General features: G+C 66.7%; 49 protein-coding genes and 3 tRNA genes (2 of these 52 running past the window's edge). 24 read left to right on the top strand and 28 right to left on the bottom strand.

Features of this window, described 5'->3' with window-relative positions; translation table 11 throughout:
* The 4 genes from HLA98_RS12860 to HLA98_RS12845 form a co-directional block, all read right to left on the bottom strand.
* Window positions 1–50 (bottom strand) — tRNA-Gly (locus tag HLA98_RS12860); it reaches 24 nt to the left of the window's first position.
* A 24-nt stretch (window positions 51–74) separates the two neighbouring features.
* Window positions 75–160: transfer RNA gene (locus HLA98_RS12855), tRNA-Tyr, on the bottom strand.
* 137 nt (window positions 161–297) lie between these two features.
* Complete coding sequence (locus HLA98_RS12850) at window positions 298–1,314, bottom strand: isoaspartyl peptidase/L-asparaginase family protein (RefSeq protein ID WP_057501648.1); 1,017 nt, start codon at window positions 1,312–1,314, stop codon at window positions 298–300.
* Window positions 1,315–1,419: 105 nt separating this feature from the next.
* On the bottom strand, window positions 1,420–2,439 hold the full coding sequence (locus tag HLA98_RS12845; RefSeq protein WP_057501647.1) for a cyanophycinase: 1,020 nt from the start codon (window positions 2,437–2,439) through the stop codon (window positions 1,420–1,422).
* A 170-nt stretch (window positions 2,440–2,609) separates the two neighbouring features.
* Here HLA98_RS12845 and HLA98_RS12840 point away from each other — a divergent pair, with 170 nt between their 5' ends.
* Complete coding sequence (locus tag HLA98_RS12840; protein ID WP_057501646.1) at window positions 2,610–5,348, top strand: TonB-dependent receptor plug domain-containing protein; 2,739 nt, start codon at window positions 2,610–2,612, stop codon at window positions 5,346–5,348.
* A 585-nt stretch (window positions 5,349–5,933) separates the two neighbouring features.
* On the opposite strand, the gene ychF is transcribed toward HLA98_RS12840, so the two are convergent.
* The 9 genes from ychF to HLA98_RS12795 all read right to left on the bottom strand — a co-directional run bounded on the left by ychF (window position 5,934) and on the right by HLA98_RS12795 (window position 13,492).
* The gene (ychF, locus tag HLA98_RS12835; protein ID WP_057501645.1) at window positions 5,934–7,025 is read right to left on the bottom strand and encodes a redox-regulated ATPase YchF; all 1,092 of its coding nucleotides are present in this window, start codon (window positions 7,023–7,025) and stop codon (window positions 5,934–5,936) included.
* 98 nt (window positions 7,026–7,123) lie between these two features.
* Window positions 7,124–7,705 (bottom strand): DMP19 family protein, encoded by a 582-nt coding sequence (locus HLA98_RS12830; protein WP_160320759.1) that lies wholly within the window; start codon window positions 7,703–7,705, stop codon window positions 7,124–7,126.
* Between the two features lie 41 nt (window positions 7,706–7,746).
* Window positions 7,747–8,325 carry an aminoacyl-tRNA hydrolase gene (gene pth / locus HLA98_RS12825; protein WP_057501643.1) on the bottom strand — a complete coding sequence of 193 codons (579 nt, stop codon included), beginning with the start codon at window positions 8,323–8,325 and terminating at the stop codon, window positions 7,747–7,749.
* 47 nt (window positions 8,326–8,372) lie between these two features.
* Window positions 8,373–8,987 (bottom strand): 50S ribosomal protein L25/general stress protein Ctc, encoded by a 615-nt coding sequence (locus HLA98_RS12820; protein ID WP_057501642.1) that lies wholly within the window; start codon window positions 8,985–8,987, stop codon window positions 8,373–8,375.
* Window positions 8,988–9,097: 110 nt separating this feature from the next.
* Window positions 9,098–10,057, bottom strand: a complete 960-nt coding sequence (locus tag HLA98_RS12815) for a ribose-phosphate diphosphokinase (RefSeq protein ID WP_057501649.1) — start codon at window positions 10,055–10,057, stop codon at window positions 9,098–9,100.
* Window positions 10,058–10,196: 139 nt separating this feature from the next.
* Window positions 10,197–10,273: transfer RNA gene (locus tag HLA98_RS12810), tRNA-Gln, on the bottom strand.
* A gap of 11 nt (window positions 10,274–10,284) precedes the next feature.
* On the bottom strand, window positions 10,285–11,154 hold the full coding sequence (gene ispE, locus HLA98_RS12805) for a 4-(cytidine 5'-diphospho)-2-C-methyl-D-erythritol kinase (protein WP_057501641.1): 870 nt from the start codon (window positions 11,152–11,154) through the stop codon (window positions 10,285–10,287).
* Window positions 11,151–11,810 (bottom strand): lipoprotein insertase outer membrane protein LolB, encoded by a 660-nt coding sequence (gene lolB / locus HLA98_RS12800; RefSeq protein ID WP_057501640.1) that lies wholly within the window; start codon window positions 11,808–11,810, stop codon window positions 11,151–11,153. The genes ispE and lolB overlap by 4 nt, the downstream gene beginning before the upstream one ends.
* Window positions 11,807–13,492 carry a tetratricopeptide repeat protein gene (locus HLA98_RS12795; RefSeq protein WP_170272474.1) on the bottom strand — a complete coding sequence of 562 codons (1,686 nt, stop codon included), beginning with the start codon at window positions 13,490–13,492 and terminating at the stop codon, window positions 11,807–11,809. The genes lolB and HLA98_RS12795 overlap by 4 nt, the downstream gene beginning before the upstream one ends.
* A 63-nt stretch (window positions 13,493–13,555) precedes the next feature.
* Here HLA98_RS12795 and hemA point away from each other — a divergent pair, with 63 nt between their 5' ends.
* Genes hemA through ppk2 form a run of 4 tightly spaced genes read left to right on the top strand, consistent with a single transcriptional unit; the run spans window position 13,556 to window position 18,440 of the window.
* Window positions 13,556–14,839, top strand: a complete 1,284-nt coding sequence (gene hemA, locus HLA98_RS12790) for a glutamyl-tRNA reductase (RefSeq protein ID WP_049444762.1) — start codon at window positions 13,556–13,558, stop codon at window positions 14,837–14,839.
* Entirely contained in the window at window positions 14,817–15,899 is a 1,083-nt protein-coding gene (gene prfA, locus HLA98_RS12785) for a peptide chain release factor 1 (protein ID WP_057501638.1), read from the top strand. The genes hemA and prfA overlap by 23 nt, the downstream gene beginning before the upstream one ends.
* A 5-nt stretch (window positions 15,900–15,904) precedes the next feature.
* Window positions 15,905–17,611: an O-linked N-acetylglucosamine transferase, SPINDLY family protein gene (locus tag HLA98_RS12780; RefSeq protein ID WP_057501637.1), complete on the top strand. Its 1,707-nt coding sequence runs from the start codon at window positions 15,905–15,907 to the stop codon at window positions 17,609–17,611.
* A gap of 46 nt (window positions 17,612–17,657) precedes the next feature.
* Window positions 17,658–18,440, top strand: a complete 783-nt coding sequence (ppk2, locus tag HLA98_RS12775; protein WP_049406807.1) for a polyphosphate kinase 2 — start codon at window positions 17,658–17,660, stop codon at window positions 18,438–18,440.
* Between the two features lie 539 nt (window positions 18,441–18,979).
* Here the strand turns inward: ppk2 and HLA98_RS12770 are convergent.
* Both HLA98_RS12770 and HLA98_RS12765 read right to left on the bottom strand, forming a co-directional pair.
* Window positions 18,980–19,555, bottom strand: coding sequence for a TlpA family protein disulfide reductase (locus HLA98_RS12770; RefSeq protein ID WP_049447345.1), 576 nt, complete (start codon window positions 19,553–19,555; stop codon window positions 18,980–18,982).
* Window positions 19,552–20,826: a YihY family inner membrane protein gene (locus tag HLA98_RS12765; RefSeq protein ID WP_049447343.1), complete on the bottom strand. Its 1,275-nt coding sequence runs from the start codon at window positions 20,824–20,826 to the stop codon at window positions 19,552–19,554. Before HLA98_RS12765 ends, HLA98_RS12770 begins: the two co-directional genes overlap by 4 nt.
* A 77-nt stretch (window positions 20,827–20,903) precedes the next feature.
* On the opposite strand from HLA98_RS12765, the gene wrbA reads away from it, so the two are divergent.
* From wrbA to HLA98_RS12750, 3 genes are all read left to right on the top strand, one after another.
* Entirely contained in the window at window positions 20,904–21,497 is a 594-nt protein-coding gene (wrbA, locus tag HLA98_RS12760) for an NAD(P)H:quinone oxidoreductase (protein WP_049447341.1), read from the top strand.
* Window positions 21,494–21,829, top strand: coding sequence for a DUF2069 domain-containing protein (locus HLA98_RS12755; RefSeq protein ID WP_049447338.1), 336 nt, complete (start codon window positions 21,494–21,496; stop codon window positions 21,827–21,829). The genes wrbA and HLA98_RS12755 overlap by 4 nt, the downstream gene beginning before the upstream one ends.
* 79 nt (window positions 21,830–21,908) lie before the next feature.
* Complete coding sequence (locus HLA98_RS12750; RefSeq protein ID WP_041864473.1) at window positions 21,909–22,394, top strand: asparaginase domain-containing protein; 486 nt, start codon at window positions 21,909–21,911, stop codon at window positions 22,392–22,394.
* Between the two features lie 89 nt (window positions 22,395–22,483).
* On the opposite strand, the gene HLA98_RS12745 is transcribed toward HLA98_RS12750, so the two are convergent.
* The 3 genes from HLA98_RS12745 to sufT form a co-directional block, all read right to left on the bottom strand.
* Window positions 22,484–24,226, bottom strand: coding sequence for a serine protease ExpR (locus tag HLA98_RS12745; protein WP_057499617.1), 1,743 nt, complete (start codon window positions 24,224–24,226; stop codon window positions 22,484–22,486).
* 454 nt (window positions 24,227–24,680) lie between these two features.
* Window positions 24,681–25,775 (bottom strand): branched-chain amino acid aminotransferase, encoded by a 1,095-nt coding sequence (locus HLA98_RS12740; RefSeq protein ID WP_010481775.1) that lies wholly within the window; start codon window positions 25,773–25,775, stop codon window positions 24,681–24,683.
* A gap of 59 nt (window positions 25,776–25,834) precedes the next feature.
* Complete coding sequence (gene sufT, locus HLA98_RS12735) at window positions 25,835–26,386, bottom strand: putative Fe-S cluster assembly protein SufT (RefSeq protein WP_024957743.1); 552 nt, start codon at window positions 26,384–26,386, stop codon at window positions 25,835–25,837.
* A gap of 122 nt (window positions 26,387–26,508) precedes the next feature.
* On the opposite strand from sufT, the gene HLA98_RS12730 reads away from it, so the two are divergent.
* Window positions 26,509–26,928 (top strand): hypothetical protein, encoded by a 420-nt coding sequence (locus HLA98_RS12730; RefSeq protein WP_057499616.1) that lies wholly within the window; start codon window positions 26,509–26,511, stop codon window positions 26,926–26,928.
* 115 nt (window positions 26,929–27,043) lie between these two features.
* On the opposite strand, the gene HLA98_RS12725 is transcribed toward HLA98_RS12730, so the two are convergent.
* Both HLA98_RS12725 and HLA98_RS12720 read right to left on the bottom strand, forming a co-directional pair.
* Complete coding sequence (locus HLA98_RS12725) at window positions 27,044–28,504, bottom strand: NAD(P)(+) transhydrogenase (Re/Si-specific) subunit beta (RefSeq protein ID WP_057499615.1); 1,461 nt, start codon at window positions 28,502–28,504, stop codon at window positions 27,044–27,046.
* A complete protein-coding gene (locus HLA98_RS12720; protein ID WP_005408173.1) occupies window positions 28,501–28,821 on the bottom strand; it encodes an NAD(P) transhydrogenase subunit alpha part 2 in 321 nt (106 codons plus the stop codon). Before HLA98_RS12720 ends, HLA98_RS12725 begins: the two co-directional genes overlap by 4 nt.
* Window positions 28,822–28,919: 98 nt before the next feature.
* Here HLA98_RS12720 and HLA98_RS12715 point away from each other — a divergent pair, with 98 nt between their 5' ends.
* Genes HLA98_RS12715 through HLA98_RS12705 form a run of 3 tightly spaced genes read left to right on the top strand, consistent with a single transcriptional unit; the run spans window position 28,920 to window position 30,292 of the window.
* Complete coding sequence (locus HLA98_RS12715) at window positions 28,920–29,504, top strand: RNA polymerase sigma factor (protein ID WP_005408172.1); 585 nt, start codon at window positions 28,920–28,922, stop codon at window positions 29,502–29,504.
* On the top strand, window positions 29,501–29,827 hold the full coding sequence (locus HLA98_RS12710) for a hypothetical protein (RefSeq protein ID WP_057499614.1): 327 nt from the start codon (window positions 29,501–29,503) through the stop codon (window positions 29,825–29,827). Before HLA98_RS12715 ends, HLA98_RS12710 begins: the two co-directional genes overlap by 4 nt.
* A 3-nt stretch (window positions 29,828–29,830) precedes the next feature.
* Window positions 29,831–30,292 (top strand): DUF3106 domain-containing protein, encoded by a 462-nt coding sequence (locus tag HLA98_RS12705; protein ID WP_049447349.1) that lies wholly within the window; start codon window positions 29,831–29,833, stop codon window positions 30,290–30,292.
* Between the two features lie 100 nt (window positions 30,293–30,392).
* Here the strand turns inward: HLA98_RS12705 and HLA98_RS12700 are convergent, their stop codons facing one another.
* Window positions 30,393–31,472 (bottom strand): NAD(P) transhydrogenase subunit alpha, encoded by a 1,080-nt coding sequence (locus HLA98_RS12700; RefSeq protein ID WP_057499613.1) that lies wholly within the window; start codon window positions 31,470–31,472, stop codon window positions 30,393–30,395.
* 52 nt (window positions 31,473–31,524) lie between these two features.
* Window positions 31,525–33,846, bottom strand: a complete 2,322-nt coding sequence (pacR, locus tag HLA98_RS12695) for a PacR family protein (RefSeq protein WP_057499612.1) — start codon at window positions 33,844–33,846, stop codon at window positions 31,525–31,527.
* Between the two features lie 331 nt (window positions 33,847–34,177).
* Between pacR and HLA98_RS12690 the strand changes: the two genes are divergently transcribed.
* The 4 genes from HLA98_RS12690 to HLA98_RS12675 are packed head-to-tail and all read left to right on the top strand — an operon-like array spanning window position 34,178 to window position 37,038.
* Entirely contained in the window at window positions 34,178–34,756 is a 579-nt protein-coding gene (locus tag HLA98_RS12690) for a nitroreductase family protein (RefSeq protein WP_057499619.1), read from the top strand.
* A gap of 14 nt (window positions 34,757–34,770) precedes the next feature.
* Window positions 34,771–35,697 (top strand): 5'-3' exonuclease, encoded by a 927-nt coding sequence (locus HLA98_RS12685; protein WP_049447347.1) that lies wholly within the window; start codon window positions 34,771–34,773, stop codon window positions 35,695–35,697.
* Window positions 35,694–36,248 carry an NUDIX hydrolase gene (locus HLA98_RS12680; RefSeq protein WP_005408165.1) on the top strand — a complete coding sequence of 185 codons (555 nt, stop codon included), beginning with the start codon at window positions 35,694–35,696 and terminating at the stop codon, window positions 36,246–36,248. Before HLA98_RS12685 ends, HLA98_RS12680 begins: the two co-directional genes overlap by 4 nt.
* Window positions 36,241–37,038 (top strand): N-formylglutamate amidohydrolase, encoded by a 798-nt coding sequence (locus tag HLA98_RS12675; protein WP_057499611.1) that lies wholly within the window; start codon window positions 36,241–36,243, stop codon window positions 37,036–37,038. Before HLA98_RS12680 ends, HLA98_RS12675 begins: the two co-directional genes overlap by 8 nt.
* Window positions 37,039–37,174: 136 nt before the next feature.
* Here the strand turns inward: HLA98_RS12675 and HLA98_RS12670 are convergent, their stop codons facing one another.
* Window positions 37,175–38,593, bottom strand: coding sequence for an MFS transporter (locus HLA98_RS12670; protein ID WP_057499610.1), 1,419 nt, complete (start codon window positions 38,591–38,593; stop codon window positions 37,175–37,177).
* Window positions 38,594–38,698: 105 nt separating this feature from the next.
* On the opposite strand from HLA98_RS12670, the gene HLA98_RS12665 reads away from it, so the two are divergent.
* Entirely contained in the window at window positions 38,699–39,583 is an 885-nt protein-coding gene (locus HLA98_RS12665; protein ID WP_057499618.1) for a LysR family transcriptional regulator, read from the top strand.
* A 72-nt stretch (window positions 39,584–39,655) separates the two neighbouring features.
* On the opposite strand, the gene pip is transcribed toward HLA98_RS12665, so the two are convergent.
* Together pip and prmC are read right to left on the bottom strand one after the other, a co-directional pair.
* A complete protein-coding gene (pip, locus tag HLA98_RS12660) occupies window positions 39,656–40,597 on the bottom strand; it encodes a prolyl aminopeptidase (protein WP_057499609.1) in 942 nt (313 codons plus the stop codon).
* A 48-nt stretch (window positions 40,598–40,645) separates the two neighbouring features.
* Window positions 40,646–41,503 carry a peptide chain release factor N(5)-glutamine methyltransferase gene (gene prmC, locus HLA98_RS12655; protein WP_057499608.1) on the bottom strand — a complete coding sequence of 286 codons (858 nt, stop codon included), beginning with the start codon at window positions 41,501–41,503 and terminating at the stop codon, window positions 40,646–40,648.
* Window positions 41,504–41,825: 322 nt separating this feature from the next.
* Between prmC and ahpC the strand changes: the two genes are divergently transcribed.
* The 7 genes from ahpC to HLA98_RS12620 all read left to right on the top strand — a co-directional run bounded on the left by ahpC (window position 41,826) and on the right by HLA98_RS12620 (window position 51,191).
* The gene (gene ahpC, locus HLA98_RS12650) at window positions 41,826–42,389 is read left to right on the top strand and encodes an alkyl hydroperoxide reductase subunit C (RefSeq protein WP_019337037.1); all 564 of its coding nucleotides are present in this window, start codon (window positions 41,826–41,828) and stop codon (window positions 42,387–42,389) included.
* 225 nt (window positions 42,390–42,614) lie between these two features.
* Window positions 42,615–44,207, top strand: a complete 1,593-nt coding sequence (gene ahpF / locus HLA98_RS12645; protein ID WP_057499607.1) for an alkyl hydroperoxide reductase subunit F — start codon at window positions 42,615–42,617, stop codon at window positions 44,205–44,207.
* A gap of 85 nt (window positions 44,208–44,292) precedes the next feature.
* Window positions 44,293–45,255: a LysR substrate-binding domain-containing protein gene (locus tag HLA98_RS12640; RefSeq protein WP_057499606.1), complete on the top strand. Its 963-nt coding sequence runs from the start codon at window positions 44,293–44,295 to the stop codon at window positions 45,253–45,255.
* Between the two features lie 123 nt (window positions 45,256–45,378).
* Window positions 45,379–45,783 (top strand): nucleoside diphosphate kinase regulator, encoded by a 405-nt coding sequence (gene rnk, locus HLA98_RS12635; protein ID WP_057499605.1) that lies wholly within the window; start codon window positions 45,379–45,381, stop codon window positions 45,781–45,783.
* A 50-nt stretch (window positions 45,784–45,833) separates the two neighbouring features.
* Window positions 45,834–46,790 (top strand): transaldolase, encoded by a 957-nt coding sequence (locus HLA98_RS12630; protein WP_057499604.1) that lies wholly within the window; start codon window positions 45,834–45,836, stop codon window positions 46,788–46,790.
* Window positions 46,791–47,716: 926 nt separating this feature from the next.
* The gene (locus HLA98_RS12625) at window positions 47,717–50,794 is read left to right on the top strand and encodes a TonB-dependent receptor (RefSeq protein ID WP_057500680.1); all 3,078 of its coding nucleotides are present in this window, start codon (window positions 47,717–47,719) and stop codon (window positions 50,792–50,794) included.
* 202 nt (window positions 50,795–50,996) lie between these two features.
* A complete protein-coding gene (locus HLA98_RS12620; RefSeq protein ID WP_049445502.1) occupies window positions 50,997–51,191 on the top strand; it encodes a heavy-metal-associated domain-containing protein in 195 nt (64 codons plus the stop codon).
* A gap of 79 nt (window positions 51,192–51,270) precedes the next feature.
* Here HLA98_RS12620 and cueR read toward each other — a convergent pair whose 3' ends face one another.
* From cueR to HLA98_RS12605, 3 genes are all read right to left on the bottom strand, one after another.
* Window positions 51,271–51,726: a Cu(I)-responsive transcriptional regulator gene (cueR, locus tag HLA98_RS12615; protein WP_057500681.1), complete on the bottom strand. Its 456-nt coding sequence runs from the start codon at window positions 51,724–51,726 to the stop codon at window positions 51,271–51,273.
* Window positions 51,727–51,737: 11 nt separating this feature from the next.
* Entirely contained in the window at window positions 51,738–54,239 is a 2,502-nt protein-coding gene (locus HLA98_RS12610; protein WP_057500682.1) for a heavy metal translocating P-type ATPase, read from the bottom strand.
* A 148-nt stretch (window positions 54,240–54,387) separates the two neighbouring features.
* On the bottom strand, window positions 54,388–57,105 hold the 3' portion of the coding sequence (locus HLA98_RS12605) for a TonB-dependent receptor plug domain-containing protein (RefSeq protein ID WP_057500683.1). 240 nt of this gene lie beyond the right edge of the window; the window shows 2,718 of its 2,958 coding nt (coding positions 241–2,958); the start codon falls outside the window, past its right edge; its stop codon occupies window positions 54,388–54,390.

Here is a 57,105-nt window from a genome sequence, read left to right as displayed (position 1 = left end):
CCGCACCATCAGCTTGGAAGGCTGAGGTTCTACCATTGAACTACTCCCGCGCCGGGAATGTCACAACGTGAAACTGGTGGAGGGAGGTGGATTCGAACCACCGAAGGCGTAAGCCAGCAGATTTACAGTCTGCCCCCGTTGGCCGCTTGGGTATCCCTCCTTACCACCCCATTCCGTTGCCGCCGAAGCGTTGCGGTGTGTGGTGGTGAGCCGCTTATTCTGCTGATGGGACGGGGGGCTGTCAACGCTTTTTTCCACTTTTTTCACACGCTGTCGCAAACCCATTGATACGCAAGGTTATTGCCCCGGGACCGGCAGGGTCTCGTTGGCGAAAATTGCGACATGAGGGACACCGTCGGCGCCAATCCAGCCCCGATACATGCCCTGGGTGTTGAACGGCGTGGCCATTTTGCCGTCTGCGCCGAGCACGATCGCACCGCCGTCGCCACCCATCTGCGGAATCGCCTCGTTGATCACGCCCTTGCCTGCCTGTTCCGGGCTCTGTCCCTGGTAGCGCATGCGCGCGCAGATCTCGTGTGCGGCAGCAGTGCGGATGTAGTACTCGCCCCAGCCGGTGCCCGATACCGCACAGCGCGCATCGGCCCAGGTGCCTGCACCGATGATCGGCGAGTCACCCACCCGGCCATAGCGCTTGTTGGTCATGCCGCCGGTGGAGGTACCGGCCGCCAGGTGCCCCTGTGCATCCAAGGCGACCGCACCGACGGTCCCGAAGTGCTTTGCGGTCTCCAGATCGGCGTGTGCCTGGCCACTGGTCTCTTCCTTCAGTGCACGCTGCAGCTGCTGCCAGCGCTTCTCCGTGCGGAAGTAGGAGGGATCGACCAGAGACATGCCCTGCTCGACCGCGAAGGCTTCGGCGCCCTGCCCGACCATCATCACGTGTCTGGATTTCTGCATCACGGTCTGCGCCAGCAGGATCGGGTTGCGCACGCGCTGGACGCCTGCCACCGCGCCCGCCGCCTGGCTTGCGCCGTCCATGACAGCCGCATCCAGCTCGTTGTGGCCGTCGTGGGTGAACACTGCGCCCTTGCCGGCGTTGAAGGTGGGGTCGTCCTCCAGCACGGTGATCGCCGCAGTGACCGCTGCAAGCGCCGGGCGACCGGCCGCCAGTTCGGCATGGCCCTTCAGCAGCGCAGCGCGCAACGCATCGCGCGCAGCCTTCTCTTCGGACGGCGACAGGTCCTTGCGCTCGACACCGGCGCCACCGTGGATGACCAGCAGCGGTGAGGTGGCCGGCGCGGCCTGGGCAAGCATGGGCAGGGACAACAGTGCGGACAGCGCCAGGCGCAGTTTCATCGGGTACGTCTCCAGCAGGACGAGGGAATGGATTGCAGGGTAGTGCCGGCCGCTGGCCGGCAAGGGGCGCGTCAGGGAAGGCGAGTTGCCGGCCAGCGGCCGGCACTACCGAAGGGTGAACTCCATCTCGCCGTCGCTGATGTCTGCCACCGCCTGATAGTCGGCGTCGGCCTGGACGTCGTCCAGGCGCATGCGGCTGCCACTGGCGACCACGGTTACCGGGACGGCACGGAAGCGCAGCGGCTCGCCTTCCACCAGACGGTCGGCATCACGGCCGGGGCTGACCACCCAGACCTTGCCTTCGCCATCGGCGCTGTAGACCTGGGCCTGGCCATCGGGCTCCACGCACAGGGCGGTGTCCTCATCAACGCCGATGCCGACGATGTCGGGATCACCGCTGTCCTGGGCGGCGCGCGCCACGAACACGATCAGGCGGCCGAGCCGATCGCGCTTGTCGAAGTGGGTGTCGGTGACCACGCGCTGCAGGTAAGGCATCTGCAGGAAGCCACTGTCCATGGTCACCGCGCTGCCCATCGGGTCGGCCAGCGCACCCGCGGAGGTGATGCTGCCGCCGTCCATCGCGCCGTAGGCATAGCCACCGAGGATGGCGAGCCCGGCGCTGGTACCGGCAATTGGCTTGCCGGCGCGCACATGGGCGTTCAGCGCGCGGTTGAGCGCAGTGCCCTTCCAGAAGCGGATGTAGCGCGACTGGTCACCACCGGCAATGAAGATGGCATCAGCTGCGGCAACCACGCGCAGCACGGCCGGATCGTCGGCGCCGCGGCGGCTGTCGAAGACCAGCGTCTGCACTGCGGTGGTCCCGCCGATCTCGCGATACAGGCGGTCCTGCAGCTCGTCACTGCCAGAAGCGCGCAGGATCAGCACGCGGCCATTCCCGGCCTGCTTCAGCCACCACTGAAAGGCTTCCGGCACCCATTCGCCACCGCCCATCAGCATCATGGCTGGCGCGCGCGGACCGGGCCGGGGTGCGTCGAGATCCCCGGTTTCGTAGTAGGCGAAGCCCGGACCCTGCAGGTCCTGCGCAAGGGCGGCCAACGGCATGGCCAACACCAGCAGCGCCAGCCAGGCAAAGGGGGTACGCAGGGTCCGATGGAGGCGTCGCATCTTGATCTCCCTGAACAGAATCCACTTGCAAGCGTTTTCACTCTTTGCCAGATAGGGGTCCAGTAGTCAAGGACATAAAAAAGGCGTTAAATGCGCGCGCCCATTCCGGAAATCTGAATGGGGGACAGGGCCCCTCCTCTGCGGGCCGGCTTCATTTCCGAGAATTCCTCATGCGTAGAAAGGCGATGGCGTGGTCGATCCAGCTGGCGTTGATGGGCGTGGCTGCTTCTGCGGCGGCCCAGGCACCGGCTTCCTCCTCGGTTCGACAACTGGATGCGGTGCAGGTCACCGGTTCGCGCATTCCGCGCGCCCAGGTGGAAGGCCCCGCCCCGATCACGGTGATCAACGCCGAACAGATCCGCTCCAGCGGCTTCACCAGCGTGCCGGACGTGCTGCGTGCGATGACCCAGAACGGCGGTGAGACGCAGAGCCAGCAGTCTTCCAGTGGCGCCGATTTCTCGCCGGGCGCCCAGCAGGTGGACCTGCGCGGCCTGGGCCCGAACCACACGCTGGTACTGGTCAATGGCCGCCGCATCGCCGACTTCCCGATGCCGTTCAAGGGCCGCAGCAACTTCACCGATGTCTCCAACATCCCGCTGGGGATGATCGAGCGCATCGAAGTGCTGACCGGCAGCGCCTCGGCCATCTACGGCTCGGACGCGATCGCCGGCGTGGTCAACTTCATCCTGAAGAAGAAGGCCGACGGCACCACCATCGACATGCGCATGGGCACCACCAGCGAAGGCGGTGGCGAGTCGTTCGACATGAGCCTGGCCAGCGGTTTCAGCCGCGGCAATTTCAACGCGGTGTACAGCGTTGAGCTGCAATCGCAGACCCCGCTGTGGGCGTACGAGCGCGATATCCAGGATTCGACCCAGGACGGCCCGACAGAGGGCTCGCGCATCGCCCGCCGCGCTTACCTGCGCACCGACTACAACGATGACTACCTGGACCCGGGCGCGGCCACCTGCGAAGCGCTGGCTGGGCAGAACCAAGGCAGCACCTACCGCGCCTACCGCCCGCGCTATGGCTATTACTGCGGAAGTGACAGCTCGATCGGCTACGGCACCATCCTCAGCAAGCGCCGTGGTGCCAATGGCTACGCCTCGCTGAGCTACGACTTCGACAATGGCCAGCAGTGGTTCGCCGATGTGCAGCTGGGCTACCACACGATGTCGCTGATGCGCGACGTCACCAAGTGGGGCCGGATGGACGCCAACGGCGATGAGTCGGGTTACTTCAACAACGAAGCCACCGGCGAGATCGAGTTCTGGCAGCGCCAGTTCTCACCCGAGGAAATGGGTGGCCTGCGCAATGCGATGGTGCGCAGCACGCAGAAGACCTTCAGCGTGACCACCGGCTTCAAGGGCAACCTGACCGGCAACTGGGATTACGAAGCGGCATTGAGCCATTCGCAGTACCAGTCGCGGATCAGCTGGGCACAGATCATTGCCGCCAAGGCCAACGACCTGTTCCTCGGCCCGCAGCTGGGCGTGGACGACGACGGTTTCCCGATCTACAACGCCGATCCGTCACGCCTGTACCGGCCGCTGACCCGCGCCGAGTACGACTCGATCGCGGCGCGCACCACCTACACCCCGAAGTCGCGCACCGAGACGGCTGCGTTCACGCTGACCAACTCCGCGCTGTTCGGCCTGCCGGGGGGCGATGCCGGTTTCGCCGCGACCGTGGAAGTGGGCCAGCAGGCGTACTCGCTCAATCCCGACCCGCTGGCCACCCAGTACTACTATTACAGCTGGAAGGATTCGGACGGCCAGGGCTCGCGCAACCGCTGGGCCACGGCGGCCGAGCTGCGCATGCCGCTGCACGAGACGGTCAACCTGAGCGTGGCCGGCCGCTACGACCAGTACCGCTATTCCGGCCACACCATCGGCAAGGCGACCTGGAGCGGCGGCCTGGAATGGCGCCCGATCGACACCCTGCTGGTGCGTGGCTCGTACGGCACCGCGTTCCGCGCACCGGACCTGCACTATGTGTTCGCCGGACCGGGCAACGACGAGACCACCGCCGAAGACCTGTACAGCTGTCGCGCCGACGGTGCCACGGACTGCGCCGACTACGAACGCAACCTGATCCGCAGCCGCACCGGCAACCGCCAGCTCGACCCGGAAACCAGCACCTCGTGGAGTGCCGGCTTCGTCTGGTCGCCGGCGATCGGCCTGGATCTGTCGGTGGACTGGTTTGACATCGACATGCGCAAGCAGGTGCAGGACATGGACGTGCGCACGATCCTGGCCAGTGAAGCGAACTGCCGCCTGGGTACTGCCGACGTCAACTCGCCGACCTGCGTAGATGCGCTCGCACGCATCACCCGCAGCAACGACGGGCGCCTGTATGGCGTGCGCGTGGCGCCGATCAACGTTGCGCGCGAGTCCACCTCCGGCATCGACGTTGGCCTGCGCTACCGCCTGCAGACCGGCATCGGTGATTTCATCCTCAACGGCACCCACACCTGGGTGAAAAAGCATGACTTCCAGCGTTATCCGGGTGATCCGATCCAGGACCAGTTCGCGGTCAACAGCAACTTCGACATCCCGCGCACCAAGACCAGCCTGAGCGTGACCTGGGAGAGGGATGCGTGGTCGGCAACGGTGTACGGCTCGCGCCTCGGCAAGCTGCCGACCTCGGACAGCTACGACCAGGTATTCACGTGGGACAGCGGTGACAGCCCGTACATCAAGGCGACGTACCGCTACAACGCTTCGCTGCAGTACCGCTTCGACGACCACTCGCGCCTGTCGCTGTCGCTGGTCAATGTGTTCAACAAGATGCCGCCGAAGGACCTCACCTATACGGCCTATCCGTACTACGACGTGTCCTGGTTCGACAGCGTCGGCCGCACCATCAACCTGCAGTACACCCACAAGTTCGGTGGCAGCGCGCTGTAAGGCACGCCGCATTGCAGAACGTGGACGACAAGGCCCGCCACTGGCGGGCCTTGTTGTTTGCGGTTCTGGTAGATGCCCACCTTGGTGGGCGACTACCAGAGCGGGCCATCTGGGGTTTTCCACACCACACGTGGAAAGCAATGGGAACTTGGTGTGGACAAGTGGGTTCGAGCGTTGCGGTGCAGGCGTTTCCGGACGTGGTGATTTTTTGTCCATGGCCCCGATTGTTTTCCACACGGTACGTGGAGAGCGATGGGAACTTGATGTGGACAAGTGGGTGCGAGCATTGCACCGCAGGCGTTTCGAAGCGCGGTGAAAATTTGTCCAGGTCGCGCGGGCGAGCCCCTTGTAGAGCCGGGCCCACGCTCGGCTCCGGCGGGCATCAGCCGAGCATGGGCTCGGCTCTACATCAGGTTCGTCGGTTTTCCACACCTGGCGTGGAAAGCGATGGGAGTTTGCTGTGGACAAGTGCCGGCGAACGTCACGCCGCAAGCGTTTCGCAGCGTGGTGATTTTTTGTCCATCGCCAGAAACGCGAACGCCCCGCGCAAGGCGGGGCGTTCGGGGTCGATCCGCTGCCGCTGGATCAGACGTTGAAGCGGAAGTGCAGGATGTCGCCTTCCTGCACGCGGTATTCCTTGCCTTCCAGGCGCAGGCGACCGGCTTCCTTGGCGCCAGCTTCGCCCTTGTACTTGATGAAGTCGTCATACGCGATGGTCTCGGCGCGGATGAAGCCCTTCTCGAAGTCGGTGTGGATGACCGCGGCGGCCTGCGGGGCGGTAGCGCCCTTGCGCACGGTCCACGCGCGGACTTCCTTCACGCCAGCGGTGAAGTAGGTCTGCAGGCCGAGCAGGCTGTAGGCCGCGTTGATCACGCGGTTCAGGCCCGGCTCGCTCAGGCCCAGGTCGGCCAGGAAGGTATCGCGGTCTTCGTCATCCAGCTGCGACAGCTCTTCTTCGATCGCGGCCGACACCGGCACCACCTGCGCGCCTTCGGCGGCGGCGTGCGCGCGCACGGCGTCCAGGTGCGGGTTGTTCTCGAAACCGTCTTCCAGCACGTTGGCGATATACATCACCGGCTTCAGGGTCAGCAGGAACAGATCGCGTACCAGCGCCTTCTCTTCCTCGTCCAGGCCCGCCGAGCGACCGGCCTTGCCATCCGACAGCGCGGCCTGCAGCTTGGCCAGCACCGGCTTGCGCGCCGCGGCGTCCTTGTCACCGCCCTTGGCGGCGCGCTCGGCACGGTTCAGCGCCTTCTCGACGCTGTCGAGGTCGGCCAGCGCCAGTTCGGTATCGATGGTTTCGATGTCCGAGATCGGGTCGACCTTGTTGTTGACGTGGATGACGTCGGCGTTCTCGAAGCAGCGCACCACGTGGGTGATCGCATCGACTTCGCGGATGTGTGCCAGGAACTTGTTGCCCAGGCCTTCACCGCTGGCGGCACCGGCCACCAGGCCGGCAATGTCGACGAACTCGACCGCGGTCGGGATGACCTTCTGCGGGTTGATGATCGCTGCCAGCTCGTTCAGGCGCGGATCCGGCACCGGCACGATGCCGACGTTCGGCTCGATGGTGCAGAACGGGAAGTTCGCCGCGGCGATACCCGCCTTGGTCAGCGCATTGAACAGGGTCGACTTGCCGACGTTGGGCAGGCCGACGATGCCGCATTTGATACCCATGTGTTGAATCCGGGTTTGAGTGTAGGTGGATGATTCGGGATTCAAGGCTCGCCTGCGGGCATGCCCTCAATCCCCAATCGTCCTTCCAGTAGCCCGCGCTAGAACGCGGCGTACAGCCTGTGTTTCTCAGCGTAGGTCTGTAGTGCCGCAGAAAGCTGTAGCCTCTCCTCAGTCTCACCAAATCTCTGGCTCAAGCGGTCCAGCAGAACTTCGACACCGTCCGGCAACTCATTATGCTGACCGTACATTTTCTCCCAGCGGACACCTTCATCCTTGGGCACTGCTTCGTCACCGAACAGCACCATCTTGGCTTCTTTCAGCACGTCGCCCAGTTCGACCAGGCCCATTTCTTCAAGACCTGCGAGCGTCTCTTCGTAATAGGCGCCCGAGTAACTGTCGAAGTACGTACCAATACCGCCACGCCAGACTTCGCTACTTGTCACCGAAACCGCGAAGTAGCGCTGATCTGGCGTCACTAGCCCTGAGAATCCACAGCCCGAGCCGCTTTCCTGTTCCACCAGCCAGTTCCAGTGGCGCCCTGCAGCGGAATTCTCGTATCGGTCAAGCTCTTCGCGCATTTCCTTGTTTCGCACCTTCGCCTCTTCCATGCTTTGCCGCGTGCCATTCCGGCAGGGCATGCAGAGCCCATCGTTCCGGGCCGCCGTCGCCAGCAGGATCATGGCGCCACACACGGTGCAGGGAGTACGCGGGTCGGTCATGGTCAGCGCGGTGTATGCAGCCGCTTCATCGCTTCGTTGAAATCGCCCTGCACTGCCAGCGGCAGCACGTCGATCGCATCGTCGATGGCGCGCGCGATCAGCACGTCGTCGTCCTTCGACGGACGGCCGAGCACCCACCCCACCACGCGGTCCTTGTGCCCGGGATGGCCGATGCCCACGCGCAGGCGGTGGAACTTGCCGTGGCCGAGCAGGCGCATGGTGTCGCGCAGGCCGTTCTGGCCGCCATGGCCACCGTCGAACTTCAGCCGCACCGCACCGGGCGGGAGGTCCAGCTCGTCGTGGGCCAGCAGGGTTTCTTCCGGCTCGATCTTCCAGAACCGCTGTGCGGCGGTGACCGACTTGCCGCTGAGGTTCATGAACGTGGCGGGCTTGAGCAGCCACACCGTCTGTCCGGCAATCTCGACCTTGGCGGTCTCGCCGAACAGCTTGCTGTCCACATTCCATCGCGCACCGGCTTTTTCAGCCAGGGCCTCAACGAAATGAAACCCGGCATTGTGCCGGGTCCGGGCGTGTTCCGATCCGGGGTTGCCCAGACCGACGATCAGTCGCAATCCTGCCATGGTTCCTTCCAGCACGGCGCCTGCCCGGAGGCAGGCGCCGCTTGGTATTACTCGGCAGCCGCTTCTTCGTCGGCCGCGTCAGCCTTGCCGGCCTTGGCGGTGACGATGGCGTCGTCGTGGTCCTTGCCCAGCGCCAGGGCCGGGATTTCCACGCCCTTCGGCAGCTTGATGTTGGACAGGTACACCACGTCACCGGCCTTCAGCTCGCCCAGGTCGACTTCGATCGACTCCGGCAGGTCCTTCGGCAGGCAGGTGATGGTCACTTCCTTCAGTTCGTGGGTGACCACGACGTCGGCAGCCTTGCCGGCCGGCGAGGTGTCTTCGTTGATGAAGTGCAGCGGGACCGAAGCGGTCAGGGCTTCGTTCTCGTTCACGCGCTGGAAGTCCAGGTGCATGATCAGCTGCTTGTACGGGTGGCGCTGCATGTCACGCAGCAGGACCTTCTGCACCTGGCCATCCAGATTCAGGTCCAGGATCGAGGCATAGAACCACTCGTTCTGCTGGGCCAGCCAGATTTCGTTGTGGTCCAGGCTGATGGCGACCGGCTCGGCGTTGCCGCCGTACACGATGGCCGGGATCACACCAGCGTGACGCAGGCGGCGGCTCGCACCCTTACGCTGCAGTTCACGCTTGGTGACCTTGATTTCATGGGTCTTCGACATTTTCGACTACTCAGGTTGTTGCCTCGCCTTGCGGCTTGGCGGTTGAAGATGCTTCCGCGACCAGAAGCACCCGGGGTATGTCCCCGCCGTTGCCGGCAAGGACGAAAAACTCAGTCGACGTACAGCGAGCTGACCGACTCACCGAAGGCGATGCGGCGCATCGTTTCGGCCAGCATCTCCGCCACGCTCAGCTGACGGATCTTGCTGCACACCCGCGCTGCGTCCTTCAGCGGGATGGTGTCGGTCACCACCAGCTCGTCGAGCTGGGAATTGGTGATGTTGTCCATCGCCGGGCCCGACAGCACCGCGTGGGTGCAGTAGGCGGCGACCTTGAGCGCACCGCGCGCCTTCAGGGCAGCGGCAGCGGCGCACAGGGTGCCGGCGGTATCGACGATGTCATCGACCATCACGCAGGTCTTGCCTTCGACGTCACCGATGATGTTCATCACGGTGGAGACGTTGGCGCGCGGGCGGCGCTTGTCGATGATCGCCAGGTCGGCGTCATCCAGGCGCTTGGCCACCGCACGGGCGCGGACCACACCGCCCACGTCCGGCGACACAACGATCAGGTTCTCGGTGCCGTAGGCGCGCCAGATGTCGGCCAGCAGCAGCGGGGACGCATACACGTTGTCCACCGGAATATCGAAGAAGCCCTGGATCTGGTCGGCGTGCAGGTCGACGGTCAGCACGCGATCAGCGCCAGCGGTGCTGAACATCTTCGCCGCCAGCTTGGCGGTGATCGGCACGCGCGAGGAACGCATGCGGCGATCCTGGCGCGAGTAGCCGAAGTACGGCACCACGGCGGTCACGCTGGCCACCGATGCGCGCTTGAGCGCGTCGATCAGCACCAGCAGTTCCATCAGGTTTTCCGCGCTCGGCGCGCAGGTCGGCTGGATCACGAACACGTCCTGCTTGCGGACGTTCTCTTCGATTTCCACCTGCACTTCACCATCGGAGAAGTGCGAGACCAGCGCCTTGCCCGGGCGAACCCCCAGTTCCTTGCAGATGTTCTGCGCCAGACGTTTGTTGGCGTTGCCGGAAAAGACCAGCAGGTTCGGGGACTCTTGCATCATGATTGTCTCGGGCGGGGACGAGTGGCGGGGATCCGGGGTCGGCAAGGACCCGATGGACCCTTGCTGCTGACAACACCGCGGTTGTTTCCACGTCCCGCGCAGGTGATGCGCTGGAAGGCGCGGACACAGCCGCTATTGGCAGGGGCGGTAGGATTCGAACCTACGAATGCCAGGATCAAAACCTGGTGCCTTGGGCCTCTTGGCGACGCCCCTGCATTGATAAATCAGTGTTGCTCGAGTGCATCCAGCAGTGGCGAACGCGCAACGCCCGCTGCCACCCTTGCCCGCAACTCCTTCGGCAACTTCGACCGTCCCTGCTCTGCGGCAGACTGCGATGCGAACTCGACGAAACAACCACTTCCCGAACCGGTCAGCCGCGCCGTGCCAATGTCGCTCAACGCGGCGAACGCTGCCTCGACGGCAGGCTCACGGCGGCGCAGCACCGGTTCGAACGCGTTCCCGACCAGGGTCCCGGAAGCGAAGTCCTCTATTTTCGCCACTGGGCTGTCGCGCGTCAAATCCGGGTCTGCAAACAGGGCCGGGGTGGGAACATGAACGCCCGGCTCAACCACCACATACCAGGCCGGTGTCAGCACGATCGGATGCAGGCGCTCGCCCACCCCTTCGGCCCAGGCGTTGCGCCCGCGCACGAACACCGGTACATCCGCGCCCAGGCGCAGGCCGAGCGCGGCAAGCGCGTCCTCGTCCAGCCCTGCCCGCCACAGCCGGTTCAGCACGACCAGCACGGTGGCCGCGTCGGAGGAACCGCCACCGAACCCCCCGCCGGCAGAAACGTGCTTTTCAACGATGATGTCTGCGCCTTGCGCGATATTGGCCGCATCTTTCAGAAGCCGCGCGGCGCGGACCGCCAGATCATCGGCCTCGGCCACGCCGGCCAGGCCCTCGCCCTGCCGATGCACCAGGCCGTCTTCACGCAGGCGCAGGCCGATGCGGTCACCCCAGTCCAGCAGGCGGAATACGGTCTGCAGCTCGTGGTAACCGTCGGCCCGGCGGCCGGTAATGTGCAGGAACAGGTTCAGCTTGGCCGGGGCCGGCCACCAGGACCAGCCCGTGCCATCGGCTACCCCACTCATGGAGCGCCCTGCCCCCACTGGTCCACCAGCAGGCGCACCTTGGCATCCCCATTACTGGCCTCGATCCGGCGCGGCAGCGCTGGGCGCCCGGTCTCGGCGGGATACCAGTCCAGGTACTGCACCTGCCAGCCCATCTGCTGCATGCGGCGCGGCCGGCCTTCACCGTCGCGCTCGACCTTCTCCGGACCGGCAGCATCGCCAGCCACCAGGCCACGGATCCACTCCGGCAGCTGGTTGACCGGAATGTCCCAGCCAGTGGCTTCCAGCAGCAGCTGCTGGGCATCCTCGCCGTCACGCGGCCCGCCAGCCAGCCCTTCCAGGCGGCCCGCTTCGGAATGGGTATCGCCGGTCAGCTTCCAGCTCTGCCGGGTCACCGGCGCGCTCAGCTCGACCACATAACGGCGCCCATCCTGCTTCCAGTCGATGCGACCGCTGCCGCCGTCCTTGCCCTTGCTGACCGCGACCCGGCCCTGGAAGGCCCAGTCCGGCTGTGCCTGCAGCGCGGCCACGCGCGCCGCCTCGGCCTGCGCCGCTTCGGCAGACACGGTCTCGACCACCGCTGGCGCCGGGGTCTTCTGCGTGCCCACGCTGGTGCAGGCGCTGACCATCAGGGTCGCGGCCGCCAACAGCAGCGGCCGGATCAGGGAAACACTCATGGATTGAACTTCTCGCGGGCGCGCAGCAGCGCGCGGTTTTCAGGGTCGAGCTTGGCCGCTTCCTCGAAGAAGTGGCGGGCCTCGTCATGCTTGCCCAGCACCCACAGCACTTCGCCGACGTGGGAAGCGATCTCCGGATCCTTGGCCAGGGTCCAGGCCCGGCGCAGCTGCACCAGTGCCTCTTCCTTGCGGCCCAGGCGATACAGCACCCAGCCGTAGCTGTCGACGATGGCGGCGTTGTCCGGTTCGGCCACGCGGGCGCGGTCGATCAGCTCCAGTGCCTCCTGCAGGCGACCGGTGCGATCGGCCAGGGTGTAACCCAGCGCGTTCAATGCCGGTACGTTTTCCGGCTCGGTCACAAGGATCTTGCGTAGATCGGCCTCAGCGCGTGGGATGTCGTCACGGCGTTCCCAGGTGAGCGCACGGGCGTACAGCAGGCCGTTGTCATCCGGGTACGCGGCCAGGCCCCGGGCCAGCGCATCCAGTTCACCGGCGCTATCGTCTGCGCGCTGGCGCAGTTCGGCTTCCAGCAGGTAGGCGTCGCGGCGCACATCGTCGTCGACCACCGCATCGGACTGGATCGCGTGCACTTCATCCAGCGCCAGCGGCAGGCGCCCGGCCAGGGCCTGGGCGTTGGCCGCGCGCAGGCGCGCTTCGCTCAGCTCATCGCCACCAGGCACGCTGTGATACCACTGCACCGCCTCGGGGTAGCGCTTCAGGTACTCGGCGATCTTGCCCAGCAGCAGGCGCTGCGCCGGGTCCGGCTTGGCGGCCTGCCGCGACAGTTCGTTGTAGAGGTTGGACAGCGCGGCCTTGTCGCCCTGCTTGGCCAGCAGCGAAGCGCGCATGCCCCAGGTCTGCACGTCCTGCGGGCCGAAGGCCAGCACGCGCTCGGCGGCGGACGGCTGGCCGAGGCTGTCGTAGGCGATGGCCACCGCATTGCGCAGTTCCGGGTCCTGGCGGGTCTTCGGCTCCACGTCGTGCAGCAACGACAATGCCTTGTCGGTCTCGCCCGCCTGCTGCAGCTGGCTGGCACGCAGCAACGCCACGCGCGGCTCCTCGGGGAAGCGCTTGACCACTTCATCGATCATGCGCCGCGCCAGCTCGGGCTTTTCCATGCGCAGGGCCAGGCGGCCGAATTCCTGCCAGGCTTCGATCTTCGGCGGAATGGCGTTGGCGTCGACCAGCTCACCCAGCACCTGTGCGGGCACCGCCGGATCACGGCCACCACCGATCAGCGCGGCCAGGGCGAACTTCCAGCCGCGCTCGTCGGGGTCGGCCAGCAGGGCCTGCAGCTCGGTGCGGGCGGCCTTCACATCGCCCTGTCGCATGGCCAGCGCACCGGCGGCGCTGCGCATGGTCAACGAGCGTGGGGCGCGCTGCTGCCACAGGGCCAGGCCCTTGGCGGCGCTGGCATCGTCGTTGGCGAGCATGGAAATGCGGGTCGCGCGCTCGGCCAGGCCGGCGTCGCCGTCGGTCTGCTGGGCCGCCTGCAGGTACCAGCGTGCGGCGTCGGCCAGCTTGCCGGCCTGCAGCGCGAACTCACCGGCCATCACCGGTTCCAGCGCCAGTTCCTCAGTGGCCGGGGCCCGTACGGGGGCCTTGGCCGGCACTGCCGCCAGGGCCTGGCTGCAGGCCAGGGACAGCAGCAGAACACTGGGGATGCGAATCAATGCGGGCATCGTCGGCATCGGGGCCTTAAAATGTCGTCCAATGGCCAGCAGCTTATCGCAAGCAACTGAACAATGACCCTGTGGGTGCTCGGACTGAATCACCAGACCGCACCGGTGGAGCTGCGCGAGCGCGCGGCCTTCGCCGGTGAGGCGTTGCCGCGCGCGCTCGGTTCGCTGCGCGATACCCCGCAGATCGCCGAGGCGGTGCTGCTGTCCACCTGCAACCGCACCGAACTGTACGCCGTGGCCGATTCGGCGCAGGCACTGGACCAGTGGCTGCACAGCCAGGCCGGCGACCTGCAGGGCTACCTGTACCAGCATGCCGATGCCGAGGCCGTGCGCCACCTGTTCCGCGTCGCCACCGGGCTGGACTCGATGGTGCTGGGTGAACCACAGATCCTCGGCCAGGTGAAGGATGCCTGGTCGACCGCGCGCGACCACGGTCTGCTTGGCCAGCGCCTGGACCGCCTGTTCCAGCAGACCTTCTCGGTGGCCAAGCGTGCGCGCACCGATACCCAGGTCGGCGCCAACCCGGTGTCGGTCGCCTCGGCCGCGGTGCGCCTGGCGCAGAACGCGTTCGCCCGGCTGGACGATTCCACCGTGCTGCTGGTCGGTGCCGGCGAGACCATCGAACTGGCTGCACGGCACCTGAGCGAGGGCAAGGTCCGCCGGCTGCTGATCGCCAACCGCACCCTCGCCCACGCGCAGGAACTTGCCAGCCGCCATGGCGGCGTGGCACTGCCGCTGACTGAACTGGACCGCCACCTGGGCGAGGCCGACGTGGTGTTCTCGGCCACCGCCGCGCGCGAGCCGGTGATCCATCGTGAGATGGTGGCCAAGGCCCTGCGTGCGCGCCGGCACAAGCCGATGCTGCTGTTCGACCTGGCCGTGCCGCGCGACATCGAGGCCGAGGTCGGCACGCTCAACGATGCCTTCCTCTACACCGTCGATGACCTGGAACGCGCGGTGGAAGACAACCGCCGTGGCCGTCGCGAGGCCGCCGCCGAAGCCGAGGCGATCATCGACCTGCAGGTGTCGCGCTTCGTCGAGACCCAGCAGGCCAGCGCCCACCAGGCGCCGCTGCGGCAGCTGCGTGCGTTCGGCGAGGCCACCCGCGCCGAGCTGCTGGAGCGCGCACGCCAGCAGCTGGCCAACGGCAAGCCGGCCGATGAAGTGCTGGAACTGCTGGCCCACGGCCTGACCAACCGCCTGCTGCATCCGCCGACCGCCGCCCTGCGCGCTGCCGCGCTGAGTGGCGATGCCGACCTGACCCGCGCCGCCGAGCGCCTGTTCCCGGCCACGCCGGGTTACCGCCACCCACCCGTGAGACCCGATGACGCCGACCCTGCGCCGTAAGCTGGAAGCGCTGGCCGAGCGCCGCGAAGAACTGGAACGCCTGCTCGCCGAACCCGATGTGGTCGCCGACAACACCCGTTTCCGCGACCTTTCGCGCGAATTCGCCCAACTTGAACCGATCGCCATCGCCCTGGCCGATGAAGCCCGTGCCAAGGCCGACCTGGCCGCCGCCGAAGGCATGCGCGCCGACCCCGACCTGCGCGAGCTGGCCGACGAGGAAATCGCTGCGGCACAGGCGCGCCTGCAGGAACTGGAGCAGGAGCTGGCGCTGCTGCTGGTGCCGCGCGACCCGCGCGATGAAGGCAACCTGTTCCTGGAAGTGCGCGCGGGTACCGGCGGCGATGAGGCCGCGATCTTTGCCGGCGACCTGTTCCGCATGTACGCCCGCTACGCCGAGCGCCAGGGCTGGAAAGTCGAAATCGAATCGGACAGCCCGGGCGAGCATGGCGGCTACAAGGAAGTGGTGGCGCGCGTGGTCGGCCGTGGCGCGTTCTCACGCCTGAAGTTCGAATCGGGTACGCATCGTGTGCAGCGCGTGCCAGCCACCGAATCGCAGGGCCGCATCCACACCTCGGCGGCCACCGTAGCGATCATTCCCGAGGCCGACGAGGTCGATGACATCGTCATCAACCCCGCCGACCTGAAGGTGGATACGTTCCGCTCGTCCGGCGCCGGTGGCCAGCACGTCAACAAGACCGAATCGGCCATCCGCATCACCCACGTGCCGACTGGCGTGGTGGTGGAATGCCAGACCGAGCGCAGCCAGCACGCCAACCGCGACAAGGCGATGAAGCGCCTGAAAGCACAGCTGCTGGACGCCGAGCGCCAGCGCCAGGACGCCGCGCAGGCCGAATCACGGCGCCTGCAGGTCGGCAGCGGCGACCGCAGCCAGCGCATCCGCACCTACAACTTCCCGCAGGGCCGGATCACCGACCACCGCGTGGAAGGCCTGACGCTGTACGACCTGCCCAACGTACTGGCCGGCGACCTCGACCCGCTGCTGCAGCGGCTCAGCCACGAACACCAGGTCGACGCCCTGGCCCAGTTGTCGGCGAGCTGAGTCGCATGTCGGCCTGGCAGCAGCGGCAGCACCTGCAACAGGCGATCGCACGCCAGCCCGGCGACTTCGTCGCCTGGGTGATGCTGGCCGACCTGGAACTGGAGGCCGGCGACATCGCCGCCGGTGAGCAGGCCGCACGACGTGCGCTGCAGCTGCGCCCGAACCACCCGGAAGCACTGGCACGGCTGGGCCGCGTGGCCTGGATGGCCGGTGCGCATGCCGACGCGGCCAGGCTGCTCGGCCAGGCCTCGGCTTTGGCCCCGCAGCACCCGGGCATCGCACTGTGGCTGGGCCATGCGCTGGAAGATGCCGATGATGCTGAAGGCGCAGCAGCGGCCTATCGCCGCGCGCATGCGCTGATGCCGGATGAACCCTATATCGCCGCGCAGCGCCTGGCCTGGCAGCGCCGCCTGTGCGACTGGCAGGACGTGGACGCGTTGGCTGCGCAGGTACGCGCCGCGCTCGCCGCCGGCCAGGGTGCGGTGGAGCCCTTCGCCTTCCTCAGTGAAGACGCCAGCGCGGCCGAGCAGTTGGTCTGCGCGCGTGCGCGCGCCGCAGTCGTGGCGTCGGCGGTGCGCCCCCTTCCTGCAGTGAAGGTTCGCGAGCATGGCCCGCTGCGCGTCGGCTTCCTGTCCAATGGCTTTTGTGCCCATCCCACCGGGTTGCTGACCGTGGCCCTGCTCGAACAGCTGCGCCATGATCCTGCTCTGCAACTGCACCTGTTCGCACTGAACCACGACGACGGCAGCCGCATCCGCAAGCGCCTGCAGGCGGCGACGCACCTGCACGACATGTCCGGCCTGCGTCATGCCGACATCGCCACCCGCATCCGCGCGCAGGGCATTGATCTGCTGTTCGACCTGCGCGGCTGGGGCGGTGGCGGCACGCCGGAAGTGCTGGCGATGCGCCCAGCCCCGCTGCAGCTGAACTGGCTGGCCTATCCCGGCACGTCAGGCGCGCGATGGCTGGATGCCGTGGTCGCCGACGAATTCGTGCTGCCGGCATCACTGGAATCGCACTTCAGCGAACGTGTCCTGCGCCTGCCACGTGCCTTCCAGCCCTCGGACAGCACGCGTGTGCTTGGACCGGCACCGTCCCGCGCCGAGTGCGGCCTGCCCGAGCACGGCGTGGTGTTCTGCTGCTTCAACAACAGCTACAAGCTCAACCCGCGCAGCATGGGCCGCGCCTTCGCAGTGCTTCAGGCCGTGCCCGGCAGCGTGCTGTGGCTGCTGTCCGGCCCCGGCCAGGCCGACGCTCGCCTGCGCACTGCCGCGCAGACCGCCGGCCTGGATCCGGCACGCCTGGTGTTCATGGCCAAGCTGCCGCATCCGCAGTACCTGGCCCGCTATCAGCGGGCCGACCTGTTCCTCGATACGCATCCGTACAACGCGCACACCACCGCGTCCGACGCACTATGGGCCGGCTGCCCGGTGCTGACCTGCCCCGGCGCCACCTTCGCCGCGCGCGTGGCCGGCAGCCTCAATCACCATCTGGGGCTGGCGCGGATGAATGTCGCCGATGATGCGGCGTTCATCGCCACCGCCAGCGCACTGGGCAATGCCCCCGCAGCACTGGCCTCGCTTCGCGCCGAGCTGGCGCAGGCGCGCGAACGCAGTGGCCTGTTCGACATGGCCGGGTTTGCCCGCGACCTGTCGGCCCTGCTGCAGCGGCTTGCCGGTGAACACGGCTGGCAAGGTGTCGACAACACCTGAGCGACCCCTGCGTTACGCTCGGGCTTCCTCCCCGCGTGGTGTGACGATGGCCAAGCTCAAGCGCAAGGACTACGACGAACTGCTGCTGCCGCTGCAGCTGGAACTGACCGCGATGGCGCGCTGGGTGCAGCTCAGCGGGCAACGCCTGCTGGTGCTGTTCGAGGGACGGGATACGGCAGGCAAGGGCGGCGCGATCCAGGCCATCAGCCAGCATCTCAATCCACGCCAATGCCGGGTGGTAGCACTGCCCAAGCCCACCGACCGCGAAGCCACGCAGTGGTATTTCCAGCGCTATGCCTCGCATCTTCCCGCCGCCGGCGAGATCGTGCTGATGGACCGCAGCTGGTACAACCGCGCGGGCGTCGAGCGGGTGATGGGCTATTGCAGCGAAACCGAGTACCAGCAGTTCCTGCGCCAGGCGCCGGTGTTCGAGCAGCTGCTGGTGGATGACGGCATCCTGCTGTTCAAGTACTGGCTGTGCGTCGACCAGGAGCAGCAGGAGAAGCGTTTCGCCGAACGCCACCTCGATCCGCTGAAGGGCTGGAAGCTGTCCCCGGTCGACCTGAAATCGCGCAGCAAGTACAGCGCCTATACCGAAGCCCGCGAGGCGATGCTGCGCGCGACGCATCGCGAGGCGGCGCCGTGGACGCTGGTGGATTTCAACGACCAGCGGCTGGGGCGCCTGACCCTGGTGCGCAACCTGCTGGACCGGTTGCCGGACACGCGGGTGGATGCGCCGTTGCCGGAGCTGCCGAAGCTGAAGGGCAAGCTGCATCGCGAGCACTACGATGTGCTGAAGCCGATCGAGGACTTCCCGGTCGAGGAATAGGGGGGGGGCGGCAGGGTTGCACCCTGCACCTGCCGAAGCCAGAGCAACGGCAACAGCAACGGCGGGCTTCCTGAGGGATGGCGGGGTGGGTCCGGTTGCGGGGGACGCTGCAAGTACGTCCATGTAAGCTCGGTCGCCGCATCCATGCGGCTCACGCCCCCGCAACCGGACCCACCCCGCCTTCGACAGTTTCTCGCGACCTGCAGCAGATCCACGACATGCGTGGATGCTCTTCATGCGATTGTCGAAATACTCGATTTCAATGGAGATTCATCCACGCATGGCGTGGATCTAACGTGTCGACAAGGTCGACACCCACCAACAGCCGCAGAAATCTGTCAGAGGTGGGGCGGTGTCGGAGTGCGGGGTGTCAGCCGCATGGATGCGGCTGCCAAGCCTACAGGGACGTACTTGCGGCGTCCCCGCACTCCGGCACCGCCCCACCATCCCACGGAATGCCCGCCGTTGCTGTTGTTGCTGCTGTTGCCGTTGCTCTGGCTTCGGCGGGTGCAGGGCCGCAGGCCCTGCCGACCAACCCACTACTTGGCAGCAGCGATCTGCTTTTCGATGTCGGCGGCCGTCACCGGGCCAAGGAACGTGTGCGCCAGCTTGCCCTGCGGATCCAGCAGGTGCGTCAGCGGCAAACCGCGCGGTGTGGCGAAGTCCGCCGGCGGATCGAACGGGTCCACGATCACGATCGGATAGGTCACCGGATGCTTAGTCAGGAACGACTGCATCTCCGGCACTTCGATGTCCTCATAGGCCAGACCGACCACCTCGATGTTGCTGCGCATCGCATGCAGCGCCGACAGCTCGGGCATCTCCTTGCGGCACGGTGCGCACCAGGTGGCCCAGAAGTTCACCACCACCCACTTGCCACGATGCGCGGCCAGATCGTAATCACTGCCATCCACCGCCTTCATCTTCAGCGTCGGGAACTCGGCGGTGGTGCGCTCGGCCGGGGTTTCATCGACCGGCGCCGGCGCGGCCGGCGTCGGTGCCTGTGCCGGCGGCTGGCTGCTGGCCGGGGTCGGCTCCTGCGCCGGCTTGCAGGCCGACAGGGCCAGCAGCAGGGTCAACGGGAGCAGCAGCGGCAACGTCGTCTTGCGGGTCATGGCATGTCTCCGGAATCGGTATAGATATCACTGACCTTGCGCTTCAGGCGTTCACGCAGGGGCAGTCGCAGATCGTCCAGCGCCGCCAATGCGGCACGGCCCAGGCTGTCGTCGCGGTACGGCAGGTGCTGCTCGGCTACCGGGATGCGCAGCTGGGTGCATTCGTACAGATCGGCCAGGCTCACCTGGTTCAGGTCGCGCGACAGCAACCACTCACCGCGCTCGTCACGGCGCAGCAGGTCGATCTCCTGCAGGTTGCAGACCAGGTCATGCAGCAGGGAGTCGGTCAGCATCGGCTCCAGCCGCAGGATTTCATCATCGGCCAGGCCCCTGCCCTTGGCGCGTGCATGGTGGAAGCGGCCGAGCAGGCGCAGCAGGCCGTAGAACTCGTAGCCCTGCGGCAAGCGCAGTTCCACTGGCTGGTAGCGGAAGGCGGCCATCGACGAGGACAGCGACGCGCCCAGCAGCACCGCCACCCAGCACAGGTAGATCCACAGCAGCAGGATCGGCACGAAGGCGACTGTGCCATAGAGCTTCTGGTAGGACTGGAAGCTGCCCAGGTAGGCGCCGATGCCCCACTTCACCAACTCCAGGATCACCGCGGCCAGGATCGCGCCGGGAACTGCGTGCCGCCATTTCACCGTGTGATGCGGCACCACCCGGAACATCAGCGTGATGCACACGAACTCGATCAGGATCGGCGCCACCCGCAGCGCAAGCTCGGCCAGCCAGCGGCCCTCCTGCGTGCCGAACAATGGCATTGCGAACACCCGCGCCGATACTGCCAGCGAAGCAGCGGCGAGCATCGCGCCCAGGGTCAGCACGGTCCAATAGACGAGGAAGCGGGTCAGCTTGGGCCGGGTCGAGCCGACCCGCCAGATCTGGTTGAAGGTCTCTTCAACACTGTTGAGCGTGATCAGCAGCGAGACCACCAGCGCAATGAAGCCGGCGGCGGTGAGCTGGCCGGCACTGGCCGAGAACTGCCGCAGGTAGCCCTCCGCGGCGCGCGCAGCGTTGGGCACGAAGTTGGAAAAGACGTAATCGCTGAGCTGGTCGCTCCAGCGGTCGAAGACGGGGAAGGCCGAGAGCACGCCGAACACCACGATCGCCAGCGGCACCAGCGCGAACACCGTGGTGTAGGCCAGCGCCGCCGCTGCCTGGAACAGGCGGTCGTCGAGGAAGCGATGCCACAGGAAGCGGCCGAAACTGATGGCCCGTGCGCGATCCCGCGCGCGCTCCATCCACAGGTTGAGCGTATCCAAAGGTTCCATCGGTGGAAGGGTACCCGATGCGGAATGCTGGCAGGATAGCCATACTGGCGACCACACGACGAGGAGAAGCGGGCACGATGGGCGAGATTCTGGTGCTGTACTACAGCCGGGGCGGTTCGGTGGCACGGCTGGCGCGCCAGATCGCGCGGGGCATCGGCGAAGTACCGGGCATGAGCGCGCGCCTGCGCACGGTGCCGCCGGTGGCCGCCGTGACCCAGACCGCACAGCCGCCGGTGCCCGACGATGGCGCGCCCTACGTGAGCGTGCAGGACCTGGTGGAATGCCAGGGCCTGCTGCTCGGCAGCCCCACCCGCTTCGGCAACATGGCCGCGCCGGTCAAGCATTTCCTGGACGGGCTCGGCGCCGAATGGGTCAACGGCACCCTGTCCGGCAAGCCGGCCGGCGTATTCACATCCACCGCCTCGATGCACGGCGGGCAGGAATCGACCCTGCTGTCGATGCAGGTGCCGCTGCTGCACCACGGCTGCGTGATCGTCGGCATCCCGTTCACCGAACCGGCGTTGAGCCACACCACCAGTGGCGGCACGCCCTATGGCGCCAGCCACGTGGCCGGCGCCGCCGATGACCCGCAGCCGACCGATGACGAGGCCGTGCTGGCCCGCGCGCTGGGCCGCCGGGTGGCCGACATCGCGCAACGGTTGTCCCGATGAGCCGCCCGGCGCGCACGGTCCTGCTGCTGGCCTTGATGGGGCTGGCTGCCCTGTTCGCCGGCTGGTTCATCAATGACAAGCACTGGCTGGCCACCCAGCTGGTGTTCACCGCGCCGCCACTGGCGTTGGCTGTTGCCCTGCAACTGGGTTGGCGCAAGGCCGGCTTCTGGGCCTCGGTGCTGGCGCTGGGCTGGTTCAGCCACGGCGTGATGAGCGCCTGGAGCCACCCGGAGACGCGCTGGCTGGCGTTGATCGAGATTGCATTGGCCCTGCTGGTGATCTTCAGCGCCAGCCTGCCGGGGCTGCGCGCCCGCTTCGGCAAGCGACGCTGACGCTGCGGCCGCCGGGCCGTATCATCTGTGTTCCTGGCCCCGCGCCGCTGTACCTGTCCTGGTTTCGCGCATGCACATGATGGAAGAGCTCCTGGTCGTCACCACCGGTGGCACGATCGACAAGATCTACTTCGACGACAAGTCGGACTACCAGATCGGCGACCCCCAGATCGGCATGATCCTGCGCGAGCTGGGCGTGACGTTCCGCTTCAACGTGATTCCGATCCTGCGCAAGGATTCGCTGCACATCAACGATGAGGACCGCGAACTGATCCGCGCCACCATCGCTGCGCAGCCGACCCGGCACGTGCTGGTGACCCACGGCACCGATTCGATGGTGCAGACCGGCCAGGTGCTTGCGACGATTCCGGAAAAGACCATCGTGATGACCGGCGCGCTGAGCCCGGCACGCTTCCGCGGCTCGGATGCGGAGTTCAACATCGGCTGTGCGATCGGTGCGGTGCAGTCGCTGCCGAGCGGCGTGTACATCGCGATGAACGGCCGGATCTTCGATCCGCAGCACGTGCGCAAGAACGTGGCCGCGAACCGCTTCGAATCGGTCTGAGAAACCGCGTGCCGACCAAGGTCGGCACCTACCCAAAGAGAAAACGCCCCGGCCGGAACCGGGGCGTGCCCATGGAGAGGGACTTGGGCTCAGTACTGGGCGTTGAGGGTCACGCCCGAGAAGCTGCTGTACGCCTTCACCCGCACATACCAGGTGCCGGCGGTGGGACTGTTGATGGTGCAGGTCTCGCTGTTGCCGCTCAGGTACGGACGGCAGGTGTAGGTGGTATCGGTCGGGGCACTGCCCTGGCGCACGTACAGGTCGGCGTCACCGCTGCCGCCACTGATCGCCACGCGCAGCTGGGTGCTGCCGGCCGGAACGGCGACGGTGTAGTTCAGCTCGGCACCGGTTGCAGCGCCCAGGCCGGTCACCGGCACGTTGTTCTGCAGCACGTTGCCGCCCGGGTTCGGATTGCCGCCACCGTTGATCGCTGCGGCCACAGCGGCATTGGCGTCGATGATGCCGGCGCCGCAACCACCCGAGCAGGCACCCGGCAGCGGACGTGCGGTGCTCTTGATGATGCTTTCGACCTGTGCCGGGCTCAGCGCGCTCGGCGCCACCGACTGCATCAGTGCAACCACACCGGCCACATGCGGCGCCGCCATCGAGGTGCCGTTGTAGGACGCGTAGGTGGCGCTGCCCGGCGTGGTGGTGCCGGTGTTGAGGGTGGACAGGATGCTCTGGCCCGGGCCGGAAATGTCGATGCCGGCACCATAGTTGGAGAAGCTGGCACGCGCACCGGCCGAGGTCGTGGCCGCCACCGCGATCACGTTCGCACAGTTGGCCGGCACCGACGAGGACACGTTGGTGTTGCTGTTGCCGGCGGCAACCACCACGGTGGTACCACGGCTGACCGCGCCATTGATCGCGTTCTGGTAGGTAGCCGAGCAGGTGCCGCCACCGCCCAGGGACATGTTGATGACTTCGGCCGGGTTGGCATTGGCCGGCACGCCACTGACGGTGCCGCCGGATGCCCACACGATCGCATCGGCGATGTCGGAGGTATAACCACCGCACTTGCCGAGCACGCGCACGGGGACGACCTTCGCATTGAACGCCGTGCCAGCCACGCCGGTGCTGTTGTTGGTCACGGCCGCGACGGTGCCAGCAACGTGGGTGCCGTGCCAGCTGGAATTGGAGGCCGGGATGCCCGAGCCACACTCGTTGGCGCCGTACCAGTCGCCTTCGTCGTTCGGATTGTTGTCGCGGCCACCGCCATCACGGGCCATCGCGGCGTCGCTGATGAAGTCGTAGCCGGGCAGGATGTTGGCGTTGAGGTCGGGATGGTTGGTGATGCCCGTGTCGATCACGGCCACCACCACGCCAGTGCCGGTGGACTTGTCCCAGGCCGGCTGGATGTTGATGCCGGCGCTGGAGGTGCCAAAGCCCCACTGCTCGCTGAAACGAGTGTCGTTCGGGGTCAGCGTCGCGCGCATGATCTGGTCGACTTCGACGTATTCCACGTTCGGATCGGCGGCGAGCTTGCGCATCAGCAGCTCGGATTCGGCCTGGTCGAGCGGACGGTCGGTCTTGACCAGGGTCGGGCCCACGGCCAGCTTGCGGACCTGCTGCAGGCCCAGCGCGCGGCCCTGGCTCGTGGCCATGCCAGCGGCGGCGCTCTTCAGCGAAGAGGCCAATGCGGTGGTGTTGGCCACCGGGGCGCTGCCGTCGCGGTACTTCACGATGAAACGCTGGTGGGTCGGCGCGGACTGCAGGCCGCTGAGCTGGACATCACCGGCCAGCGCAGGCGTGGCCAGCAGCAGCGATGACAGAACGGACGCACCAAGGACCACCCACACTCGACGCACACGCGGTTGCGTTACCTGGGACATCGTATTTCCCTTTCTAGTGGTGTGAATGCCGGAATCGGCAGAAGCACCGGCCGAACCATGGGCTGGCTTTCGTTGGCGAGGTTCGAAGTCCGGCGAGTCAGCGGATTCCCCTATCAATCCGCCGTGCAGATGACGCTAATGACCAAAACCGGACACCACAAGATTTTCAGCGTCTTTTCAGCAAGATGAAATGTCTGATCTGAGACTTTACGGGTCGAGGGTTTGTGAAGGTGAAGGAACTTTCTCGTGCCCTGCACAGACCTGACTGGGTCATCACGTGTCCTGGAATGACTTTGCCGACATCGGCGTCCCCAGTCGGCGGGCACGGACCGTCCGGTAGCGCCGGGTCATGCCCGGCGGCCTGACCAGAACGCAGAAAGCCCGTCACGGGGACGGGCTTTCCAGAAGAGCAGCCGAGCGTCGGCTCGGCTCTACAGTCCAGCGTGGGCGATCATCAGCCCAGCTTGACCAGCCAGTTGTGGCGGTCCGGCAGGCGGCCGTACTGGATGTCGGTCAGTTCCTTGCGCAACGACATGGTCACTTCGCCGGCCGGGGCGTTGATGTCGCCCACCGAGAAGCCCTCGCCCTTCAGCTGGCCGATCGGGGTGACTACCGCCGCGGTACCGCAGGCGAACACTTCGGCGATCTCGCCGGAGGCAACGCCGTCCTTCCACTCGTCGATGCTGACCTTGCGCTCTTCGACCTTCATGCCGCGGTCGCGGGCCAGCTGCAGGATGCTCTCGCGGGTGATGCCCTCAAGGATGCTGCCCGAGAGCTGCGGGGTGACCAGCGTGCCGTCCTTGTAGACCAGGAACACGTTCATGCCCCCCAGTTCTTCCAGGTACTTGCCTTCGACCGGGTCGAGGAACAGCACCTGCGAGCAGCCCTGTGCCTGCGCCTTCTGCTGCGGCAGCAGCGAAGCGGCGTAGTTGCCACCGCACTTGGCGGCGCCGGTGCCGCCCTTGGCCGCACGCGCGTATTCGGTGGACAGCCAGATCGACACCGGGGCGACGCCCTTGGCGAAGTACGGGCCGGCCGGGCTGGCGATGACGTAGTAACCGGCCTTGTGCGCACCGCGCACGCCGAGGAAGGCTTCGTCGCCGATCATGAACGGACGGAAATACAGGCTCGACTCATCGGCCGACGGCACCCAGGCGCTGTCCACGGCGATCAGCTGCTTCAGCGATTCGACGAAGATCTCCACCGGCAGTTCCGGCAGCGCCAGGCGCTGCGCCGAACGCTGCAGTCGACGGCCGTTGGCATCCGGGCGGAAGGTCCAGATCGAACCGTCGGCATGGCGGTAGGCCTTGATGCCTTCGAAGATTTCCTGGCCGTAGTGCAGCACGGCTGCGGCCGGGTCCAGCTGCAGCGGGCCGTAGGCACGCACGTTGGCGTTGTGCCAGCCGGTGTCCTTGTCCCAGCGCACTTCCACCATGTGGTCGGTGAAGTGCAGGCCGAAGCCCGGCTTCTCCAGGATCTGGGCGCGCTCTTCAGCGCTGCGCGGGTGGTCCGAACGGGTGACGGCGAAGCTGGGAATGGACTGGGACACCGGAGATTTCCTGTTCTGGTTGCGGGTAATGCCGGGCCCGCGTCACTGCGGGCCGTGGGTCAAAGCATGCCGGTCTCGAGCCGGGCCGCCTCGGACATCATGTGCTGGTTCCACGGCGGGTCGAACACCAGGTCGACGTCGGCCTCGGCCACCGTCGGGATCATTTCGAGCTTGCTGCGCACGTCGTCGACGAGGATGTCGCCCATGCCGCAGCCGGGTGCGGTCAGGGTCATCTTCACGTCGATCTCGCGCTTGCCTTCGTCCAGGTGCTTGATCTCGACTTCGTAGACCAGGCCCAGTTCGACGATGTTCACCGGGATTTCCGGATCGAAGCAGGTGCGCAGCTGCTGCCATACCAGCTGTTCCACCTGTTCATCGGTGGCATCGGCCGGCAGTTCCAGCGGTGCCGGCGCCTCCTTGCCGATGGCGTCGCCGTCTTTGCCGGCGATGCGGAACAGGTTGCCCTCGACAAACACCGAATAACTGCCGCCCAGCGCCTGGGTGATGTACCCATAGCTGCCGGCGGGCAGGGTCACGGTATCGCCCTGCGGGACCATCACGGCCTCGCAATCGCGTTCGAAGTGGACAGGTTCGCTGCTACGGGAATACATGGGGACCGATATGGGGCCGTGGCCGCGGCCACGCAAGACGGCATTCTAGCCCAGCCGCCCTGCTGCCGCCGGTGCACTGCGGCAAACCACAGTATCCTGTGGGTGATCTTCAGGGAGCTTCGATGTCCTTCAATGCCGCGCGTGCCAGGACCGTGACCTGGCTCTGGCCCATCATGCTGTTGCTGGGCCTGTTTGTTGCTCCCCTCGCCTGGACGGTGCTGGCGCTGATGACCGGCCGGCAGGTCGGCTGGATGGCGGTACTGACCGCCCTGGAACTGGTGTTCATGCTGCGCATGGGTACGCTGGGCCCGGGCCGGCTGCGCATCGCTCTGGTCGTGCTGGGCACCCTGCTGGTGGCCGCCGTGGCCAACTGGACCATCGCCAGCGCCTGGATGGGCGGTTCGATCGGGCTGGACCTGTGGGACGCCACGATGCGGATGGGTCCGCACCTGGCCTGGACCCTGATTACCCTGGCCAACGGCGCGGTGGAATGGATCTGGCTGGCCGTGGGTGTTGCCGTGGGCGCCTGGCTGGCGCGCTGACCGCGATGCCCCCCGTGCGCGTTGTGCTTTCCGGGTAGATCCACGCCACGCGTGGATGAGGCTGCGCATATGGGGTCAGAGCCCTTTCCTGTGGAAAGGGATCCGACCCCGGATCTCAGTGCCCGCCGTCGAGCGCCTTCAACTCGCTCACCAGCGAGGCCGCCGCTTCCGCACCATCGCCGTACAGCATGCGGGTGTTGTCGGCATAGAACAGCGCATTCTCGATGCCGGCGAAGCCGGTGCCCTTGCCGCGCTTGATCACCACCACGTTGCGCGCGTTGACCACGTCCAGCACCGGCATGCCGTAGATCGGGCTGGCCGGGTCGGTGCGTGCCACCGGATTGACCACGTCGTTGGCACCGATCACCAGCACCACGTCGGTGTTGGCGAACTCCGGGTTGATGTCGTCCATGTCGGCGATCAGATCGTACGGCACGCCCGCTTCGGCCAGCAGCACGTTCATGTGCCCGGGCATGCGCCCGGCCACCGGGTGGATGGCGAACTTCACCTTCACCCCGCGCTGGCCCAGCCGCTGTGCCAGCTCCCAGATCTTGTGCTGGGCCTGCGCCACGGCCATGCCGTATCCCGGCACGATCACCACGCGTTCGGCGTAGGCCATCATCGCCGCAACGTCCGGCGCTTCAATCGGCTTCTGCGCACCGGTGATCGTCTGCGCTTCGCCGTCGGCACCGCCGCCGAAGTTGGAGAACAGCACGTTGCGGATCGGCCGGTTCATCGCCTTGGCCATCAGCCGGGTCAGCAGGATGCCGGCCGCGCCGACCATCATGCCGGCGATGATCAATGCCTCGTTGCCCAGCACGTAGCCTTCGAACGACACCGCCAGGCCGGTAAACGCGTTGTACAGCGAGATCACCACCGGCATGTCGGCGCCACCGATCGGCAACGTCATCAGCACGCCCAGCGCCAGCGCCAGCACGAAGAAGGCGACGATCGCCCAGGTATTGAGCGTGCTGGCCGCGATGATCGCCAGCACCACCACCGCCAGTGCCACCAGCAGGTTCATCACCTGCTGGCCGGGCCAGGTCACGCGCTTGTCCAGGCGCCCGTCCAGCTTGGCCCAGGCGATCACCGAACCGGACAGCGACACCGCACCGATCGCCGCGCCGACCACCGCCAGCAGCAGCACCATGCCCGATGGCTGGCGCGCGGCCAGGTCGGCCAGTGCCTGTGCACTCCAGTGGCTGGTATCGCGGTTGGCGAGGAAGGCGTAGCGCAGCAGTTCCACCGCGCCGATGGCCGCCGCCGAGCCACCGCCCATGCCGTTGTACAGCGCCACCATCTGCGGCATGTCGGTGATGGCAACCTTCCCGGCCGACCACCAGGCCAAGCCCGCGCCCAGCAGCAGCGCCACCAGGATCAGCGGCACGTTGTGCAGTTCGGGAAGGAAGAACGTCGCCACCGTGGCCAGCAGCATGCCCAGCCCCGCCCAGCGGATGCCGCTGCGCGCGGTCAGCGGCGAGGCCATGCGCTGCAGGCCCAGCAGGAACAGCGTGGCGGCGACGAGGTAGCTGGCCTTGACCAGCCAATCGAGCAGTTCGACGGTGCTGATGTTCAAGCCTGCGGCTCCTTCGGCTCGTCCTTGCCGCCCTTGGGCGCACTCGGCTTGAACATTTCCAGCATGCGCGCGGTGACCACGTAGCCACCGGCGGCGTTGCCGGCACCGAGTACCACGGCGAGGAAGCCCAGGGCTTTCTCCAGCGGTGTCTGCGCGTGCCCCAGCACCACCATCGCGCCGATCAGCACGATGCCGTGGATGAAGTTGGAGCCCGACATCAGCGGGGTATGCAGGATCACCGGCACCCGCGAAATGATCACGTGGCCGGCAATGGCCGCCAGCATGAAGATGTACAGCGCTACGAACCCGTCACTCACTGGCAACGCTCCTGCTCTGTCTTCGTCGTCCCATCATAACCATGGGCTGAACCTGGTGCGCGCCCGGCGTCAACCGAAGCCGCGCTCACGCGTTGTCGATGGTGACCCCGAGCGAGGAACCGTACCCTGTGCTGGTGAGCAGCCCCGTCCCCCCGAGCGCCGAGACCGATGCCCTGCCGGCATCGCTGGAGGCGTTCCTGGCCAGTGTCGGCCCGCGTGCGTTCCGCTTTGCCGAGGCCGGGTTGCGCCAGCGCGAAGACGCCATGGACGCGGTGCAGGACGCGCTGTTGCGCATGCTGGACTACGCCGACAAGCCGGCCGCCGAATGGGCGCCGCTGTTCTGGAGCATCCTGCGCCGGCGCGTGATCGACGTGCAGCGCCGGCGCCGTTTCCGCCTGCCGTTCTGGCGCGACAACCAGGACGCGGAAGGCGGCGAGATCGACTGGGCCGACCCCGGCCCGGACCCGGCACAGGCGCATGAACAGCGCCAGCAGTACCAGCAGCTGGTGGACGCGTTGCGCCGCCTGCCCGCCCGCCAGCGCGAGGCGTTCACCCTGCGCGTGCTGCAGGATCTGGACGGGGCCACCACCGCCCGCGCCATGGGCTGCAGCGAAGGCGCGGTAAAAACCCATCTGGCACGCGCCCGCCAGGCGCTGCAGGATTACCTGGAGATCCACCCGTGAACCGCTCCCTGCCTTCCGATGACTCCCTGCGCAGCCTGCACGCGCAGTCGCTGCGCGCGCTGTCGCCGGCAACGCTGGCCCGGCTGCGCCAGGCTCGCCACGGCGCCACGGCCACCCATCGCGGGCGCTGGCGCTGGTGGCTGGCCAGTGCCTGTTCGCTGGTGGTGGCGCTGGGCATCGGCCTGCAGTTCACTGGCCATGGCAGGCTGACGGGCCCTGCGCCGGCACCGGTGCTTGCCTCGGTGGAAGACAACAGCGCGCTCTACGACGAAAATCCCGATCTGTACCTGTGGCTGGGCGATACCGACCTGGCGATGGAGTGAATGATGTCCCGACTGCACGCCCTGCCCCTGCTGATGACCCTGTTGCTGCTGCCGGCCCTCCCGGCACTGGCGCAGAGCGCCGCGCCCGCCCCTGCCGCACGCCCCGCGCCGGCCGCACCGCTGCCGGCCTGGGAACAGCTGAGTGAAGCACAGCGGGAATCGCTGCTGGCGCCGCTGCGCGACCGCTGGAACAGTGCCGATGCCGGCCAGCGCCAGCGCATGCTCTCGCATGGCCAGCGCTGGCAGTCGATGAGCCCTGAGGAACGCGACAAGGCCCGCCGTGGCCTGCGCCGCTTCGAGCACATGAGCCCGGAACAGCGTGAGCAGGCCCGGGCCCTGTTCGGCCAGATGCGGGACCTGCCGCCCGCGCAGCGCGATGCACTGCGCGAGCGCTGGTCGCAGATGACGCCGGAACAGCGCAAGGACTGGGTGCGCGAGAACCCGCCGCCGGCGAAGCCGCGGTAAGACCAGATTCAATCCTCTGTAGCGCCGAGCCCACGCCCGGCTGCTTCATCGCGTCTGCGCAAGCCGAGCATGGGCTCGGCTCTACAGCATGCAGGTCAGATCACGCTTGCCAGCGCGTCTTGGCCAGCAACTCGTCTTCCCAGTCGAAACCGAGCTGCCCTTCGCGCACGAACAGCGCGACGAAGTTGAGCAGGTTGCGCGCATACATCTCGCTGGCCTGGGTCGCGCCGCGGCTGGCCAGGCCCAGCGGGCCGTCGATGGTCACGCCCTGATGCTCGATGCACTGCCCCGGCTGGGTCAGTGCGCAGTTGCCGCCGCTCTCCGCCGCCAGGTCCACGATCACGCTGCCGGTGGCCATGCCTTCCACCATTGCGGCAGTCACGATCGTCGGCGCCGGTCGCCCCGGCACCGCTGCGGTACAGATCACCACATCCACGCTGCGCAGGTGGTCGGCCAGCCGGCGCTGCTGCTCGGCACGTTCCTCTTCGGTCAACGCGCGCGCATAGCCGCCTTCACCGGCCGCGCTCACGCCAAGATCGAGGAAGCGCGCGCCCAGCGACTGGATCTGCTCGCGGGTTTCCGGGCGCACGTCGAAACCTTCCACCTGTGCGCCCAACCGGCGCGCGGTGGCAATGGCCTGCAGGCCGGCCACGCCGGCACCGATCACCAATACCTTGGCCGGGCGCACGGTACCGGCCGCAGTGGTCAGCATCGGGAAGAAACGCGGTGCGCGTTCGGCTGCGATCAGCGCGGCCTTGTAGCCGGCCATGCCCGCCTGCGAACTGAGCACATCCATCGCCTGCGCGCGGGTGGTGCGCGGCAGCTGCTGCAGCGGGAACAGCTGCAGGCGGTCGCCAGCGGCCAATGCCGCAAGCGCCGGATCACTGGCCGGGGCCAGCAGGCCGACCACGCTGGCAGCGGGCTTGAGCTTTTCCAGTACCGACGCCGGCGGCGCCTGCACGCACAGCAGGATGTCGATCTCGCCCCAACGGCCCGCGTCGAACACACGTGCGCCGGCATCGTCATAGGCGGCATCGGTGAAGCCTGCCGCCAAGCCGGCGCCGGCCTCGTACCAGACGGTAATGCCGAGAGCACCGAGCTTGCGCGCGGTTTCCGGCGTCAACGCCACGCGCCGTTCGCCCGGCGCGGTCTCCTTGATCCCCAGCAACGCCACGGCCATGCAGGTCCCCGCTGATCGGTGAGTTTTCCCGATCCTAGCAGGCGGCCACGGCTCAGTGCAGTGTTGCGCTGCCCGGGTCCAGCCGATCGATCACACCCTGCATCGCGCTGTCGAAGGCGCCATCGTCGACGTGGGCGCGCAGGCGGCCCAGCCGCACCATCACCGCCAGTTCTTCCGGCGAGGCCACGCAGAAGCGCACGCCGCGGCGGTTGACGAACAGCAGGCGCGAGGAAATCGGGCTGACCCAGGACAGCTTGCCGGCCTGCACCTTGCCATCCTTGTCGACGAAGTCCAGCCAGTTGCCGATTTCCATGCGTCGGAAGCGGTCGGCGTCGGCGTTGTCGAAGTCGTCGGCGTCGATCTGCCCGCCCAGCTCGACCGCTGGCGATTCAGCCACCGGCGGCGCCGGCAAGGCGACCTGCGGCAGCTCCGGCAGCGCGCGCTGCAGTTCCGGCCGCGATTCGGCAATGCCCTGCAGGGTGTCATGCAGGGCATCGATGGCGCCGGTGGCGGCATCACCATGCACACCCACGCTGGCGAATACCTTGGCCAGCACCGGCTGCCAGGCCTGCAGCCACGGTTTGCCGACGATCTGGCGGCGGGCCTCGGCCACTTCCTCCAGCAGGCCGTCAGCCAGGCTCAGTGCCTCGGCCACCGACGCGCCCTCCTCGCCCTCGCGCAACAGCGCCAGGGTCAGGTGGTGCTGCCACGGCTGGCGCAGGAACTCGGCAATGGCCGGCGGCAGGGTGGCATCGCCGATGCGGCGGTCCAGTTCGGCACCGGCACGGCTGCGGGCCATTTCCAGTTTTTCCTGGCCGCGCTGCGTTTCGGCGGCGCGACGCTCGGCGATTTCCACGCGGCGGCGATGCTGTACGAGGAACTCGCGGAACTCTTCTTCCAGCGTCAGGAAGATCGCCAGATTCTCGTTGAACTCGGCCACCAGGCGTTCGATGATCTCCTCGACCTTGGCCATCAGCATGCGCTCGGCCTGGCTTTCGCCGGTATTGCCCTCGCAGGCTTCGGCCAGCGAGTTGAGCAGCTTGCGGGCCGGGTGGGTCTTCTGCACGAACATACGGCGGTCGAGCATGGCGACCTTGACGAACGGCACCACCAGGCGGCCGATCAGCTCGCGCGAGCGACCTTCCAGCTCGCGCTCGTCCAGCATCACGTCGAACAGCATGCCGACCAGATCGATCGCGTCCTCGTCCTGTGGGTCCAGGCGGGTCTGGCCGGGATCGACGCCGAGGCGGGTGGCGCTGGACAGCACTTCACTCTTCAACCGCTGCGCCAGCGATTCGCCATCCTCGCCGATGGCCGCACGCAGCGTCGCACTGGGCGTGGCCTGCAGCAGCGACAGCACCGACATCATCTCGCGCTGGCTCAACGGGCGGTGCTGGCCGACCGCGACCTGTGCGGCCGAGGTGGCGTCCTCGCGAACGTGGCGGGTCTGCTGCAGCAGCTCGTGCAGGGCCTCCAGCAACATGCCCTGCTGGCCGGCATACGCCTCACCACTGCCGGCGTCCTCGCCCCCGAGATGCTGCTGCATGTGGCCACGGCGCTCGGACCAGCGCGCGGCGAAACGCTGCGCCCAGGCCGGCGCGGCCTGTTCATCATCACCGAATTCGGATTCGAAGCCCGCCGCGTGGCGCGGCTCGACCAGATCGTCCACTCCCGGCGCCATGCGCGGGTCGGGCGCGGTCGACAACGGACGCCGCGGCGCCCCCATCTGCGACATCACGCCAGCGGCGGCCAACTGCTCGTCCAGCTTCTCGTAGATGCGGCCGACCGGCGCGCGCAGGTCGCGCTCGCACAGTTTGATCAGCACCAGGTGCACTTCCGGCGCCAGCTCACAGCCGGCAAAAGCCTCATGGATGGCCACGCCCAGGTGTTCGGGGCTGACCGGGTTGTGGTCGGCATCCAGCTCGGCGCCGCCGATCAAGCGGCCCAGGCGACGGTCCAGCCGCGCCAGCACCGGCTTGAAGTCGCGCAGCAGCACGGTGGCGAAATTGCGCACCGCCAGCCGCGACTCCAGTACATGTTCAGCCAGAAGGCTCAGGCCATCCTCGGCCGGCCCGGACAGGGTGGTTTCGGCCGACAGCGGCTCGCCACCGGCCAGTGCATCCCAGGCCCGCTGCAGGTGGCCGGCGAAGGCGGCGGCGATGTCCTCGCGGCGGCGGCGCAGCTCGCGCATCGCATCCAGGAACAGCAGCTGCGATGAGCCTGCATTGCCGGCCCGGTCGAACAGTGCATCGTCGAAACGCGCCAATGCGGCCCCGAACGCCTGGCACAGCGCCGGCAGGACCATGTCCCGGGCACGCTGAAGCTGGACCGGGTCACGGCCCGGCGATCCCATCGGTGTGGGCGCGCTCATCATTCGGGAAGGCTCCCCACCTTCTCTGGTACGACAGACAGCATGGACATCGCGACGACCGGCACACCCCATGTGCCGGTACGTCGATGGTAGGCCGGCCAGCCCGTCACGGACAGTGAAACAGTCCTCACTTCAAACCTCATGACCGGCGGCCCGGCAAGATGGATATCGTAAGCCGTGCGAGGCCCACGAGGCGAGAGGAAGCGGTCGTCCCTTTCCCGCCAGTGGCATGATGTTCATCACAGTTTGTTATTCAGGGGCCGGACGCGACACAGACGGCGTCATTGACCACCCCGACTATAATCAAGCACCCGTGATGACCGGTTCAGACTCCATGCCCGACCCCGCTGCCCTGCTTGCCCTGGATGCCCGCCGCTCGGTGCCCTCGCGGCAACTGGGCGAGCCCGGACCGGATGCGGCCACCCTGCACCGCATGCTGACCTCGGCCGTGCGTGTGCCCGACCACGGCAAGCGCGTGCCGTTCCGCTTCCTGAAGATCGCCGGCGATGCACGTCACACTCTGGGCGACTTCCTGGCCGAGCGCAGCCGCCAGCGCGACCCACATGCCGGCGAGGCGGTTTTCGAAAAGGACCGCCAGCGTTTCAGCCATGCGCCGCTGGTGATCGTGGTGGTGGCCAGCCCGCGTCCGGACCCGAAGGTGCCCGAACAGGAACAGCTGATGACCGCCGGCTGCGTCTGCTTTGCCCTGCTGCAGGCCGCGCAGGCGCTGGGCTTCGGTGCACAGTGGCTGACCGCATGGATGGCCTTCGATCCACTCGTGCAGGCACACCTTGGCCTGACTGAGGGCGAGGGCATCGCCGGCTTCATCCATATCGGGACACCCAAGGCGGAGGTGCCTGAGCGCGAGCGGCCAAGCGTCGCGACCCTGCTGCAGGACTGGACCGGCCAGTGAGCGTGGTGAATGCCATGCCGCTGCCGCCGCCGCTGTATCTGGTGGATGCCAGCATCTACGTGTTCCGCGCCTGGCATTCGCTGCCGGACGAATTCCAGGACAGCCAGGGCTGGCCGACCAACGCAGTACACGGATTTGCCCGCTTCCTGCTGGACCTGCTGGAGCGCGAGCGCCCCCGGCACATCGCCATCGCCTTCGACGAGGCGTTGGACAGTGGCTTCCGCCACCGCCTGTACGCGGCCTACAAGGCCAACCGCGACCCGGCGCCGGAAGCGTTGAAGCGCCAGTTCGTGCACTGCAAGGCGCTGTGCGCAGCGCTGGGCCTGGTGGTATTGGCCCACCATGACTACGAGGCCGACGACCTGATCGGCAGTGCCCTGCACCAGCACCGGCACAGCCATCGCGGCCTGATCATTTCCGCCGACAAGGACCTGTCGCAGCTGCTGCTGGACCACGACGAACAGTGGGACTACGCACGCAACCAGCGCTGGGACGTGGCCGGGGTGAAGGCGCGGCACGGCGTACACGCGCACCAGATCGCCGATTACCTGGCGCTGTGCGGCGATGCGGTGGACAACATCCCCGGCATCAGTGGCGTCGGCAGCAAGTCCGCCGCCGTGCTGCTGGCCCATTTCGGCAGCATGGATGCACTGTACGAACGCCTGGACGAAGTGCCGTTCCTGCGCCTGCGCGGCGCCGCACAGATGGCGGTGCGCCTGCGCGAGCAGCGCGAGCACGCCCAGCTCTGGCGCCAGCTGACCACCATCGCGCTGGACGCGCCGCTGGAAGGCAGCCAGCCCGGCCTGCTGCGCCAGGCCGCGGACCCGGAGCTGCTCGGTGGCCTGTGCCAGACCCTGCGCTTCGGCCCGATGACCCGCCGCCGGCTGTTCGAAGCCGCTGGCGTGGCCGACCCTCTTCCCACCCACAGCGAGCCCGCATGAGCCAGCGCAACACCGAAGCCCCGCGTGTCGTCTATGAAGGCAAGTACCAGCGCATGCTGGTGCGCGGCACCTGGGAATACAGCGAACGTACCCATGCCGGTGGCCTGGCGGCGATCATCATCGCCGTCACCCCGGAGGACAAGGTGCTGTTCGTCGAGCAGTTCCGCGTGCCGCTGCAGGCACCCACCATCGAGATGCCGGCCGGCCTGGTCGGCGACATCCACGCCGGCGAATCGATCGAAGTCTCGGCGGTGCGCGAACTGGAAGAAGAAACCGGCTGGACCGCCGATCACGCCGAAGTGCTGCTGATCGGCCCGACCTCTTCCGGCGCCAGCAGCGAGAAGATCGCCTTCGTGCGCGCGACCGGCCTGCGCCGCGTTGGCGAGGGCGGTGGTGACGACAGCGAAGACATCATCGTGCACGAGATTCCGCGCAGTGAGGCAGCGGCCTGGCTGGTGCAGAAGATGGGCGAAGGCTACGAGCTGGACGCCAAGCTCTGGGCCGGGCTGTGGATGATCGAGCATCACCTGGACGGACGCCCGCGTGGCTGACGCCGACCTGCATGCGCTGCCGGCGCTGCTCGGCGCAGATGACCCGGCGATCCACACGATCCACCGGCCTCAGGGTGCCTCGCCGTACCTGCTGCTGGCCGATCATGCCGGCCAGCAGGTGCCGCGTGCCCTCGCAGGCCTGGGCTTGCCGAAGGCCGAACTGGACCGCCATATCGGCTGGGACATCGGCATTGCCGGCACCACCCGCGCACTGGCCGAACGGCTGGATGCCTGGGCCATCGAACAGACCTATTCGCGGCTGCTGATCGACTGCAACCGCCCGCTGGCCTCGCCGACGCTGATTCCGGAGGTGAGCGACCACACCGTGGTGCCGGGCAATGCCGGGCTGTCGGCGGCACAGCGGCAGCAGCGTATCGATGCGATCCACGCGCCCTACCACGCGCGCATCGACGCGGAACTGGACGCACGCCGCGATGCCGGCCGCCCCACCCTGCTGGTGATGATGCACAGCTTCACTCCGGCGATGAACGGCGCGCAGCGACCGTGGCATGCCGGCGTGCTGTACCACCAGGACACGCGCTTCGCGCATGCCTTGCTGCAGGCACTGCGCGAGGAAGGCGATCTGGTGGTGGGTGACAACGAACCGTATTCGGTCAGCAGCACCAGCGACTACGCGGTGCCGGTGCATGGCGAAGGCCGCGGGCTGGTGCATGTGGAACTGGAGATCCGCCAGGATCTGATTGCCGATGTGGCTGGGCAGCAGGCGTGGGCGGAGCGGCTGGCGCGGATCTTCAGCGCATTGCAGCCGCAGTTGCTGGCGTTCGGTTGAACGCGCGTGGATCCAGTCCGGATCGGTAGTACCGGCCGCTGGCCGGCAACCTCAGGGTAGTTGGATCAATGTGTTTGCCGGCCAGCGGCCGGCACTACCGCAGGCATGGCACATCCCCCCACGGCAGCGCCTTCAATCATGCCTCGCTGACCGGGCAGACGGCGGCGGCCGATTCGACCGGCGCCGGGCGCAGGCCCAGCGCGATCACCACGCCGAGCGCGGCGAACATCGCGGCGCCGTACTGTGCATTGACCATGCCCTGCAGGGCGTCGGCACTGGTTGCTGCCTGCGTGCCGCGCGCGGCGTTGGCCACCATCACCAGCACCGCCAGTCCCAACGCGCCGCCGATCTGCTGTGCGGTGGCCGCCATGCCGGACGCGACACCCTGCTGCGGCCCCGGCACGCCCTGCCCGGCCACGATCCACATCGCCGTCCAACTCATGCCCTGACCGACACTGAGCACCACGATGCCCGGCAGCAGCGGCCAGTAACCGGCGCCATGCGGCATCGCCAGCGCCACCGCAGCGATGCCGATGGCACCCGCAGCGAAGCCCCAGGCCAGCACCTGCCGTGGCGAACGGCGCCGCAGCATGCGTTCGGCAATACGGATGCCGAAGGTGCACACCAACGTCGGCAGCAGGAAGGCCATGCCGGCCTGCAGCGGGCTCCAGCCATAGCCATCCTGGAAGTAGAGCGCCAGGAAGTAGTACTGCACGCCATAGCTGCTCATGAAGGCGAAGGTCAGGCCGAGTGCCGCGCGCAGGCCGGGCAGGCGCAGCAGCGCGAACTGCATCAGCGGATCGCGGCTGCGCTTTTCGATCTGCACGAACACCGTCAACAGCACGGCTGAAAGCAGCAGGCAGATCAGCGTGGCCGGTGCAGTCCAGCCCCACTCCGGCCCTTGCACCAGGGTGGTGACCAGCAGGCTGCCGCCGGCGGTGACAGTGAGGCAGCCAGCCAGATCGAAGGAACGGCCCTGCACCCGCGGACCATCGGCCGGCAGCCATGTACCGGCAGCGACCGCGCAGGCGGTGGCCAGCGGCACGATCACCGCCAGCACCGCCGGCCAGCCGAACGCCTGGGTCAATACGCCACCCAGCAGCGTGCCCAGCGCCAGGCCCACCGCGCTGGCCATGCTCCAGATCGCCAGCGCGCGGTTGCGCACCGGGCCTTCGGCGTACAGCGTGTTGATCAGTGCCAGCGTGGCCGGGAACAGCAGTGCGGCACCGATGCCCTGCGCTGCACGCGCGATGATCAGCCAGGTCGCATTCGGCGCCAGTGCGCCAAGCAGTGAGGCCAGCGCGAACAGCAGCATGCCCAGCCGGTAGAAGCGGCGACGGCCGATCAGGTCGGCGGCGCGGCCACCCAACAGCAGGCTGCCGCCGAAGGCGACGGTGTAGGCACTGACCACCCATTGCAGCTGCTGCGCATTGATCTGCAGCGCGCGCCCCATGTCGTGCAGGGCGACGAAGATGATGGTGGCGTCCAGGGCGATGATCAGCTGAGCGGTGGCCAGCAGGGTCAGCGCCCAGCGCGGGTATTTGAGGGGAGGCATCGGCGGTCTGGATCGATGGGGGAGCGCAGTCTCATTGATGCGACCGAATCAATAAACCCCCTGCCCACCATTTCTGTCATGATTTTCCGCATGAATGCAGCCTCGATGGACCTCAATGCGGTGCGCATGCTGGTGCAGGTGGCCGAAGCGCGCAGTTTCACCGTGGCCGCCGGTCAGCTGGGCCTGAGCCAGTCCGGCCTGTCCCGCGCGATCGGGCGGCTGGAAGCCACGCTGGGGGTGAAACTGCTGCAGCGGAACACCCGCAACGTGGCGCTGACCCCGGATGGCCGCCAGTTCGTGGAACAGGTGGCACCGCTGCTGGCCGGCCTGGACGATGCCGAGCGGCAACTGGCCGACCGCCCGTGCACGCCCTCGGGCACGTTGAAGATCAGCGCACCGTCGATGTTCGGGCGCAAGGTGCTGGTGCCGATGCTGGCGCCGTTGCTGCAACAGCATCCGCAGCTGCAGGTGGAAGCGGTGCTCAGCGACCGCTTGGTCGATCTGGTCGAAGAAGGTTTCGATGCCGCGCTGCGCACCGGCGTCATCGCCGACCAGCGCATCGTCGCGCGGCCATTGCGGCCGCTGCGCTGGGTGACGGTGGCCAGCCCCGCCTATCTGGCCCGCTGTGGCGCACCGGACGATGTGGCCGCGCTGCAGGATCACGCGTGCCTGGCGGTGCGCAACCTGCGCAGTGGCCGGCTGGTGGACTGGCAGTTCCTGCAGGACGGGCAACTGCGCGAGGTCACGCCACCGACGCGGATGGTGTTCGACAGCGGCGATCCGCTGGTGGAAGCGGCCATCGCCGGTATCGGCATCGTGCAGGTGATGGATTTTGCGGTGGCCGATGCGCTGGCCGACGGCCGCCTGCAGCGCGTGCTGCAGCCGTTCGAGGGCCGCAGCCGCGAACTGTCGTTGATCTACCCGCCGTCGCGCCAGCATTCGCCAAAGCTGCAGGTGCTGGCCGACGCGTTGCTGGCCGGGGATTGGTAGCGCCGGCCGCTGGCCGGCGTCTGCAGGAATCCAACCGTCTCAGGTTTGCCGGCCAGCGGCCGGCACTACCGATCAGGCGAAGCTATCGGTGGCGCGCACCAGCGCGTCCACGTTCTCGGCTTCGAACGCCGAATGGCCTGAAGCCGGGGTGATTTCCAGCTTTGCCTTCGACCACACCTTGGTCAGGTCCCAGGCGTTGGCCAACGGGCAGACCACGTCGTAGCGGCCGTGCACGATCACGCCGGGAATATCGGCGATGCGGTGCGCGTCGCGCAGCAGCTGGTCTTCCACCTCGAAGAAGCCGCCGTTGACGAAGTAGTGGTTCTCGATGCGGGCGAACGCCAGCGCGAAATGCGGGTCTTCGTGACTGTTGATGAAGTCGTCATCGACATGCAGGAAGCTGGTCGCACCTTCCCACACCGCCCACGCCTTGGCCGCTTCCAGGCGGGTGGTTTCGTCGTCGCTGGTCAGGCGGCGGTGGAAGGCGGAGATCAGGTCATGACGCTCCACCGACGGAATCGGCTTCAGGTAATGCTCCCACGCATCCGGGAACAGGCGGTTGGCGCCTTCCTGGTAGAACCATTCCAGCTCCCAGCGACGCAGCATGAAGATGCCGCGCAGGACCAGTTCGGTCACGCGCTGCGGGTGGGTTTCGGCGTAGGCCAGCGCCAGGGTCGAACCCCAGCTGCCGCCGAACACCTGCCAGCGATCGACCTTCAGGTGCTCGCGCAGCTTCTCGATATCGGCAACGAGGTCCCAGGTCGTGTTGTCCACCAGGTCGGCGTGCGGGGTGGAACGCCCAGCACCGCGCTGGTCGAACAGGATGATGCGGTACTTGGACGGGTCGTGGAACTGGCGCATCTTGTCGCTGCAGCCGCCGCCCGGGCCACCGTGCAGCATCACCACCGGCTTGCCGTCCGGATTGCCGCACTGTTCGAAGTACAGCGTGTGGCGGTCGTCGACCTTCAGGGTGCCGACGTGGTAGGGGGTGATGGCGGGGTACAGCGTACGCATGCTTGCAGCTCCAGGGTGATGCCCTGCCGGGGCAGGAGAACCTCCATTCTAGGCCGGACGCCGGCCCAGGGTGATGCGGTCGCGCTGCTCCAGATCCTGCACGGTCTGCACCTCGGCAAAACCCGCTGCGTCGAACAGCGCGCGGATCGCCTCGCCCTGGTCCCAACCATGCTCGATCAGCAACCAGCCGCCGGGCAGCAGGTGGGCCTGACCACCGCCGATGATGCGGCGGATGTCATCCAGGCCATCCGGACCGGAGGCCAGTGCGGTGGCCGGCTCGAAGCGCAGGTCACCCTGTTCCAGATGCGGGTCGTCGCTGGCGATATACGGCGGGTTGCTGGCAATCAGGTCGAAGCGGGCACCCTGCAGCGGCGCATACCAGTCGTGCCCGCCCTCGGCGAAGCGGACGTTGCGCAGTTCATGGCGGGCCGCGTTTCGCGCAGCCACCGCCAACGCGCCTGGGCTGGCATCGGTGGCCAGCACCTGCGCCTGCGGCCGTTCGCTGGCCAGTGCCAGTGCGATCGCACCGCTGCCGGTGCCCAGGTCGGCCAGCTGCAGCGCGCGGCCCTGCGGCAGTCGCTCCAGCGCCAGTTCGACCAGCAGCTCGGTTTCCGGACGCGGGATCAGCGTGGCCGGGTCGACCTCCAGGTCGAGCGTCCAGAATCCGCGGCGGCCGGTCAGGTAGGCCACCGGCTCACCGGCCACGCGGCGGGCCAGCAACGCCTCGAAGGCGGCCTGGTCATTGGCGGCCAACGGATCGGTAGCGTGCGCGAACAACCAACTGCGCGGGCGGTCCAGTACGTGCAGCAGCAGCAGCTCCGCCTCATGGCGGGCTTCGACGCCGCCCAAGCGGGCACTGGCGTCGGCCACCACGTGGCGCAGGGAGGGTTCGGTTTGGAAAGACATGCCGCAATTGTAGAGCCGAGCCCATGCTCGGCTGCTCCAGCCGCAGCCGAGCATGGGCTCGGCTCTACAAAAGCCGGAATCCGTTCAGGTTTCGCCAGAGGGAATAAGGAGAGACTATTGGCCCCATTCAGCCGTTCCGGAAGATTTTCCTTGTCACACAGGCAGTTGCAGGATGAGAGCGTCCAGGTTCAGTGCCGGCCCATGGCATTACGATAGACTACATCTATCAAATAGATGCAATCAATGGATTGTTCTTATCGCGAGCGAATCGGTAACCTAGCTCCTGTCGATTCACCCACTCCCCTTCACCAGAGGAAAAACGATGTCCCTGATCAATACCCAGATCCAGCCGTTCGAAGCCAACGCTTACCACAATGGCGAGTTCATCAAGGTTTCCGACGCCAGCCTGAAGGGCCAGTGGTCCGTTCTGATCTTCATGCCGGCCGCCTTCACCTTCAACTGCCCGACCGAGATCGAAGACGCGGCTGACCATTACGCCGAGTTCAAGAAGGCCGGCGCCGAGGTCTACATCGTCACCACCGATACCCACTTCTCGCACAAGGTGTGGCACGAAACCTCGCCGGCCGTCGGCAAGGCCCAGTTCCCGCTGGTCGGCGACCCGACCCACAAGCTGACCCGTGCCTTTGGTGTGCACATTGAAGAAGAAGGCCTGGCCCTGCGCGGCACCTTCATCATCAACCCGGAAGGCGTGATCAAGACCCTGGAGATCCACTCCAACGAGATCGCCCGTGACGTCGCCGAGACTCTGCGCAAGCTGAAGGCTGCCCAGTTCACCGCCGCCAACCCGAACCAGGTCTGCCCGGCCAAGTGGAAGGAAGGCGAGAAGACCCTGACCCCGTCGCTGGACCTGGTCGGCAAGATCTAACGCAGTACCGGCCTGCCGTGGCCCCACGCCACGGCGCGCCTTTCATCCCCGTGCCGGTCCCCCCGCCGGCGTGGGGGTGAACCCAAGACAGCCAACGCTCGCCCGCCTTGGCCAGCCAGCCCCTTCCACGGTCGCTGTCTTGGGTTCACCCCTACCCCCTGCTGGTCCGCTACCTTCTACAGCGGTGCCACGCCCCCTGTTTGCCTGAAGCCAGGAGATGACCCGATGTTGGACGCCAACCTGCAGTCGCAGCTGAAGACCTATCTGGAGCGCGTGACCCGCCCGATCCAGATCACCGCGCACGCCGACGACGGCGCCAAGTCGCAGGAAATGCTGGACCTGCTGCAGACCCTGGAAAGCCTGTCGGACAAGATCACGCTGCAGGTCCTGCGCGATGGCCAGGGCCGCGTGCCGTCCTTCGACCTGGGCACACCGGGCCAGGACATCCATCTCACCTTCGCCGGCCTGCCGATGGGCCATGAGTTCACCTCGCTGGTGCTGGCGCTGCTGCAGGTGGGCGGTCATCCGTCCAAGGCCACCGCCGAGCTGATCGAGCAGGTGCAGAACCTGGAAGGCGAGTACAGGTTCGAAACCTACTTCTCGCTGTCCTGCCAGAACTGCCCGGACGTGGTGCAGGCGCTGAACCTGGCGGCGGTGCTCAACCCGCGCATCCAGCACGTGGCCATCGACGGTGCTCTGTTCCAGGACGAAGTCGAGAAGCGCGAGATCATGTCGGTGCCGACCGTGTACCTCAACGGCGAAGTGTTCGACCAGGGCCGCATGACCCTCGAGCAGATCGTGGCCAAGCTGGACACCAATGCCAGCAAGCGCGATGCCGAGAAGATCGCCGCCAAGGACGCCTTCGACGTACTGGTGGTGGGCGGTGGCCCGGCCGGCGCTGCAGCGGCGATCTACGCCGCACGCAAGGGCATCCGCACCGGCATCGCCGCCGAGCGTTTTGGTGGCCAGGTGCTGGACACCATGGCGATCGAGAACTTCATTTCGGTGAAGGAGACCGAAGGCCCGAAGCTGGCCACGGCGCTGGAACAGCACGTGCGCGAGTACGAGGTGGACATCATGAACCTGCAGCGCGCCAGTGCGCTGGTGCCGGCCGGCGAAGACGGCCTGGTGCAGGTGCAGCTGGAGAACGGCGCGGTGTTGAAGTCGCGTTCGGTGATCCTGTCCACCGGCGCGCGCTGGCGGCAGATGAACGTGCCGGGCGAAGACCAGTACCGCAACAAGGGCGTGGCCTACTGCCCGCACTGCGATGGCCCGCTGTTCAAGGGCAAGCGCGTGGCGGTGATCGGCGGCGGCAACTCCGGCGTGGAAGCGGCCATCGACCTGGCCGGCATCGTGTCGCATGTAACCCTGCTGGAGTTCGATTCCAGCCTGCGCGCCGATGAAGTGCTGCAGAAGAAGCTGCGCAGCCTGGCCAACGTCACTGTGTTGACCAGCGCCCAGACGACCGAAGTGCTGGGCGACGGCAGCCGTGTCACCGGCCTGGTCTACAAGGACCGCGTCGGCGGCGACGCCCACCGCGTCGAGCTGGAAGGCATCTTCGTGCAGATCGGCCTGCTGCCCAACACCGAGTGGCTGAAGGACACCGTGGCGCTGTCGCCGCGTGGCGAGATCGTCATCGACGACCGCGGCCAGACCAACCTGCCGGGCGTGTTCGCTGCTGGCGATTGCACGACGGTACCCTACAAGCAGATCATCATCGCCATGGGCGCCGGTTCGACCGCCGCACTGAGCGCGTTCGACCACCTGATCCGCTCGTCGGTAAGCAACAGCAGCGGTGCCGTTGCTGAAGCTGCCTGATCCACCGTTCCCAGATCACCGGGAGCATTGTCTGCCTGTCGGGTAACCACGCCGTCAGCCGGTCCGTTACCCCTGGGGTGTAAGGATGAACCTACGTGATCTGAAGTACCTGGTAGCCCTGGCCGACCACAAGCATTTCGGCCGGGCTGCCGCCTCCTGCTTCGTCAGCCAGCCCACGCTGTCCACGCAGATCCGCAAGCTGGAGGAAGAGCTGGGCCTGCCGCTGGTGGAACGCGCACCGCGCAAGGTGATGCTGACCCCGGCCGGCCAGGAAGCGGCGGCACGGGCGCGGGTGATCGTGTCCGAAGTGGAACAGCTGAAGGAAGCGGCGCGACGCAGCCGCGATCCGGAAGCCGGTACGGTGCGCCTGGGGATCTTCCCGACCCTGGGCCCGTACCTGCTGCCGCATGTGATCCCGCGCATCCGCGATCGCTTCCCGGAGCTGGAACTGCTGCTGGTCGAGGAAAAGAGCGATGTGCTGCTGGACCGCCTGCGCGAAGGCAAGCTCGACGCTGCATTGCTGGCGCTGCCGGTGATCGACGACCAGCTGCATGCCGAGTTCCTGTTCGAGGAACCGTTCCTACTGGCTGTTTCCGGGCGCCACCCGCTGGCCCGTCGCGAACACCTGGACGTGCAGGAACTGGCCACGCAGAAGCTGCTGTTGCTGGAAGACGGGCATTGCCTGCGCGACCAGGCACTGGAAGTCTGCCGCCTGTTCGGTGCCAACGAGAAATCCGAGTTCCGCGCCACCAGCCTGGAAACGCTGCGGCAGATGGTCGCCGCCGACGTCGGCATCACCCTGCTGCCGAGCCTGTCGGTGCAGCCGCCGGTGCCGCGTTCGAACAACATCCGCCTGCTCGACTTCACCGGCGAGGGCCGTCCCAGCCGCCGCATCGCCATGATCTGGCGCCGCAGCTCGGCCATGAACGATTTCCTGATGGAGCTGGCCGACCAGTTCAAGCGCCTGCCGCAGACACTGTTCACCCTGGAGGCGGTCAACGCCGCCGGCGACACGGCCGCCCTGCCCGGCCCCGCGCTGAACGGCTGAACCCCCGCAGCACCGGCCTGGCATCGGCAGGAGTCGATTCCGGCCGCATTTGTCCCCACAATACAGACAGGCGGCGCCAGCAGGTGCCGCCTTTTGCATGGCTTTCAACCAAGGAGCTTCACCATGAACACCGCCAGCGGCCTGCCGCCGTCGATCACCGTTTCTACCTTCGACATGGACCGCCTGGACGCCATGCTCGAATCCCCTGCGCTGAGCCAGACGCCTGCCGCGCTCGCGCTTGCTGAAGAACTCAACCGTGCCACCGTGCTGGCGGCGGACCAGATTCCCGAAGGCATCGTCATGATGCATTCGCGCGTGGAGTGCGAAGATGAAGTGTCGGGCGAAAAGCACGTCCTGACCCTGGTCTTCCCCCGCGAAGCCAACGTCGATGAAGGCAAGGTCTCCGTACTGGCCCCGGTCGGCACCGCCCTGCTGGGCCTGGCCATCGGCCAGAGCATCGACTGGAACGCGCCTGGCGGCCGCAAGCTGCGCCTGCGCGTGACCGCGGTCCACAACGACCGCCCCTGATTACCGCTGCGCACTGCGCGCGATTTGATCCCCCTGCACCAGGAGCCGTAATGAGTACCCCGTCCAAACTGTCCCAGCTGCGCGAACTGTCCGTGGTCGTTGCCGATACCGGTGACTACGACGCGATCAAGCGCCTGCAGCCGGTGGATTGCACCACCAACCCGACCCTGGTGAAGAAGGCGCTGGACCTGCCGGTCTACGCCGAGCTGATCGAACGCGAACTGGCCTGGGGCCGCCAGCAGGGTGGCGACCGCGAAGCCGTGGTGCACGCCGTGGCCGACCGCCTGACCATCGGCGTCGGCGCGCTGCTGAGCACGCTGGTGCCCGGCCGCGTGTCCACCGAAGTGGATGCCGACCAGGCCCACGACACCGCTGCCACCGTGGCCAAGGCCCGCCAGTTCATCCAGATGTACGCCGACGCCGGCGTGCCGCGCGAGAAGATCCTGATCAAGATCGCCGCGACCTGGGAAGGCGTGGAAGCCGCGCGCATCCTGCAGGCCGAAGGCATCGACTGCAACCTGACCCTGATCTTCAACCCGACCCAAGCGCTGGCCTGCAGCGAAGCCGGCGCGTTCCTGATCTCGCCGTTCGTCGGCCGCATCCTGGACTGGTACGTGGCCAACGGCCAGGCCCCGGCCAGCATCGACGAAGACCCGGGCGTGAAGTTCGTGCGTGGCGTGTATGCCGAATTCAAGCGTCGCGGTTCGCCGACGGTGGTGATGGGCGCCTCGTTCCGTTCGACCGCGCAGATCGAAGCGCTGGCCGGCTGCGACCGCCTGACGATTTCGCCGGACCTGCTGGAGAAGCTGGATGCCGACCACGGCGAGCTGCCGCGCAAGCTGGTGGCCGGTGCCGCCGATGGCACGGCGGTGACCCCGATCGATGCGGCCAAGTTCGCGGCGGACCTCGCGGCCGATCCGATGGCCACCGAGAAGCTGGCGACCGGTATCGATGCGTTTGCCAAGGATCTAGAAGCACTGCGCGAGCGGATCCGCGCGGCACTGTGATTCCGGCCAACGGCTGAGCCCCTCGTGGCGGGGGCTTGGTCGCGAAGAGCATGAGGTTGGCCGGGATGGGTGGAATTGCGGGGGACGCCGTAAACCCGTCCTTGGGGGCTTGGCCGCGGCATCCATGCCGCGGACACCCCCGCAACCGGACCCACCCCGCCTTCGACAGATTTCCGCGATCTGTGGATCCATGCCATACGTGGATGAATCTCTGTCGGATATCGAAATCAATCGGGGGTCAGATCCGTTTTCCAACGGAAAGCGGATCTGACCCGACGACCCCATGCCGCACCAAGATCAATCCAACCGTCACCGTGAAACTGTCAAAGGTGGGGCGGTGTGGGCTGGCAGGACCGTTGGCGCCATGGATGGCGCCATCGAGCCCCCAGGGGTGAGGGCGCTTTGCTTGCGAAGCACTGCTTCGCAAGCGCCCGAACGCACAGCCGCCAGCGGCTGGGCCGGACCCCGGAAGGGGGGTTTACGGCGTGTCCTGCCAGTCCACACCGTCCCGCCAAACCAGCAGAAAACCAGAGCCGCTTTGGCTTTGGCTTTGGTTTTCGCTGTTGCCGGCCAGCGGCCGGCACTACCGCAGGTGCAGGGCGCAGCCCTGCCGACCCACCCTCCCCTGCGCACGAAAACGATTTCACTGTTTTCAGCAAACCGTCATCCCTTCGCCACGCCAGTACCATATTGCGGAGCAGCATGCGCCCGCGGGCGACCCATGCTAAAAAACGCCCGCCCATCGCTTAGATCGATCCAAGACGACGCTGCGATGGCCGGGAGTTGGGGGAGCGGCAACAGGACGTACCAGGCCACGTGCACGGTGCAACTGCCACTGCATGGCGATAGCGACAATGTCACTTCAAATTAGATCGATTCAAGTTGTCCGTGCCACGTCACCGGATCAATCCAGGAGAGAGGGAGAGATGGGAATGAAGCATTCAACACGTACGCATGGCCAGGACGCATTGTCGTTGGCCGTCGCGCTGGCCCTGGCCGCCGCCGTCGCTCCGGCCGGCGCCGCCGCGCAGCAGGCAACCACCACCGGCTCGCAGGACGCCACCAACCTGGACAGCGTCCAGGTCACCGGCTACCGCTACGCCATCGAAAAGAGCCTTGAGCAGAAGCGCGACGCCAACGCCGTTGTCGAAGTGATCACCGCCGAGGACGTCGGCAAGTTCCCCGACAAGAACGTGGCCGACGCACTGCAGCGCGTGCCCGGCGTGGTCATCACCCGCAGCGGTGGTGAAGGCAAGAGTGTCAGCGTGCGCGGCCTTGCGCCGGACCTGACCCTGACCCAGTTGAATGGCAACTACGTGGCCACGTCGGAAACCAACGACGAAGCCACCCGTTCGTTCAACTACACCCTGCTGCCGTCGAACATGCTGTCCAGCGCCGAGCTGTTCAAGTCGCCGGAAGCACGCATCGACGAAGGCGGCATCGGCGGCACGGTCATCCTGCACACCCGTCGTCCGCTGGACATGGAGTCCAACTCGGGCTTCGTCACGCTCGAGGGCACCTCTTCCGATACCCACCACGATATCGACCCGCAGGCCTCGGCCCTGTATTCGTGGCACAGCAAGGATGAGCGTTTCGGCGTGCTGGTCGGCGTGACCCAGCAGAAGCGCACCACCCGCACCATGGAAGCCAGCACCGAGGACTACCAGTGGTACGGCGCCGGCAGGGCACGCGACGCCTATGGCAACGTGCAGCAGCAGGATGGCATCCACTACTGGTGGGGCAAGTCCGGGTTCAACAACCAGACCGGCGGCAACTACAGCGACTTCTTCATGCCGACCTCGGTCAACTTCGCGGTGAAGGAAGAAAAGCGCGAGCGCAAGGGCGGCCAGCTGACCTTCCAGTTCAAGCCGGTCGACAACGTCACGATGACCGCCAACTACTTCCGCTTCGAGCTGCAGGGTGACTACACCCAGAACATGCTGAAGATTCCGGAATGGAGCATGGCGCGCTACAACCAGGACGGCAACTGGGCCGGAGGCCGCCTGCTCAATGGCCTGGACTTCGATGCCAGCGGCAACACCGTCACCGGTGCCCAGTTCGAAAAGCTGGCTGGAAAGACCTACTACTGCAGCGAAGACCAGGCCAAGGCCGCCGGCCTCAAGCCCGGCGGCTGGGGCCCGGACGACTGCACGATTCCGACACCGCAGCTGACCGGTGGCTACAGCAAGGAAAAGGCGCTGTCGCAGACCGCCGACCTGACCATCGACTGGGACATCAGCCCGCTGTGGAAGGCCTCGTTCACCGGTGGCCGCACCTGGTCCGAAGGTGGTCCGTCGATGAATTTCCGCATGTCGGCCAAGCCGCGCCGCAAGGTCGGCAACGACTACCTGTCCGGTAACCAGTACAGCGCATGGGACCTGACTGGCACGCCGTCTGCCACCTTCTCGCCCGACCTGCAGCAGCAGTTGATGAACCGCATCGCCGAAGTCGACACCGGCTCGACCGATTCGTCGTGGAAGCGCACCGAGGTCAAGCAGAACTACTTCCAGGCCGACGTGACCAAGCTGTTCGAGTCCGGCTGGCTGGATTCGATCCAGTTCGGTGCCAAGTACCGTGACGGCAAGGTCCACCGCAACACCGGCAACACCTACTGGGTGTGCCCCGGCCGTGACCCGGCCGACTATGACAACAGCCGCTACCAGAGTGGCTGCGATCCGACTGCCGGCGATGCGCAGCCCGGCTTCTTCCTGTCCAGTCCGATCAGCAATATTGCCGGTGGCTTCAATGCCAACGTGTTCCCGGGCATCAACTACCCGGCGTACATCGACTATCTGAACAAGACCTACGGTGGTTCGCACAACCGTACCGAGGAAGACTTCGTCTACAACGTCAACGAGAAGATCTACTCCGGCTACTTCCAGGCCAACTTCCGCACCGAGCGCGTGCGCGGCAATGTCGGCGTGCGCGTGGTGCGCACCAAGCAGTTCGCGCAGTCTTCCGACTCGATCGAGAAGTTCAACGACTACTTCCTGGACAACGCATCCGGCGCGCCGATGGCGTGCACCGATCCAGCTGCTGCGGCCTACCCGACCTACAGCTGCGAGAGCGGCTTCGTGCGCCTGCCGCATGACCTGGCTCAGAGCAAGACCTACAGCCTGATCGGCGTGGACCGCACCTACACCGACGTGCTGCCGAGTTTCAACATTGCATGGGACATCACCGACACGCTGGTGCTGCGTGGTGCCGCATCGAAGGTGATCGCCCGCCCTGGCTACACCGACATCGCAGCACCGGGCGCACTGAGCTACTACAGCGAGGAGTACGTCAATGATCGCCGCGTTGCCGGCGGCGCATCGACCGCAGGCTGGGTCGGCCAGGGCAGCAACAAGCAGCTGGAGCCGTTCAAGGCCACCCAGTTCGACCTGGGCCTGGAGTGGTACTTCCAGCCGGGCGCGGTGGCCGGTGTCGGCCTGTTCCGCAAGAACGTGGACAACTTCACCCTGCCGGTGGTGCGCGACACGCCGATGGTCATCAACGGTGAAGCGGTGAACGTGCAGCGCTACGAGACCCAGGCCAATGGCCGCGATGGTGTGTCGCAGGGCGTCGAGCTGTATGGCCAGTACACCTTCGGTTTCGGCTTTGGCGTGCAGGCCAACTACACCTACAACGACACCAACCTGGCTTCCATTGTTCTGGACGGGCAGGAAATCGGCTCCTCGCCGCTGGTCGGCAGCGCCAAGAACCAGGCCAACGTGACGGTCTTCTACGAGAACGAGAAGTTCCTCGCGCGCGCCTCGTTCAACCGTCGCGGGCAGGTAGTCGGCGGGCTCAACAATGGCCTCACCGTCTACACCGAGCCGTATGACCAGCTGGATCTGAACGTGGCCTACAACCTGACCCCGGACTGGACGCTGACCGCCTCGGTGATCAATGCCACCAAGTCCGAGCAGCGCGTGCACCTGGGCAGCGACACCAAGGCACGCCTGATCTCCAATACCTATGCAGGCCGCCAGCTGTACTTCGGCGCTACCTGGAAGTTCTAAGGCAACACCGGGTTGCCCGGGCGCGCCCCGGTGCAACCCACGCCCCGCCCTGGCGGGGACGTTCCTCCACGGCAGCCACGCTGGTACAGGTGGCTGCCGTTTTTTTGTCGCCGCCTGGCCTGTCGTTCAGCCCGGTGCTTGACCCTGCCATCGTTGGAAGGTGCACACTGACTCCACCCCAAGAGCACCGAAGGAGCTACAGATGGAATTCCATGTTGAAGGCATGACCTGCGGCGGCTGCGCGCGCAGCGTGACCAAGGCGATTGAAGGCGTGGACCCGCAGGCCAGCGTGCAGGCTGACCCCGCCAGCCGTCGCGTGCAGGTACAGACCTCGGCCAGCGAAGCGCAGATCGTGGCAGCGCTGAACGACGCAGGTTTCCCACCGCGCACGGCCTGATCCCCTAACCAGCGCCAGCAACGAAAAGCCCGCCCGGTGCAGCTGCACCGGGCGGGCTTTCCATGCATGCAACGCCAGGTCAGTGCTTGTGCGCGCGGCGGCGCACCGCACCGGTCTTCGCGGTCTCCAGCGGCGCCAGAGTCTCTTCGTCTTCGCCCAGCCGCTGCAGGATCGGGCACTCCGGGCGCTCATCGCCCGCGCAGCAGCTGATCAGCGACTTCAGCGTGTCGGCCATCTGCCGCATGTGCTCGATGCGTTGCTCCAGATCGGCGATGTGCTGCTCGGCCAGGTGCTTGACGTCGGCGCTGTGCCGCGAGGTGTCATTCCAGAGGCCGAGAAGATCAGTGATCTCGGCCACCTGGAAGCCCAGATCGCGTGCGCGGCGAATGAAGCGCAGACGGTGGATGTCCGCCTGCGAATACGCCCGGTAGCCCGACTCGGTTCTATCAGCGGCGGGAATCAGGCCGATCTGTTCGTAGTAGCGGATCATCTTCGCCGACACGCTGGAGGCCTTGGCGGCTTCACCGATATTCATGCGGTTCTCCCTCAATGGATCGCGGCGGGGGCATCCGCCATCGGCGGCTGGAAGCGACGCAGCCGCAGCGCGTTGCCCAGCACGAACACGCTGGACAGGGCCATCGCACCGGCCGCGAACACCGGTGACAGCAGCACGCCCCAGACCGGGTACAGCACGCCGGCCGCTACCGGAATCAACGCGGTGTTGTAGGCGAAGGCCCAGAACAGGTTCTGCCGGATGTTGCCCAGCGTCGCCTTCGACAACGCAATGGCATTCGGCACGCCTTGCAGGTTGCCCGACATCAGCACCACATCGGCCGATTCCACTGCGATATCGGTACCGGTTCCGATGGCCAGGCCGACATCGGCCTCGGCCAGTGCCGGCGCATCGTTGATGCCATCACCGACGAAGGCGACATGGCCATGTTTGGCCTTCAAGCGGCGCACCGCCTCGACCTTGCCTTCCGGCAGCACCTCGGCCACCACTTCGTCGATGCCGAGCTGGCGCGCGATCGCCTGCGCGGTACCAGCGTTGTCACCGGTGATCATCGCCACCTTCAGGCCAAGCTGATGCAGTGCCGCGATTGCGGCCGGCGTGCTCGGCTTGATCGGATCGGATACCGCGATGATTGCGGCCAGGCGACCGTCAATGGCGGCATACAGCGGCGACTTGCCCTGGGTGCCCAGCTCTGCCGCCAGCGTCGCAAACAAAGTGATGTCCACGCCCAGATCGCGCATGAAGCGATCGGCACCGACCTCCACCCGCTCACCATCAACGCTGGCACGCACGCCCATGCCGGTGACCGATTCGAAATCGACCATCGACGGCAGTGCAATGCCCTGTTCAGTGGCTGCATCGACGATGGCGCGGGCGATCGGATGTTCAGAGCGCGATTCCACTGCGGCAACCGCCGCCAGCACGGTGCTGCGATTGAAACCGTCCGTGATCTCGAAGTCGGTCAGGCGCGGGCGGCCTTCGGTCAGCGTGCCGGTCTTGTCCACTGCCACCACCTGCGCGTCCTTCAGCAGCTGCAGTGCTTCGCCCTTGCGGAACAGCACGCCCATTTCGGCACCACGGCCGGTACCGACCATGATCGAGGTAGGCGTGGCCAGCCCCATCGCGCAGGGGCAGGCAATGATCAGCACCGCTACCGCGTTGACCAGCGCGAAGCTCAGGGCTGGCGACGGGCCGAAGATCAGCCAGACCGCGAAGGTCGCCAGCGCGGCCAGCATCACTGCCGGCACGAACCACAGCGTGACCTTGTCAACCACCGCCTGGATCGGCAGCTTCGAGCCCTGCGCCTGTTCGACCATGCGGATGATCTGCGCCAGCATGGTCTGCGCGCCCACCGCCGTCGCACGTACCGTCAGTGCGCCCTTCTGGTTGACCGTACCGCCCACCACGCTGCTGCCCGGCTGCTTCTCAACCGGGATCGGCTCGCCGCTGATCATCGATTCGTCGATGTAGCTGCGGCCTTCAACCACCTCGCCATCGACCGGCACACGCTCGCCTGGCCGCACTTCCACCACGTCGCCGCTCTGCACTTCATTGACCGGGATATCGACGGTGCGGCCGTCACGGATCACGTGGGCGACCTTGGCCTGCAGGTTGACCAGACGCTTGATCGCCTCCGAGGTGCGGCCCTTGGCGCGCGCTTCGAGGAAGCGGCCGAGCAGGATCAGCGCAACGATCACCGCGGCCGCTTCGTAGTAGACGTTCACCGTGCCCGGCGGCAGCAGCCGCGGTGCAAAGGTCGCCACCACTGAATAACCGAACGCTGCGGCGGTGCCCACCGCCACCAGCGAATTCATGTCCGGCGCCAACCGCAGCAGCGCCGGGAAGCCCTTCTGGTAGAAGCGGCGGCCCGGGATGGCCAGCACCAGGAGGGTCAGTGCGAACTGCAGGTACCAGCTGTTCTGCATGCCGATGTGGGCCATCACCCATTCGTGCATGCCGGGAATCAGGTGCGAACCCATCTCCAGCACGAACACCGGCAGCGCCAGCGCGGACGCCACGATCAGGTCGCGCTTCAGCTCAGCGCGCTCGGCATCCTTCTTTTCTGCGGCCTCCTCATCGGACTGCACGCCGGCCTCGATCGGGTGTGCGGCGTAGCCGACCTTGTCGATGGCCGCAACCAAGGCGGCCGTATCAGCCACGCCGCGCACGGTCGCACGCTCCGTGGCCAGGTTCACGCTGGCCTGGCTCACGCCTGGCACCGCCAGCAGCGCGCGCTCCACGCGGCCCACGCAGGAGGCGCAGGTCATGCCTTCCACGGCCAGTTCAACGGTGGCGGGGGGCACGTCGTAGCCCACCCGCTCCACCGCCTGGATCAACGCGGCCCGATCGACCGGACCGGACGGGCGGATATCCGCGCGCTCGGTGGCCAGATTGACCGAAACACTGCCCACACCTTCGACCTTGGACAGTGCCGCCTCGACCCGGCCCACACAGCTGGCGCAGGTCATGCCCTCGATGGGCAGACTGATGGTGGAGGGGCTGGCGGAGACAGCAGCGGCGCGCGGCGTGCTCATGATCGGATTCCCGGGATTCCTTCTGGATGCGGACAGGCTAAACCTTGCCATCGTGGGAAGGTCAACTCCAGCCTGTCCGCATTTCCTGAATGGGCACCCGGCGTCCACATCCACGCATGGCGCGGTCTACCGCCAGAGGTAGGTCTCCTCAGAAGGTGAACACATACTCCAACGCGAACTCGCGGCCGACCGCGCCCAGCAACCGGGTCGGGGCGAAATCGTAGTCCAGCTTGTACGGGTCCTTGTGGTTCCAGCTGGCGGAGTTGAAGGCGTTGTTGACGTACACGTTTACCTTCGCGTGTTCGGTCACCTGGTAGCCCACGTTGAAGTTCCAGGTGATGAACGGCCCGACCCGGCCGAAATAGCGCGCAGTCTGCTGGCCTGCATTCGGGTTCGGGTTCGGCGAGCCATCCGGACGTGTCGCCGGCTCCAGGCAGTTCAGCGACGGGCTGTCGCTGGGCACGTAGCCATCGGCGAACGGCAGGCAGCCACCGGGGTTGTCCAGGCGGTCGGTGCCCCAGTGGTAGCGCACGCCCGGCACCGAGCCCACGCGGTCGGCATAGACATTGGCGTTCCAGTTGCCGCGCTGCCAGGCCAGGCTCGCGCGCAGCTTGCTGCGCAGGTCGCGGTCGCGGCGTTCCGGGTTCGGGTCGTTGGCGTAGCGCTGTTCCTTGGTGGAGATCTGGTTGGTGTAGTTCACACCCAGCTGGAAGCTGCCCCACTGCGCGGTTTCCAGGCGATAGCGTGCGGTCAAGTCGATGCCGCGCACTTCCCGGCTGGCCAGGTTGAACGGGCCGCGCTCGATCGATACCAGGCGGCCGTTGCTGTCACGGTTCACGCGGGCCAGGATGCCGGCGCAGTACTCGCCACCGGCCGGGTTGGCCCATGGCGTGCCATCGATGTTCTTGCCGGTCAGGCAACCGGCCTCGCTGGCCAGCACCTCATCGGCGCCGACGTCGACGATCATGTCTTCCAGCTTGATCGCCCAGTAGTCGGCACTGACCGACAGGTTCGGCATCACGTCCCAGACGAAACCGACCGTCCACGAATCGCCGGTTTCCGAGCGCAGCAGCGGCGTGCCACGGCGGTTCACGTCGAAGGTGTACCAGACATCGGTGTTGCCCACACCGCAGTTGTTGACCAGGTACGCGCCACTCTGGATGCAGCGCAGGCGGTCATAGGTCTGCACTTCCGAACTGCTCGGCTGGCCCAGCAGGTAATGCATGTCCGGCGCATGGAAGCTGGTGGCGTACGAGCCACGCACCAGCAGCGATTCGACCGGGCGCCATTCCAGACCGACGTTCCAGGTGGTTTCCTTCTGGCTGCCGATGTCCAGCGCTTCGCTGCTGTCGTCGGCCTTGTAGTTGCCATAGCGGTCATAGCGCGCGGCCGCAGTGGCGGTCACGCTGTCCAGCAGCGGGATCTTGAACTCGACGCCGGCCGAATAGCGGGTGCGCTCGCCGCCACCGCGATCGACGTTCTGCAGGTCAAAGTCGATGCCGGCGCGTGGGTCGGGGCTGAGGTGATAACCCTGCTGCGCGACTTCAGCTACCGCGGCGAACGAGATCGGGCCGGCCCAGCCCTGGAACAGTTCGCCGGTGATATCCGCCGAGGCCTGGTTGACCCATGAGGACGCACGGTTCTTCGCCACCGTGCCCATCTGCCAGTACTCGTCCGGCGTGAGCGGGTTCCACCAGCGCGATTCGTTCAAGGCGTAGATCGCCTCGCCATCGGCCGTGGTGCCCAGCTTCGGGCCGAGGAAGTAGTCGTACGACTTCTGCTTGTCGACCACGTTCTGCCGCTCTTCCACGCGGTAGTAGGAACGCCCCACCGTGGCGCTCCAGTCGAAGCGGTCGGCCAAGCGCCCTCGCAGGCCCGCGCTCCAATCCCAGGACAGTTCCCGGTTGGTATTGCGCAGCGTATCCAGGCCGCCCACCTCGTTCGGGGTGAACTGGCGCACACCCAGGATCGGACGGTTGCGGTTGGCATCCCAGTAGTAGCCGTTGTCATCGTCGATCAGCGACACGCTGGGCGGATTGGTGCCCCAGATCGCTTCGGAGCGGTACACCGCCAGGTTGGTCCAGGCCTGCAGGTCGTTGCTGAAGTCGAAGGTGGCATACAGGTTGCCGGACACGTTCTCGGCACCGCCGGTGAGCAGCCAGTTGGCGTAGTCGGCGCTCATACCGCACAGGCGGCCGGTGTTGGTGATGCTGTTGGCGGCGTAGTTGTAGACCAGTCGATCGGCGGTGTAGTACTCGCCGTTGAACTTCTCGCAGGTGCCGGTGGGCGGTGCCAGACGCTGGCCCGTGGTCGGATCGATCAGCGCCAGACCAGCGGTGGGTCGGAAGCCGACCTTGCGTTGCTCCATGTTCCAGGACGGGTACGGCGCATCATCGGCATCGTCCATCTGCGGGCGGTCACGCCCGAACAGCGGGTCGCGCTTGGTGTACTGCAGCGCGTAGGTCACGCTCCAGTTGTCACCGGTCTTGCCGCCGGCCCAGGACAAGTCCCAGGTATCGCGGCCACCCTCGGTGGAGGTACCACCACGCACGCGCACTTCGTCGCCGTCGTAGTTGGTTTTCAGGATGACGTTGACCACGCCGGCAATCGCATCCGAACCATAGATGGCCGAGGCGCCACCGGTCAGCACTTCGATGCGCTCCACCGCCGCGGCCGGAATGTTGCCGTAGTTGGAGAAGTTGGTTTCACCGCCATACGGCAGCGGGTAGTCCGCCACGCGACGGCCGTTGACCAGCAGCAGCGAGCGATTCGGGCCCATCCCGCGCAGGTTCAGGCCGCTGGCATTGGGCGTATGCGAGCCCCACTGCGAAGCGGCTTCAACAGTGCCGGTCGCTTCGGTGAGGGT

Origin of the sequence: Stenotrophomonas africana (assembly GCF_013004645.1) — a bacterium.
GTDB classification, from domain to species: Bacteria; Pseudomonadota; Gammaproteobacteria; order Xanthomonadales; family Xanthomonadaceae; genus Stenotrophomonas; species Stenotrophomonas africana.
This window is presented reverse-complemented; position numbering and strand designations above follow the sequence as displayed.

Coding starts and splice junctions, on each gene's coding strand:
- HLA98_RS12850 (WP_057501648.1), bottom strand. CDS start 1,314: ATGAAACTGCGCCTGGCGCTGTCCGCACTGTTGTCCCTGCCCATGCTT.
- HLA98_RS12845 (WP_057501647.1), bottom strand. CDS start 2,439: ATGCGACGCCTCCATCGGACCCTGCGTACCCCCTTTGCCTGGCTGGCG.
- HLA98_RS12840 (WP_057501646.1), top strand. CDS start 2,610: ATGCGTAGAAAGGCGATGGCGTGGTCGATCCAGCTGGCGTTGATGGGC.
- ychF (WP_057501645.1), bottom strand. CDS start 7,025: ATGGGTATCAAATGCGGCATCGTCGGCCTGCCCAACGTCGGCAAGTCG.
- HLA98_RS12830 (WP_160320759.1), bottom strand. CDS start 7,705: ATGATCCTGCTGGCGACGGCGGCCCGGAACGATGGGCTCTGCATGCCC.
- pth (WP_057501643.1), bottom strand. CDS start 8,325: ATGGCAGGATTGCGACTGATCGTCGGTCTGGGCAACCCCGGATCGGAA.
- HLA98_RS12820 (WP_057501642.1), bottom strand. CDS start 8,987: ATGTCGAAGACCCATGAAATCAAGGTCACCAAGCGTGAACTGCAGCGT.
- HLA98_RS12815 (WP_057501649.1), bottom strand. CDS start 10,057: ATGCAAGAGTCCCCGAACCTGCTGGTCTTTTCCGGCAACGCCAACAAA.
- ispE (WP_057501641.1), bottom strand. CDS start 11,154: ATGAGTGGGGTAGCCGATGGCACGGGCTGGTCCTGGTGGCCGGCCCCG.
- lolB (WP_057501640.1), bottom strand. CDS start 11,810: ATGAGTGTTTCCCTGATCCGGCCGCTGCTGTTGGCGGCCGCGACCCTG.
- HLA98_RS12795 (WP_170272474.1), bottom strand. CDS start 13,492: ATGCCCGCATTGATTCGCATCCCCAGTGTTCTGCTGCTGTCCCTGGCC.
- hemA (WP_049444762.1), top strand. CDS start 13,556: ATGACCCTGTGGGTGCTCGGACTGAATCACCAGACCGCACCGGTGGAG.
- prfA (WP_057501638.1), top strand. CDS start 14,817: ATGACGCCGACCCTGCGCCGTAAGCTGGAAGCGCTGGCCGAGCGCCGC.
- HLA98_RS12780 (WP_057501637.1), top strand. CDS start 15,905: ATGTCGGCCTGGCAGCAGCGGCAGCACCTGCAACAGGCGATCGCACGC.
- ppk2 (WP_049406807.1), top strand. CDS start 17,658: ATGGCCAAGCTCAAGCGCAAGGACTACGACGAACTGCTGCTGCCGCTG.
- HLA98_RS12770 (WP_049447345.1), bottom strand. CDS start 19,555: ATGACCCGCAAGACGACGTTGCCGCTGCTGCTCCCGTTGACCCTGCTG.
- HLA98_RS12765 (WP_049447343.1), bottom strand. CDS start 20,826: ATGGAACCTTTGGATACGCTCAACCTGTGGATGGAGCGCGCGCGGGAT.
- wrbA (WP_049447341.1), top strand. CDS start 20,904: ATGGGCGAGATTCTGGTGCTGTACTACAGCCGGGGCGGTTCGGTGGCA.
- HLA98_RS12755 (WP_049447338.1), top strand. CDS start 21,494: ATGAGCCGCCCGGCGCGCACGGTCCTGCTGCTGGCCTTGATGGGGCTG.
- HLA98_RS12750 (WP_041864473.1), top strand. CDS start 21,909: ATGGAAGAGCTCCTGGTCGTCACCACCGGTGGCACGATCGACAAGATC.
- HLA98_RS12745 (WP_057499617.1), bottom strand. CDS start 24,226: ATGTCCCAGGTAACGCAACCGCGTGTGCGTCGAGTGTGGGTGGTCCTT.
- sufT (WP_024957743.1), bottom strand. CDS start 26,386: ATGTATTCCCGTAGCAGCGAACCTGTCCACTTCGAACGCGATTGCGAG.
- HLA98_RS12730 (WP_057499616.1), top strand. CDS start 26,509: ATGTCCTTCAATGCCGCGCGTGCCAGGACCGTGACCTGGCTCTGGCCC.
- HLA98_RS12715 (WP_005408172.1), top strand. CDS start 28,920: ATGGTGACCCCGAGCGAGGAACCGTACCCTGTGCTGGTGAGCAGCCCC.
- HLA98_RS12705 (WP_049447349.1), top strand. CDS start 29,831: ATGTCCCGACTGCACGCCCTGCCCCTGCTGATGACCCTGTTGCTGCTG.
- HLA98_RS12700 (WP_057499613.1), bottom strand. CDS start 31,472: ATGGCCGTGGCGTTGCTGGGGATCAAGGAGACCGCGCCGGGCGAACGG.
- pacR (WP_057499612.1), bottom strand. CDS start 33,846: ATGATGAGCGCGCCCACACCGATGGGATCGCCGGGCCGTGACCCGGTC.
- HLA98_RS12690 (WP_057499619.1), top strand. CDS start 34,178: ATGCCCGACCCCGCTGCCCTGCTTGCCCTGGATGCCCGCCGCTCGGTG.
- HLA98_RS12685 (WP_049447347.1), top strand. CDS start 34,771: ATGCCGCTGCCGCCGCCGCTGTATCTGGTGGATGCCAGCATCTACGTG.
- HLA98_RS12680 (WP_005408165.1), top strand. CDS start 35,694: ATGAGCCAGCGCAACACCGAAGCCCCGCGTGTCGTCTATGAAGGCAAG.
- HLA98_RS12670 (WP_057499610.1), bottom strand. CDS start 38,593: ATGCCTCCCCTCAAATACCCGCGCTGGGCGCTGACCCTGCTGGCCACC.
- HLA98_RS12665 (WP_057499618.1), top strand. CDS start 38,699: ATGGACCTCAATGCGGTGCGCATGCTGGTGCAGGTGGCCGAAGCGCGC.
- pip (WP_057499609.1), bottom strand. CDS start 40,597: ATGCGTACGCTGTACCCCGCCATCACCCCCTACCACGTCGGCACCCTG.
- prmC (WP_057499608.1), bottom strand. CDS start 41,503: ATGTCTTTCCAAACCGAACCCTCCCTGCGCCACGTGGTGGCCGACGCC.
- ahpC (WP_019337037.1), top strand. CDS start 41,826: ATGTCCCTGATCAATACCCAGATCCAGCCGTTCGAAGCCAACGCTTAC.
- ahpF (WP_057499607.1), top strand. CDS start 42,615: ATGTTGGACGCCAACCTGCAGTCGCAGCTGAAGACCTATCTGGAGCGC.
- HLA98_RS12640 (WP_057499606.1), top strand. CDS start 44,293: ATGAACCTACGTGATCTGAAGTACCTGGTAGCCCTGGCCGACCACAAG.
- rnk (WP_057499605.1), top strand. CDS start 45,379: ATGAACACCGCCAGCGGCCTGCCGCCGTCGATCACCGTTTCTACCTTC.
- HLA98_RS12630 (WP_057499604.1), top strand. CDS start 45,834: ATGAGTACCCCGTCCAAACTGTCCCAGCTGCGCGAACTGTCCGTGGTC.
- HLA98_RS12625 (WP_057500680.1), top strand. CDS start 47,717: ATGGGAATGAAGCATTCAACACGTACGCATGGCCAGGACGCATTGTCG.
- HLA98_RS12620 (WP_049445502.1), top strand. CDS start 50,997: ATGGAATTCCATGTTGAAGGCATGACCTGCGGCGGCTGCGCGCGCAGC.
- cueR (WP_057500681.1), bottom strand. CDS start 51,726: ATGAATATCGGTGAAGCCGCCAAGGCCTCCAGCGTGTCGGCGAAGATG.
- HLA98_RS12610 (WP_057500682.1), bottom strand. CDS start 54,239: ATGAGCACGCCGCGCGCCGCTGCTGTCTCCGCCAGCCCCTCCACCATC.